This is a genomic window from Microbacterium phoenicis (genome assembly GCF_047302325.1).
GTDB lineage: Bacteria > Actinomycetota > Actinomycetes > Actinomycetales > Microbacteriaceae > Microbacterium.
In genome coordinates this window covers 1182280-1239010 of the sequence record NZ_CP154849.1, presented here as the reverse complement: position 1 = coordinate 1239010, position 56731 = coordinate 1182280, and the positions used below count along the sequence as shown (strand labels likewise).

At 70.3% G+C, this 56731-nt stretch carries 52 protein-coding genes and 4 tRNA genes (2 of these 56 running past the window's edge); 16 read left to right on the top strand and 40 right to left on the bottom strand.

Annotated features, from left to right (window positions below; all coding sequences use genetic code 11):
- The 7 genes from ABCU91_RS06050 to ABCU91_RS06020 form a co-directional block, all read right to left on the bottom strand.
- On the bottom strand, positions 1 to 157 hold the 5' end (the start) of the coding sequence (locus tag ABCU91_RS06050; protein WP_091351878.1) for an amino acid ABC transporter substrate-binding protein. It extends 641 nt beyond the left edge of the window; only the first 157 of its 798 coding nucleotides appear in the window; it begins with the start codon at positions 155 to 157; the stop codon falls past the left edge of the window.
- Between the two features lie 108 nt (positions 158 to 265).
- Positions 266 to 1315, bottom strand: coding sequence for an NAD(P)H-dependent flavin oxidoreductase (locus tag ABCU91_RS06045; protein WP_413355166.1), 1050 nt, complete (start codon positions 1313 to 1315; stop codon positions 266 to 268).
- A gap of 73 nt (positions 1316 to 1388) precedes the next feature.
- Positions 1389 to 2078 (bottom strand): 50S ribosomal protein L1, encoded by a 690-nt coding sequence (gene rplA / locus ABCU91_RS06040; RefSeq protein ID WP_018186961.1) that lies wholly within the window; start codon positions 2076 to 2078, stop codon positions 1389 to 1391.
- Between the two features lie 13 nt (positions 2079 to 2091).
- The gene (gene rplK / locus ABCU91_RS06035; protein ID WP_018186960.1) at positions 2092 to 2523 is read right to left on the bottom strand and encodes a 50S ribosomal protein L11; all 432 of its coding nucleotides are present in this window, start codon (positions 2521 to 2523) and stop codon (positions 2092 to 2094) included.
- A 186-nt stretch (positions 2524 to 2709) separates the two neighbouring features.
- Positions 2710 to 3717 (bottom strand): transcription termination/antitermination protein NusG, encoded by a 1008-nt coding sequence (gene nusG, locus ABCU91_RS06030; RefSeq protein ID WP_091351874.1) that lies wholly within the window; start codon positions 3715 to 3717, stop codon positions 2710 to 2712.
- A 108-nt stretch (positions 3718 to 3825) separates the two neighbouring features.
- Entirely contained in the window at positions 3826 to 4092 is a 267-nt protein-coding gene (gene secE, locus ABCU91_RS06025) for a preprotein translocase subunit SecE (RefSeq protein WP_065571373.1), read from the bottom strand.
- 44 nt (positions 4093 to 4136) lie between these two features.
- Positions 4137 to 4209, bottom strand: a tRNA-Trp gene (locus ABCU91_RS06020).
- 212 nt (positions 4210 to 4421) lie between these two features.
- On the opposite strand from ABCU91_RS06020, the gene ABCU91_RS06015 reads away from it, so the two are divergent.
- Together ABCU91_RS06015 and ABCU91_RS06010 are read left to right on the top strand one after the other, a co-directional pair.
- Complete coding sequence (locus tag ABCU91_RS06015) at positions 4422 to 6242, top strand: HSP90 family protein (RefSeq protein WP_413355165.1); 1821 nt, start codon at positions 4422 to 4424, stop codon at positions 6240 to 6242.
- Positions 6239 to 9037, top strand: coding sequence for a hypothetical protein (locus ABCU91_RS06010; RefSeq protein WP_413355164.1), 2799 nt, complete (start codon positions 6239 to 6241; stop codon positions 9035 to 9037). The genes ABCU91_RS06015 and ABCU91_RS06010 overlap by 4 nt, the downstream gene beginning before the upstream one ends.
- Before the next feature lie 53 nt (positions 9038 to 9090).
- On the opposite strand, the gene ABCU91_RS06005 is transcribed toward ABCU91_RS06010, so the two are convergent.
- From ABCU91_RS06005 to gabT, 7 genes are read right to left on the bottom strand one after another with little or no spacing between them, the layout of a single operon-like run.
- Positions 9091 to 10455, bottom strand: coding sequence for an NAD-dependent succinate-semialdehyde dehydrogenase (locus ABCU91_RS06005; protein WP_133398438.1), 1365 nt, complete (start codon positions 10453 to 10455; stop codon positions 9091 to 9093).
- A 21-nt stretch (positions 10456 to 10476) separates the two neighbouring features.
- Positions 10477 to 11937, bottom strand: coding sequence for an NAD-dependent succinate-semialdehyde dehydrogenase (locus ABCU91_RS06000; RefSeq protein ID WP_133398439.1), 1461 nt, complete (start codon positions 11935 to 11937; stop codon positions 10477 to 10479).
- Positions 11934 to 13499 carry an APC family permease gene (locus ABCU91_RS05995; protein WP_413355163.1) on the bottom strand — a complete coding sequence of 522 codons (1566 nt, stop codon included), beginning with the start codon at positions 13497 to 13499 and terminating at the stop codon, positions 11934 to 11936. The genes ABCU91_RS06000 and ABCU91_RS05995 overlap by 4 nt, the downstream gene beginning before the upstream one ends.
- Positions 13500 to 13516: 17 nt before the next feature.
- Positions 13517 to 14401: a universal stress protein gene (locus ABCU91_RS05990; protein ID WP_413355162.1), complete on the bottom strand. Its 885-nt coding sequence runs from the start codon at positions 14399 to 14401 to the stop codon at positions 13517 to 13519.
- A complete protein-coding gene (locus tag ABCU91_RS05985; RefSeq protein WP_091351848.1) occupies positions 14398 to 15756 on the bottom strand; it encodes a flavin monoamine oxidase family protein in 1359 nt (452 codons plus the stop codon). Before ABCU91_RS05985 ends, ABCU91_RS05990 begins: the two co-directional genes overlap by 4 nt.
- A complete protein-coding gene (locus ABCU91_RS05980) occupies positions 15749 to 17230 on the bottom strand; it encodes an amino acid permease (RefSeq protein ID WP_413355161.1) in 1482 nt (493 codons plus the stop codon). The genes ABCU91_RS05985 and ABCU91_RS05980 overlap by 8 nt, the downstream gene beginning before the upstream one ends.
- 2 nt (positions 17231 to 17232) lie before the next feature.
- The gene (gabT, locus tag ABCU91_RS05975) at positions 17233 to 18591 is read right to left on the bottom strand and encodes a 4-aminobutyrate--2-oxoglutarate transaminase (protein ID WP_413355160.1); all 1359 of its coding nucleotides are present in this window, start codon (positions 18589 to 18591) and stop codon (positions 17233 to 17235) included.
- Between the two features lie 93 nt (positions 18592 to 18684).
- On the opposite strand from gabT, the gene ABCU91_RS05970 reads away from it, so the two are divergent.
- The 3 genes from ABCU91_RS05970 (at position 18685) to ABCU91_RS05960 (ending at position 23193) form a co-directional block, all read left to right on the top strand.
- Positions 18685 to 20217: a PucR family transcriptional regulator gene (locus ABCU91_RS05970; RefSeq protein ID WP_413355159.1), complete on the top strand. Its 1533-nt coding sequence runs from the start codon at positions 18685 to 18687 to the stop codon at positions 20215 to 20217.
- Between the two features lie 211 nt (positions 20218 to 20428).
- Complete coding sequence (locus ABCU91_RS05965; RefSeq protein ID WP_413355158.1) at positions 20429 to 21259, top strand: endonuclease domain-containing protein; 831 nt, start codon at positions 20429 to 20431, stop codon at positions 21257 to 21259.
- Between the two features lie 140 nt (positions 21260 to 21399).
- Entirely contained in the window at positions 21400 to 23193 is a 1794-nt protein-coding gene (locus ABCU91_RS05960) for a glycoside hydrolase family 2 protein (RefSeq protein ID WP_413355157.1), read from the top strand.
- Between the two features lie 190 nt (positions 23194 to 23383).
- Here ABCU91_RS05960 and ABCU91_RS05955 read toward each other — a convergent pair whose 3' ends face one another.
- Positions 23384 to 25174 carry a DEAD/DEAH box helicase gene (locus tag ABCU91_RS05955; RefSeq protein WP_091351839.1) on the bottom strand — a complete coding sequence of 597 codons (1791 nt, stop codon included), beginning with the start codon at positions 25172 to 25174 and terminating at the stop codon, positions 23384 to 23386.
- A 134-nt stretch (positions 25175 to 25308) separates the two neighbouring features.
- Here ABCU91_RS05955 and map point away from each other — a divergent pair, with 134 nt between their 5' ends.
- Positions 25309 to 26082 (top strand): type I methionyl aminopeptidase, encoded by a 774-nt coding sequence (map, locus tag ABCU91_RS05950; protein WP_413355156.1) that lies wholly within the window; start codon positions 25309 to 25311, stop codon positions 26080 to 26082.
- A gap of 49 nt (positions 26083 to 26131) precedes the next feature.
- The gene (locus ABCU91_RS05945) at positions 26132 to 27331 is read left to right on the top strand and encodes a pyridoxal phosphate-dependent aminotransferase (RefSeq protein ID WP_406922485.1); all 1200 of its coding nucleotides are present in this window, start codon (positions 26132 to 26134) and stop codon (positions 27329 to 27331) included.
- Positions 27332 to 27356: 25 nt separating this feature from the next.
- Here ABCU91_RS05945 and ABCU91_RS05940 read toward each other — a convergent pair whose 3' ends face one another.
- From ABCU91_RS05940 to ABCU91_RS05925, 4 genes are read right to left on the bottom strand one after another with little or no spacing between them, the layout of a single operon-like run.
- Positions 27357 to 28493, bottom strand: coding sequence for a UDP-N-acetylmuramate dehydrogenase (locus ABCU91_RS05940; RefSeq protein ID WP_413355155.1), 1137 nt, complete (start codon positions 28491 to 28493; stop codon positions 27357 to 27359).
- On the bottom strand, positions 28493 to 28900 hold the full coding sequence (locus ABCU91_RS05935; RefSeq protein ID WP_413355154.1) for a MaoC/PaaZ C-terminal domain-containing protein: 408 nt from the start codon (positions 28898 to 28900) through the stop codon (positions 28493 to 28495). Before ABCU91_RS05935 ends, ABCU91_RS05940 begins: the two co-directional genes overlap by 1 nt.
- Positions 28897 to 29343 (bottom strand): MaoC family dehydratase N-terminal domain-containing protein, encoded by a 447-nt coding sequence (locus tag ABCU91_RS05930; protein WP_406922488.1) that lies wholly within the window; start codon positions 29341 to 29343, stop codon positions 28897 to 28899. The genes ABCU91_RS05935 and ABCU91_RS05930 overlap by 4 nt, the downstream gene beginning before the upstream one ends.
- A gap of 37 nt (positions 29344 to 29380) precedes the next feature.
- Positions 29381 to 30178 (bottom strand): sulfite exporter TauE/SafE family protein, encoded by a 798-nt coding sequence (locus ABCU91_RS05925; RefSeq protein ID WP_406922489.1) that lies wholly within the window; start codon positions 30176 to 30178, stop codon positions 29381 to 29383.
- Between the two features lie 88 nt (positions 30179 to 30266).
- Here ABCU91_RS05925 and ABCU91_RS05920 point away from each other — a divergent pair, with 88 nt between their 5' ends.
- On the top strand, positions 30267 to 31301 hold the full coding sequence (locus ABCU91_RS05920) for a lactonase family protein (protein WP_413355153.1): 1035 nt from the start codon (positions 30267 to 30269) through the stop codon (positions 31299 to 31301).
- Between the two features lie 6 nt (positions 31302 to 31307).
- Here the strand turns inward: ABCU91_RS05920 and ABCU91_RS05915 are convergent, their stop codons facing one another.
- From ABCU91_RS05915 to ABCU91_RS05905, 3 genes are all read right to left on the bottom strand, one after another.
- Positions 31308 to 31865 carry an NYN domain-containing protein gene (locus ABCU91_RS05915; protein ID WP_413355152.1) on the bottom strand — a complete coding sequence of 186 codons (558 nt, stop codon included), beginning with the start codon at positions 31863 to 31865 and terminating at the stop codon, positions 31308 to 31310.
- A 70-nt stretch (positions 31866 to 31935) separates the two neighbouring features.
- On the bottom strand, positions 31936 to 33663 hold the full coding sequence (locus tag ABCU91_RS05910; protein WP_413355151.1) for an ABC1 kinase family protein: 1728 nt from the start codon (positions 33661 to 33663) through the stop codon (positions 31936 to 31938).
- A gap of 5 nt (positions 33664 to 33668) precedes the next feature.
- On the bottom strand, positions 33669 to 34280 hold the full coding sequence (locus ABCU91_RS05905) for a helix-turn-helix transcriptional regulator (protein WP_413355150.1): 612 nt from the start codon (positions 34278 to 34280) through the stop codon (positions 33669 to 33671).
- A gap of 247 nt (positions 34281 to 34527) precedes the next feature.
- On the opposite strand from ABCU91_RS05905, the gene ABCU91_RS05900 reads away from it, so the two are divergent.
- The gene (locus ABCU91_RS05900) at positions 34528 to 35550 is read left to right on the top strand and encodes a hypothetical protein (protein WP_406922493.1); all 1023 of its coding nucleotides are present in this window, start codon (positions 34528 to 34530) and stop codon (positions 35548 to 35550) included.
- Between the two features lie 95 nt (positions 35551 to 35645).
- On the opposite strand, the gene ABCU91_RS05895 is transcribed toward ABCU91_RS05900, so the two are convergent.
- The gene (locus ABCU91_RS05895) at positions 35646 to 36941 is read right to left on the bottom strand and encodes a M18 family aminopeptidase (protein ID WP_413355149.1); all 1296 of its coding nucleotides are present in this window, start codon (positions 36939 to 36941) and stop codon (positions 35646 to 35648) included.
- Between the two features lie 106 nt (positions 36942 to 37047).
- On the opposite strand from ABCU91_RS05895, the gene ligD reads away from it, so the two are divergent.
- A complete protein-coding gene (ligD, locus tag ABCU91_RS05890; RefSeq protein ID WP_413355148.1) occupies positions 37048 to 38280 on the top strand; it encodes a non-homologous end-joining DNA ligase in 1233 nt (410 codons plus the stop codon).
- Here the strand turns inward: ligD and ABCU91_RS05885 are convergent.
- On the bottom strand, positions 38241 to 39857 hold the full coding sequence (locus tag ABCU91_RS05885; protein WP_413355147.1) for a DHA2 family efflux MFS transporter permease subunit: 1617 nt from the start codon (positions 39855 to 39857) through the stop codon (positions 38241 to 38243). The genes ligD and ABCU91_RS05885 overlap by 40 nt on opposite strands.
- Before the next feature lie 67 nt (positions 39858 to 39924).
- On the bottom strand, positions 39925 to 40419 hold the full coding sequence (locus ABCU91_RS05880) for a metallophosphoesterase family protein (protein ID WP_413355146.1): 495 nt from the start codon (positions 40417 to 40419) through the stop codon (positions 39925 to 39927).
- A 93-nt stretch (positions 40420 to 40512) separates the two neighbouring features.
- Here ABCU91_RS05880 and ABCU91_RS05875 point away from each other — a divergent pair, with 93 nt between their 5' ends.
- Entirely contained in the window at positions 40513 to 40767 is a 255-nt protein-coding gene (locus ABCU91_RS05875) for a hypothetical protein (RefSeq protein ID WP_133399322.1), read from the top strand.
- Between the two features lie 157 nt (positions 40768 to 40924).
- On the opposite strand, the gene ABCU91_RS05870 is transcribed toward ABCU91_RS05875, so the two are convergent.
- From ABCU91_RS05870 to ABCU91_RS05825, 10 genes are all read right to left on the bottom strand, one after another.
- Positions 40925 to 42370, bottom strand: coding sequence for an SPFH domain-containing protein (locus ABCU91_RS05870; RefSeq protein ID WP_413355145.1), 1446 nt, complete (start codon positions 42368 to 42370; stop codon positions 40925 to 40927).
- A gap of 318 nt (positions 42371 to 42688) precedes the next feature.
- A tRNA-Met gene (locus ABCU91_RS05865) sits at positions 42689 to 42762 on the bottom strand.
- A gap of 24 nt (positions 42763 to 42786) precedes the next feature.
- Positions 42787 to 42858, bottom strand: a tRNA-Thr gene (locus ABCU91_RS05860).
- 64 nt (positions 42859 to 42922) lie between these two features.
- Positions 42923 to 44239: a M23 family metallopeptidase gene (locus tag ABCU91_RS05855; protein ID WP_413355144.1), complete on the bottom strand. Its 1317-nt coding sequence runs from the start codon at positions 44237 to 44239 to the stop codon at positions 42923 to 42925.
- A gap of 187 nt (positions 44240 to 44426) precedes the next feature.
- The gene (locus tag ABCU91_RS05850) at positions 44427 to 45215 is read right to left on the bottom strand and encodes an inositol monophosphatase family protein (protein ID WP_413355143.1); all 789 of its coding nucleotides are present in this window, start codon (positions 45213 to 45215) and stop codon (positions 44427 to 44429) included.
- A gap of 104 nt (positions 45216 to 45319) precedes the next feature.
- Positions 45320 to 46333 carry a hypothetical protein gene (locus tag ABCU91_RS05845; protein WP_413355142.1) on the bottom strand — a complete coding sequence of 338 codons (1014 nt, stop codon included), beginning with the start codon at positions 46331 to 46333 and terminating at the stop codon, positions 45320 to 45322.
- Between the two features lie 146 nt (positions 46334 to 46479).
- Positions 46480 to 46564: transfer RNA gene (locus tag ABCU91_RS05840), tRNA-Tyr, on the bottom strand.
- Between the two features lie 87 nt (positions 46565 to 46651).
- Positions 46652 to 47140, bottom strand: coding sequence for an FBP domain-containing protein (locus ABCU91_RS05835; protein ID WP_091351810.1), 489 nt, complete (start codon positions 47138 to 47140; stop codon positions 46652 to 46654).
- Between the two features lie 40 nt (positions 47141 to 47180).
- A complete protein-coding gene (locus tag ABCU91_RS05830; RefSeq protein ID WP_413355141.1) occupies positions 47181 to 47495 on the bottom strand; it encodes a hypothetical protein in 315 nt (104 codons plus the stop codon).
- A 50-nt stretch (positions 47496 to 47545) separates the two neighbouring features.
- Positions 47546 to 48391 carry a LysM peptidoglycan-binding domain-containing protein gene (locus ABCU91_RS05825; protein WP_413355140.1) on the bottom strand — a complete coding sequence of 282 codons (846 nt, stop codon included), beginning with the start codon at positions 48389 to 48391 and terminating at the stop codon, positions 47546 to 47548.
- Between the two features lie 93 nt (positions 48392 to 48484).
- Here ABCU91_RS05825 and ABCU91_RS05820 point away from each other — a divergent pair, with 93 nt between their 5' ends.
- The 3 genes from ABCU91_RS05820 (at position 48485) to ABCU91_RS05810 (ending at position 49770) form a co-directional block, all read left to right on the top strand.
- Complete coding sequence (locus ABCU91_RS05820) at positions 48485 to 48976, top strand: YajQ family cyclic di-GMP-binding protein (RefSeq protein WP_028497481.1); 492 nt, start codon at positions 48485 to 48487, stop codon at positions 48974 to 48976.
- Between the two features lie 96 nt (positions 48977 to 49072).
- Entirely contained in the window at positions 49073 to 49324 is a 252-nt protein-coding gene (locus ABCU91_RS05815) for a hypothetical protein (protein WP_413355139.1), read from the top strand.
- Complete coding sequence (locus tag ABCU91_RS05810) at positions 49321 to 49770, top strand: BLUF domain-containing protein (RefSeq protein WP_413355138.1); 450 nt, start codon at positions 49321 to 49323, stop codon at positions 49768 to 49770. The genes ABCU91_RS05815 and ABCU91_RS05810 overlap by 4 nt, the downstream gene beginning before the upstream one ends.
- 59 nt (positions 49771 to 49829) lie before the next feature.
- Here the strand turns inward: ABCU91_RS05810 and ABCU91_RS05805 are convergent, their stop codons facing one another.
- Complete coding sequence (locus ABCU91_RS05805) at positions 49830 to 50957, bottom strand: Gfo/Idh/MocA family protein (RefSeq protein ID WP_133398538.1); 1128 nt, start codon at positions 50955 to 50957, stop codon at positions 49830 to 49832.
- Positions 50954 to 51778 carry a sugar phosphate isomerase/epimerase family protein gene (locus tag ABCU91_RS05800; protein WP_091351804.1) on the bottom strand — a complete coding sequence of 275 codons (825 nt, stop codon included), beginning with the start codon at positions 51776 to 51778 and terminating at the stop codon, positions 50954 to 50956. The genes ABCU91_RS05805 and ABCU91_RS05800 overlap by 4 nt, the downstream gene beginning before the upstream one ends.
- A gap of 111 nt (positions 51779 to 51889) precedes the next feature.
- On the opposite strand from ABCU91_RS05800, the gene ABCU91_RS05795 reads away from it, so the two are divergent.
- Together ABCU91_RS05795 and ABCU91_RS05790 are read left to right on the top strand one after the other, a co-directional pair.
- Entirely contained in the window at positions 51890 to 52489 is a 600-nt protein-coding gene (locus ABCU91_RS05795) for a TetR/AcrR family transcriptional regulator (protein WP_307467983.1), read from the top strand.
- Positions 52486 to 53691 (top strand): multidrug effflux MFS transporter, encoded by a 1206-nt coding sequence (locus ABCU91_RS05790; protein WP_307467982.1) that lies wholly within the window; start codon positions 52486 to 52488, stop codon positions 53689 to 53691. The genes ABCU91_RS05795 and ABCU91_RS05790 overlap by 4 nt, the downstream gene beginning before the upstream one ends.
- On the opposite strand, the gene ABCU91_RS05785 is transcribed toward ABCU91_RS05790, so the two are convergent.
- From ABCU91_RS05785 to ABCU91_RS05775, 3 genes are all read right to left on the bottom strand, one after another.
- Positions 53633 to 54658: an alpha/beta hydrolase gene (locus ABCU91_RS05785; RefSeq protein ID WP_413355137.1), complete on the bottom strand. Its 1026-nt coding sequence runs from the start codon at positions 54656 to 54658 to the stop codon at positions 53633 to 53635. The two genes, ABCU91_RS05790 and ABCU91_RS05785, sit on opposite strands and share 59 nt — an antisense overlap.
- 7 nt (positions 54659 to 54665) lie before the next feature.
- Entirely contained in the window at positions 54666 to 56039 is a 1374-nt protein-coding gene (locus ABCU91_RS05780) for an FAD-dependent oxidoreductase (protein WP_413355136.1), read from the bottom strand.
- Positions 56040 to 56101: 62 nt separating this feature from the next.
- Positions 56102 to 56731 carry the 3' portion of a polyprenyl synthetase family protein gene (locus ABCU91_RS05775; RefSeq protein ID WP_413355135.1) on the bottom strand. Its footprint extends 432 nt past the window's final position, so 630 of the gene's 1062 nt are visible here — the last part of the coding sequence; its start codon lies beyond the right edge, outside the window — the gene reads right to left on this strand; the stop codon is at positions 56102 to 56104.

Here is a 56731-nt window from a genome sequence, read left to right as displayed (position 1 = left end):
AGGTCCCCTCTGTCGCGACCGTGAGCGTGCCGCCCTTCGCGAGACCGAGGTCGTCGCCAGCGGCGTCCGTCCCGTTCGAGCTCGAGGAGCAGGCGGTGAGCGCCAGGACGGCGCTGAGGGCGAGGGCTCCGAGTGCGGCGGTACGACGACGGGACATGGGTCTCCTTGGTGAGGGGGAAGGGAGGCGCGCGAAGGCTGTGGCCCGCGCGGACCTCTCAATACAACACGCATCCGCGTGGATGATTCCCGCAGGTGACGGTCTGTGTCAGCGGGATGCCGGCGGCAGGCCTGCCGCGAGCTCCGCGAAGACTTCATCCGCGTCGTCCGAGCGCGACAGCCCTGCCGCCTGTCCCGCCCAGAGCGAGATCAGTTCCCCGTCGTCCCGCGCCGCCGCGCGGAACACCCCGGTGAGCCAGTTCTGCGCGGGGAACGGAGCGATGGCATCCGCGTCCTCGATGGCACGGACCGCCCGATTCGGGATGCCTCGGGCCAGCCGCCCGCTCATCGCGCGGGTCAGGACCGTGTCGGTGTCCGCCGCAGCTCGGAGCGCGTCGCGGTGCGCGTCGGAAGCGGCCGAGGCCCGGGTGCGGAGGAACGCGCTCCCGACTTGCACTCCCGCCGCGCCGAGCGCGAACGCGGCGGCGACACCCCGGCGGTCGGCGATCCCGCCCGCGGCGAGGACCGGGACGTCGACAGCGTCGACCACTTGCGGGACCAGGGCGAACGTCCCCACGAGCGAATCCTCCGCGGGACGCAGGAAGGTCACCCGATGCCCGGCGGCCTCCGCGCCGCTCGCGACGACCGCGTCCACTCCCCCGTCCGCCAACGCGACGGCCTCGGCGACGGAGGTGGCGGTCCCCACGACACGGATGCCGCGGCGATGAGCCTCGGCGACGGTCTCGGCCGCCGGCACGCCGAACACGACGCTGAGGACGGCGGGCGCGGCATCCCACACCGCGTCGAGCTGCTCGTCGAGGGAAGGGAGGAACGCGGACGGCAGAGGCGGGGCTGCGACACCGGCCGCGGCCAGGAGCGGAGCGACCGCCGCGCGGGCCGCGGCGAGGTCGGCATCGGCCGGGACGACCTCGTCACCGGTGGGAAGCCAGAGGTTCAGTGCGAACGGGCGGCCCGTCGCGGCCCTGAGCGCATAAGCCGTCTCGCGGATGCGGTCGCCCGAGTATCCGTAGAGGCCGAACGAGCCGAGACCGCCCGCATCGCTGACGGCCGCGGCGAGCGCCACGGACGACAGGCCGCCGAACGGCCCGAGCACGATGGGCGCCTCGATGTCGAACAGCGTCTGGATGTCGCGGGCCACGCGATGACGCTACCAAGGACGGAACGACGAAGGGGCCCCACCCGGAGGTGGAGCCCCTTGCTGTCTGGACGACTCAGACGAGAGCGTTGACGTCCAGCGGGATGCCGGGACCGAACGTGGTCGAGATGGCGCCCTTCTGGATGTAACGGCCCTTCGAGCTCGACGGCTTCAGACGCACGATCTCTTCGAGTGCAGCGTTGAAGTTCTCGTTCAGCTGGTCCTCCGAGAAGGACGCCTTGCCGACGACGAAGTGCACGTTGGCGTGCTTGTCGACGCGGAACTCGATCTTTCCGCCCTTGATCTCCTCGACGGCCTTGGCCGGGTTGGGGGTCACGGTGCCGGTTTTGGGGTTCGGCATGAGGCCGCGGGGTCCGAGGACCTTTCCGAGGCGACCGACCTGGCCCATGAGCTCGGGGGTCGAGACAGCCGAGTCGAACGCGGTGTAGCCACCGGCGACCTTCTCGATGAGCTCGGCGCCACCGACCTCGTCCGCACCGGCGGCGAGAGCGGCTTCAGCGGCGGGACCGGTCGCGAACACGATGACGCGGGCGGTCTTGCCGGTGCCGTGGGGCAGGATGACCGTGCCACGGACCATCTGGTCCGCCTTGCGCGGGTCGACGGCGAGCTTCAGCGCGACCTCGACGGTCGAGTCGAACTTGGCCGAACCGGTCTCCTTGGCGAGGGCGACAGCCTGCTCGGAGGAGTAGAACGTGGAGCGGTCGATCTTGGCCGCTGCTGCTTCGTAAGCCTTGGACTTAGCCATTGTTCTGTTCCCCTCAGCTCTCGACCGTGATGCCCATGGAACGGGCGGTGCCGGCGATGATCAGCGAGGCGGCCTCGATGTCGTTGGCGTTCAGGTCGGGCATCTTCGTCTCGGCGATCTGGCGAACCTGATCCTTGGTGAGCTTCGCAACCTTGGTGGTGTGCGGGGTCGCAGAACCCTTCGCCACACCGGCGGCCTTCTTGATGAGCTCCGCGGCGGGCGGGGTCTTCAGGATGAACGTGAAGCTGCGGTCCTCGTAGACGGTGATCTCGACGGGGATGACGTTGCCGCGCTGCGACTCGGTCGCGGCGTTGTACGCCTTGCAGAACTCCATGATGTTGACGCCATGCTGACCGAGCGCGGGGCCGATCGGCGGCGCCGGGTTGGCTGCACCGGCGTTGATCTGAAGCTTGATCAGGCCGGTCACCTTCTTCTTCGGTGCCATTTCCTCTTCCTTTCACGAGCGAGGCGGATGCCTCGTTCTCCCACGGTCCCGGCGGATCCGGGTCGTGGTGATGTCTGCGCGCACGACGAAGCGGCGCACAAACCACATGAGTCTACCGCATCCGGCATCCCCCGGCATGACGAAGGCCCCGCCGGAGCGGGGCCTTCGCGTCGCGTGATGCTGCGCTTACTGCTTGGTGACCTGATCGAACGACAGCTCGACCGGCGTCTCGCGCTCGAAGAGCGAGACGAGCACGGTGAGCTTGCCGCTCTCGGGCTTGATCTCGGAGATCGATCCGGGAAGACCCGCGAACGAGCCCTCCTTGATCGTGATCGTCTCGCCGATCTCGAAGTCGACCTCGGTGATGACCGAGCGGGCCTGCGTCGCAGAGCCCTTCGTGGCGGTGGCACCCTTGGCCGGCGCGACCTCCTTGGCCTCGACGAGCGGCTTCAGCATGGTGAAGGCCTCTTCGAAACGCAGCGGGGTCGGGTTGTGGGCGTTGCCCACGAAGCCGGTGACGCCGGGCGTGTGGCGCACGACCGACCAGGTGTCCTCGTTGAGCTCCATGCGCACGAGCACGTATCCGGGGATCCGAACACGGTTGACCATCTTGCGCTGGCCGTTCTTGATCTCGACGACGTCCTCCATCGGGACCTCGACCTGGTAGATGTCGTCCTCGACCTCGAGCGTGGACTTCCGCTGCTCGATGTTGGCCTTCACCTTGCGCTCGAAACCGGCGTAGGAGTGGATGACGTACCACTTGCCCTCGAGCGAGCGGAGCTCCTGACGGAAGGCCTCGTACGGGTCGTCCGAGGTCTCGTCCTCGTCATCGCCGAGCTCGGGACCGTCGTAGGGGGCGACCTCGTCCGCCGCCGCTGCGGCGCGCTCTTCCTCTTCGTCGGCGAGCGACTCGGTGAGAACCTCGGCGGCAGCCTCGGCTTCGTCGGCCTGGTCGATCTCGAGCGCGTCGTTGACGATGCGGTCGGCTTCGGGGTCCTCGATCACGACGGCATCCTCTCCGGTGGGCTCGTCCTCGACGGGCTCTTCGTCCTCGATGTGCAGGGCGGCGTGCTCAGCGGATTCGGCGGAACGCTCCTGACCGGCCAGGACGTTGCCCTCCTGCGCTTCGTCGTCCTCGCTGGACTGCTCCGCGGCGGTCGACCAGTCGGCGTCGTCGACATATCGTTCGGTCACGTCATTCACTTCCCTGCAGGTTCGGCTTCGATGTTCAGCGGCAACGCGGCGGGCGGTTCAGATGATCCGGGATGCCGTCCGTCACCGCGACGGATGATCGTCCGGACGTCACCTGGGGACGTCGAAGACGATGTTCGTGATCCAGGTGAAGAACAGGTCGAGCCCGTACACGATGGCCATCACGACAACGACGAATCCCAGGACCACGAGGGTGAACTTCACCAGCTCCTGCCGGGTCGGTGTCACGACCTTGCGGAGCTCGGCGATCACCTGGCGGATGAAAAGGGCGATCCGCTGGAAGAAGTTGAGCTTCTTCTCACGGGTGGCGCCGCTGCTGGCAGCGACGACCTCGCCGTTCGGCTCATCCTGGACCATTCAACCCACCTGTTGCTCGGTTCGAGTCAGCTGACGCTGACGCGCAGGGCGGACAGGAATCGAACCTGCAACCTGCGGTTTTGGAGACCGCTGCTCTGCCAATTGAGCTACCGCCCTAAGGTCTTTCGACCCGGGAATCCACATCCTGTCGGGCCCATGGGCACGGCAAAAGAATGCAGACAACTGCGTGGACCAGCATACGGCATGGCTCGGAGGGTGGCGAACGCGCGGCATCCCTCGCCGTCCGAGGGCCGCCTCGTTAGGCTTGATCGGCCGTCACCGGCATGGGGAGCACGGCATCGGATGAACGACGACTACCGAGGAGCGCGGTGACGGACAGTACTGCCGCCCAACAGTTCCAGGTCGACCTCCGCGGGGTCATCGACCTGTTGAGCCGCCACATCTATTCGAGTCCTCGGGTGTTCCTGCGCGAGCTGCTGCAGAACGCCGTCGACGCGATCGCCGCGCGCCGGGCCGTCGACGGGGGCGGCGGCCGCATCCGCATCACGCCCGTCAGCGACGGCTCGGCCGAGTTCGTGATGCGCGACGACGGGGTGGGGCTCACCGAGACCGAGGTCGCCGACCTCCTGGCCACGGTGGGACGCAGCTCCAAGCGCGACATCTTCGACCTGCCGCGCGGCGACTTCCTCGGTCAGTTCGGCATCGGGATGCTCTCGTGCTTCATGGTGTGCGACACGATCGTCATCCGCTCGCGGAGCGCGTCAGGGTCCGCTCCCGTCGAGTGGACGGGACATTCGGACGGCACCTTCACGGTCGCCTCCCACCCCGAGGACATCCCGGTCGGCACGAGCGTGCACCTCACGCCGCGCTCGGACACGCGGGCGCTGCTCGGGACGAGCACGGTCGTGGAGCTCGCCGAAACCTTCGGACGCTATCTGCCGCACACGGTCGTCGTAGACCTCCCCGGAGGCGGCGAGACGACCGTCACCGAACCCGCCCCCTTCCTCGACGGCGATCTCGAGCGACAGCTCGCCTACGGGCGTGAGCTCATCGGCGCGGAACCGCTCGATGTCATCCCGCTGCACGTCCCGGGCACGCAGACACGCGGAGTGGCCTTCGTGCTGCCGTTCGCGCCTCCCCCGACGGCACGCCAGAGCACCCGCGTGTACCTGCGGCGGATGCTGCTGACCGAGCGCGCCGACGAGCTGCTCCCCGCCTGGGCCTTCTTCGCCCGCGCCGTCGTCGACTCCGGCTCACTGCACCCGACCGCCAGTCGCGAATCGCTCGTCGACGACGACGCGCTCGAACAGACACGCCAGGAGATCGGCGAGGCGATCCGCCGCTGGATCCTGGAGGTCGCACTGCAGGACCCCGTCCGGCTCGCGCAGTTCGTGTCCATCCACGAGGTCGCACTCAAGTCGCTCGTCCGCCACGACGACGAACTCGCCCGGTTCATCGTCCGGTGGCTCTCGGTCGAGACGACCGCGGGTCGTCTGCGCGTCGAAGAGCTCGCCCGCAGGTTCCCGACCGTGCGCTACGCCGAGACCGTCGACGAGTTCCGCCAGGTCGCCAGCATGGCCTCCGCCGGCGGTGTCCTCGTCAACGGCGGCTACCTCTACGACGCGGACCTCGTCCGCCGGATCCCCGAGCTGTTCCCCGGCGTCGAGGTCGAGCGCGTCGACGTCGTCGGCGAGATCGACCGGCTGGACCTCGCACCTCTCGACGACCGCGCCGCGGCGACAGCCCTTGAGGAGCGAGCGAAGGCTGCGCTCGAGGACGTCGACGTCGCGGTCCGCACGTTCGACCGTCCCGACCTGCCGGGGCTGTTCGTGGCCGATCCCGAGGTGCTGCGCGCCCTCGACCGCGGCCGTGCGCGCAGCGCCGGGGGCGCGTTGTGGGGCGGCGTCCTCGACCGCGCGGCGAGCATCGTCTCGAGCGGCCGCGCCGCGGACGAGCTCGCGGCTCGGCTGTGCCTCAACTGGACGAGTCCCATGATCCGCAAGCTCGCCGCGACGCCGCCCGGCCGGGTGTTCGACCTGAGCGTGCAGCTCCTCTACGTGCAGTCGCTTCTCGCGGGGCACCACCCCCTCGGCCCCTCCGATCGCACGATGATGTCGAACGCCCTTTCGGAGCTGGTCGACCGCGCCATCGACGCCGACACCCCACCCTCGACAGAAGGAGCCTCATGACCGGTTACGCGACCCGCATCCGATCCCTCTTCGACGAGATCGACAACACCCCGTGGGGTCCGCAGGAGCAGTCCCTCGTCGCGCAGGCCGTCGCGCTCGCGCAGGAGAGCGGCGACGAACGACTCGAGTACGAAGCCCGCCTGCGGCAGACCTCGAGCGCGAACATGGGCGGCGACACGGACCTCATGCTCACCTCGTTCGCGTGGTGCCTGGCGCACCACGACGCCGATCCGGAACGGTTCCCCGCCGAGGTCGAGGGCGCCGGTGACGTGCTCTGGCAGTACAAGTGGATGGCGAGCGCCCTCGGCAGCTCGCCCGAGTTCCCCACGGAGCAGATCGCCGCCGTGCTCGACGACATGGAAGCGCACTACCAGCGGGCCGGCGTCGGTCCCAGCGGGGTCCTCATGGCCCGCTTCGAGGATGCCTGGGCGGCGGGCCGCATGGACGAAGCCGCCGACCTGCAGCGCACGCTCGAGGCGACCCCCCGCGACGACTACAGCCACTGCGACGCGTGCGTCCGCAGCCAGTTCGCCGGGTTCTTCATCGAGACCGGTCGCGAGGAAGAGGCCATCCGACTCGTCGGCGAGATGATCGAGAACGGGTTCTCGTGCGGCGAGGAGCCCGAGCACGCGCTGGCTCGCATCCTCCTCCCCTACCTGCGCGCGGGGATGCTCGACGACGCACGCACCGCGCACCTGCGCAGCTACCGCCTCGCGAAGGAGAACCCGGACAACCTCGCGATCGTCGCGGAGAACGTCGTGTTCTGCGCCGTCACCGGCAACGAGGCGCGTGCCCTCGCCCTCGTCGAGCGCCACCTGTCGTGGCTCGTGCACGACGGCCTCGACGCCGACGCGCACGCCACGGCTCTCGGCGCCTTCGCGCTCGCCCTCGACGCCGTCGCCGCGGCGGGCCACCCCGGCCTCACCGTCCGCGGCTCGGACGCGGAGGCCCTCGTGCCCGTCTTCGGCGCGCACGACGGCCCGTGGCGCGTCGACGAGCTCGCCGCCGCGGCGTGGAGTGCCGCCGGCGACATCGCCGCGGCATTCGACCGCCGGAACGGCACGGACGCCCACACGCGGAACCTCGCGCGCCTGCGCGAGGTCGGCACGGAGCACTACGACGTCCCCATCCGCTCGCACGATTTCTCGACGGTGGTCGCACCCGCTCCCGTCCTCACGCCGGAGGACCGCGTCGCCCGTGCCGTCGCCCTGGCGCACGCCGGGTCGTCCGCCGCGATCGACCCGCTCCGCGGGCTGCTGACGGATGCCGACCCCGCCGAGGGCGTGGTCCTGTCGTCGCACCTGCTGGGCGGCCTCGTCGCCACCGACCGGATCGTCGAGGCCGAGGCGTTCCTGCCCGAGCGTCTGACGATCCTGCGCGCCGCGGGGCACGCGGCGCAGGCCGACCTCGAAGAGCGCCTCGGCCTCGTCCTGTTCGGGCACGACCTGGCAGCGGCCGGCGACACGCTCGGCGCCGAGCTGGCAGCCGCGGTGGGCGCGCCCGCGGCAGTCCAGGCGGACCTGGTCTCGACGCGCGGCGTCGCGAAGATGTACGAGGGATCGTTCGCGGAAGCCCGTGACGACGCCCGCGCAGGGGTGCGCCTGTTCCTCGAGGCAGGCGACGCGGTGCGCGCACAGGGTGCGCGACTGCTCGCGGTCGACGCCGCGGCATCCGCTTCGCTCTTCGACGAGGCCCGCGCCGACCTGGACGACCTTCTCGCGGAGTCGCTCAGCGACGGTCGTCGCGCGCGGGCTCTCGCGTCGAAGGCCCGACTGCACGGCGTGGCCGAGGAGTTCGCCGAGGGCGCCGCCGCTGCGGACGAGGCGGCACGACTCCTCCTCTCGCTCGGTGCGGACGATGTCCGCATCGCGGAATCGTTCGTGCTGGCCGGAGCGCTCCATGAGGATGCCGGGGCCGCGTCGCTCGCCGCCGGCCGCTACCGCACCGCGGTCGAGCGGTACGAGTCGGCGGGCGCTCCCACGGCCGACCCGCGTTACCGACTGGGCCGGGCGATGATCTCCGCCGGGATGCCGGAAGAAGCCGTCGACGCGCTCCACCAGGTCCTCTCGGACGAGACCGCCGCCGAGGTGCCCGCCGGATCGCGCGCCATCACCGTGGGGCTGCTCGCCCGGGCGTACGAGGGCGCACGCGACTTCGGCAACGCCGTCGGCGCGTGGGGCTTCGCCGCGGACCTCCACGAGGAGGCGGGCGAAGCCGAGGGCCAGGCCTTCGCACTCGTCGCGCAGGGCCGCCACCTCGGCAACTTCGGCGAGTACGACGACTCCGTGATCGCCCTCGAGACCGCCCTCGGCCTGACCGCCGGCACCGAGGAGCAGGTCGGTCTGCACGCCGAGGCGCTCCATCTGCTCGCGCAGGCAAAGATGCAGCGCGGCGACGAGGATGCCTTCGAGGTCATCGACCAGGCCCTGGCTCTCGGCCGGGCCAACGAGGCGCACTGGTACGTCGCCGACGTGCTCGACACCCGCGCGCGGCTGCTGGCGGCGCGCGAGCGTACCGATGAGGCCGTGGCCACCGCGCTCCAGGCCGCGGACGGTTTCGCTCAAGCCGGCGACGCCGGCTCGGGCGCGGGTTCGGAACTCCTGGCAGCGCGTCTGCTTCTGGGCGTCGAGCGCCCGAATGACGCTGTCCCCCTCTACCGCGCCGCCATCGAGCACGCCACGGACAGCGAGAACGAGCCGCTGCGCCAGCAGGCGGCGCTCGAACTCGGCGACGTCTATGAGGGTCTCGGCCGCCACGGCGAGGCCGCGGAGATCCGCGCGACGACCTCGGCCTGACGCGAAAGCGGCGAGGGGCGGCATCCGACCGGATGCCGCCCCTCGTCATTCGTTCAGCCGATGCGGACGAGCTTCTTGTTGACGAACTCGTCGGCCGCCAGGAGGCCCAGCTCACGACCCGTGCCGCTGCGCTTGATGCCGCCGAACGGCAGTCCCGGCTCATCGGCGAGGACGAGGTTGACGTAGACCATGCCCGCTTCGATCCGGTCGGCGACGCGGGTCGCCTGCTCGGGGTCGGTCGTGTAGACGTAGGACCCGAGGCCGAAGGGGGTGTCGTTGGCCACGCGGATCGCCTCGTCCTCGTCGGCGACGCGGTAGACGACACCGGCGGGGCCGAACAGCTCCTCGCGGTAGACGTCCATCTCGGGGGTGACGTCCGTCAGGACGGTCGGCGCGAAGAACGCGCCGTCGCGGGTGCCACCGGTGACGATCGTCGCGCCCTGGGCCGCGGCATCCTGGATCTGCTTCTCGAGACGCTCGGCCGCGGTGACCGAGGAGAGCGGCCCGAGGACGGTGTCGGAGCTCCACGGGTCGCCGACCGAAGCGGCCGCCATCTTGGCCGTGAACGCCTCAACGAACGCGTCGTAGAGCCCGTCGACGACGATGAACCGCTTCGCGCCGTTGCAGGACTGGCCGGTGTTGTCGAGGCGCGCGTCGACGGCGGCCTGCGCGACCGCGTCGAGGTCATCGGCCGACAGGACGATGAACGGGTCCGAGCCGCCGAGCTCGAGGGCGACCTTCTTGAGATTGCGTCCGGCGACTTCGGCGACAGCGGCCCCGGCGCGCTCGGAGCCGGTCACCGATGCGCCGTGCACGCGCGGGTCGGCGATCACGTCGGCGGCCTGCTCGTTCGTGAGGTACACGTTCGTGTAGACGCCGGCGGGGAAGCCCGCGTCGCGGTAGATCTCTTCGATGGCAGCAGCCGACTCGGGGCACTGCGGCGCGTGCTTGAGCAGGATCGTGTTGCCGACCGCGACGTTGGGGGCGGCGAAGCGGGCCACCTGGTAGTACGGGAAGTTCCACGGCATGACACCGAGGAGCACACCCAGCGGCGCCTTGCGGATGACGGCGGTCCCCTCCCCCTCGATCGGGATCGGCGTGTCGGCGGTGATCTCGTCGATGTGGTCGGCGTAGTACTCCGTGATGTCGGCAGCGAAGTCGACCTCGCCGAGGGCGCCGTCGATCTGCTTGCCCATCTCGCGGACGATGATCTTCGCCAGGTCTTCGCGACGCTCGCGATGCAGCTGCGCCACGCGACGCAGCAGATCGGCCCGCTCGGCGGGAGTCGAGGTCCGACCCCAGCCTCGCGCGGCCTCGTCGGCGGCCCGGAGGGCGCGCTCGACGTCGTCGGCGGATGCCGTCGGGTACGTCGCGTGGGTCTCGCCGGTGGCGGGGTCGATGACGGCGTAGTCGCTCATGATGCTCCTCAGTGCTTCCGGTCAGGCCGGGATCAGGGTGTACTTCACGTTCAGGTACTCGTGGATGCCTTCGAGGCCGCCCTCGCGCCCCATGCCGGACTGCTTCACACCGCCGAAGGGCGCGGCTGCGTTCGAGACGACACCGACGTTCAGCCCCATCATCCCCGTCTCGAGGCGGTCGATCATCCGGTGGCCGCGCGCGAGGTCCTGCGTGAACACGTACGAGACGAGGCCGTACTCGGTGTCGTTCGCGAGGCGCACGGCCTCGTCCTCGTCCGAGAACGTGCTGATGGCGAGCACGGGTCCGAAGATCTCCTCGCGGAGGATCGCACTGCCGGGGACGACGCCGTCGACGACGGTCGGCTCGTAGAACGTGCCGGCACCCTCGACGGCGTTCCCGCCCACGAGGACGCGCGCGCCGCGCTCGACGGCGTCGCCGACGAGCTCCGCCGCCTTCGCCACCGCGCGGTCGTCGATGAGCGGACCGATCTGCACTCCGTCCTCGGTGCCGCGGCCGATGGTCATCTCGCGCACGCGGTCCGCGACCCGGCGCGAGAACTCGGCCGCCACCGACTCGTGGACGATGAAGCGGTTCGCCGCGGTGCATGCCTGGCCGATGTTGCGGAACTTCGCGAGCATTGCGCCGTCTACGGCCTTGTCGAGATCGGCATCCTCGAACACGACGAAGGGGGCGTTGCCGCCGAGTTCCATCGAGACGCGCAGGACCCCCTCGGCGGCCTGTGCGATGAGCTTCTGCCCGACCGGAGTGGACCCCGTGAACGAGAGCTTCCGCAGTCGCGGGTCGGCGATGATCGGCGCCGAGACCGCGCCCGACGATGCGGTCGTGATGACGTTGACGACACCGGCGGGGACGCCGGCCTCGGCGAGCAGCTGCACGAAGAACAGCGTCGTCAGCGGCGTCAGTTCCGCGGGCTTCACGACGACCGTGCAGCCGGCGGCGAGCGCCGGCGCGATCTTGCGGGTCGCCATCGCGAGCGGGAAGTTCCACGGGGTGATGAAGAACGAGGGTCCGACGGGACGCTGCGAGACGACGATGCGTCCGGTCCCCTCGGGGTTCAGGCCGTACCGGCCCGAAATGCGGACGGCCTCTTCGCTGAACCAGCGGAGGAACTCACCGCCGTAGGCGACCTCGCCGCGGGACTCGGCGAGGGGCTTGCCCATCTCGAGCGTCATGAGGAGCGCGAGGTCTTCTTTGCGCTCCTGCACGAGGTCGAACGCCCGACGGAGGATCTCGCTCCGCTCGCGGGGGGCGGTCGCCGCCCACGCGTCCTGCGCGGCCACGGCGGCATCGAGGGCGCGGATGCCGTCGGCCGGGGACGCGTCCGCGATGCGGCGGATGACCTCGCCCGTCGAGGGGTCGAACACGTCGAGGGTCTTGCCCCCCTCGGCATCCACCCACTCCCCGCCGATGAAGAGCTGGTTCGGGATGCCGGAGAGGAGGTCTGTCTCGCGGGAGGTCATCGGAGGGTCTCACTTTCTGCGCGCAGCTTTCGCGCGCTGGGGGGTGCGTCGAGGGACAGGGTCTGTCCGCGGAAGTAGGCGGGAGCGACGATACGCATCACGACCATCACCACGATGCCGAGCACGATGATGCCGAGGCCGAGGAAGAACACGATGCCGATGCCGAAGATGTCGGTGCCGCTCTCGGAGTAGGCCGGGTCGGCCGAGTCGATGAGCGTCGTCACGAACAGCACGGCCAGGATGATGCCGCCCACCAGCGGGAAGAGCAACGTGAAGAACACGTTCCTCACCGAGTCGAACCACTGGTGACGGAAGTACCAGACGCACGCGAACGCCGTGATGCCGTAGTAGAAGCAGATCATGAGGCCGAGGGTGAGGATCGTGTCCCAGAGGGCGTTCTCGCTCACCGCGCGCATCACCGCGTAGAAGACCGCCGCCACGATCGCCGACACGACGGTCGCGAACCCGGGGGTGAAGAATCGCGGGCTCACCCGGGCGAACTGTCTCGGGAGGGCGCCGTAGTGCCCCATCGCGAGGAGCGTGCGTGCGGGGCTCACGAAGGTCGACTGCAGCGACGACGCCGAGCTCGTCAGGACGGCGAGCGACACGAGGAACGCCAGCGGACCCAGGATCGGACCGGAGAGGAAGAAGAACACGTTGTCCTGGATGTCGGCGTTGCCGAGCCCCAGCTCGCCGTCACCGGTCCCGGAGTACATGAGCATCGCGACGGCCAGGAGGAGGTAGATGGTCACGATCGTGATCACGGTGATCGTCGCCGACCGCCCGGGGGTGCGCTCCGGGTTCTTCGTCTCCTCGTTCATCGTGAGGGTGACGTCCCATCCCCAGAAGATGAAAATCGACAGCGACAGGCCCGCCGCGAGCGCGCTGAACGACGACACCGCGAACGGGTTGAACCATTCCAGATCGAACGGTTGGAAGTCGAAGCCGCCTCCGCTCACCGCTGCCGAGATCGCGGCGACGGCGAAGAACACCAGCACGGTGACCTGGAAGCCGACGAGCACGTACTGCAGCTTCTGCGTCGTCTGCATGTCGCGGTACGAGATGAACGTCGCCCCCGCGATGAACAGCAGGCAGACCACGATGTTCAACCAGGGGATGCCGGCGAGCTCGGCGATCGACGGGTCGCCCGTGATCTGCGACACGAGGAGGAAGAGGAAGTCGACGGCGACCCCGGCGAGGTTCGAGAGGACGAGCACCGTCGCGACGATGAGCCCCCACCCCGCCATCCACCCGATCCACGGCCCGAAGGCGCGCGTCGCCCACGTGAAGGAGGTGCCCGCGTCCGGCATCCGGTTGTTCAGTTCGCGGTAGCCGAAGGCCACCAGCAGCATCGGGATGAACCCCACGAGGATGACGGCGGGGATCTGGGCTCCCACCGCCGAGGCCGTCGGGCCGATCGCGGCCGTGAACGTGTACGCCGGCGCGATGCACGAGATGCCGATGACGACGGCGCCGAGCAGGCCGATGGTTCCGGCGCTGAGACCCTTCTTCGAGAGGCCGCCGTCGGCGACGGGGACCTTCTCTGCGGCGTGCTGGCTCATCGTCGAGCTCCTTCGGGTCAGCGGGACGAGTCGGTGGTGCGGGTACGGGGGACGACGACCATGGGCACCGGGATCTCGCTCAGGAGCTTCGCGGCGACGGATCCGAGGAAGAGACGGCGCGGCTGGGCCAGGCGGCTCGAGCCGACGAGGATCATCTCGCCCGGCAGCCAGTCGAGGTGCGCGACGGCGTCCTCGATGCTGTCGCCCTTCGCGGTCACGATGTCGGCGCGGACACCCTCGGGGATGGCGGCGAGCACGTCGGCGAGCACCTTCTCGGCATGGGCGGCGCCGGCGAGGCGGATGACCCCCGTGTCGACGGATGCCGGCAAGTCGACCGTCACGAGCGAGACGAGCCGCAGCGAGGCACCGGTCGCCGATGCGAGGGCGACGGCCTCCTCGAGGAGGATGTCCGCCCCGGCGCGCGTGCCGACGGCGACGGTGAGGCGCGGGACACCGGCATCCGTCACCCGCTTGCGGGCACCACGCGGCACGAGGACCACCGGGACGTCGGAGGAGTGCAGGAGCTGACTCGTCGTCGAGCCGAGCCGGTGGCGGCCCCGGGCTCCGCCGTCGGCGGCGCCGACGACGAGGTGCGTCGCGCCGAACTCGTCGGCGGCCTCGACGAGCCCTTCGGCGAAGGACTCCGCGTAGCGCGCGTGCTCGCGGTGCACGACGCCCGCCTGCACCGACGCGGCCGCCTCGGCGAGCCACGACTCGGCCTGGCCGAGCAGGTACCGGTCGTACGAGGCGTCCGGCGGAGTGATGACGCTCCGACCCTCGCCGGGCAGGACGAGGATGATGTCGAGTTCGGATCCGGATGCCGCCGCGAGCCCGCCCGCGACGGCCACCGCATCGCGGCCCGCCTTCGTGGCGGTGTAGCCGACGACGATGCGGCTCGTCATGCCCGGCCGTCCTCGAGGATGTTCCTCGCGGCGAGGCGTCCCATGCGGATCGCGCCGTCGACGTGCTGGTAGCCCGCACCGGCGATGTCGCTGCACGCGAACTGGATCGGACCGACCGGGGTGCGGACATCGGCGCCGTAGCGGTGCAGGCCGCCGAGGTCGAAGCTCGCCGCGTACGCGCCACGGGTCCACTCCTCGGTGCCCCAGTCGCTCTCGTAGTAGACGACGGGGTCCTTCGCCTCGGGACCGTAGTAGTGCGACAGCGACTCGAGGATGCGCTCTTTGCGCTCCTCGGCGGTGAGGCGGAACATGTCGTCGGCGTTCCGGTCCGACACGAAGCCGACGAGCGTGCCCCGCGGGTCGTCGTGGTTCGTGTTGTCATAGGCCTCGTGGCAGATCTCGTATGGGCTGAACGCGGTGCCCGAGAGCCCCTTCTCGCGCCAGAACGGCGTCTCGTAGACGGCGTGGACCTTGATCACGAAGCCCATCGAGATGTGCTGGTGCATCTGGTGCTGCAGGCGCGGCATCGGCGGGACGAACGAGATGCGGTTGTAGAGCACGGGCGCGACGGCGAGGACGGCGCTTCGGGCGCGGACCGTCAGTCCGTCCGCGTGCGCCGTGACACCGGCATCCGACCACTCGATGGTGCGGACGGGACTGTTCAGGAAGACATCGTCACCGAGACGCTCGGCGAGAAGGACCGGGACCTGCTGGAGTCCGCCGACGACGCGCTTGTCGAGGATGAAGTCGGCGTCGACGAGGTGCGAGTAGCTGCCGGCGCTCGCGGCCATGAGGAGCGACTGCAGCAGCGAGAACGCGTGGGTCGGCTTCGTGAGCATGGCGGAGCCGGTCGCGAAGGCGAGGTTGCGGACCGCCTCGTCGTCGTCGGTCTGCTGGCGCAGCCACGCGTCCCACGTGATCGTGTCCCACTCGGCGGCCTTCGGGTGCGCGAACGGACGGTCGGGGTCGATCTCGGCGACCATCGCGTCGAGGCGCTGGGTGATCTCGTCGATCGTCCGCTCGGTCTCGGGGCTCACGGGGAACATCTCCCCCGTGAAGCGCGAGACGGCACCGTCGGGGCCGACGTAGACGCTGTCGCCCTCGCGGTATCGGCTGAAGGTGTCGAGTCCCAGTTCGGCCACCGTGTCGATGAGCGCGTCTTGGTCGGGCGAGACCCACTGACCGCCGAGTTCGAGCATGGCGCCGTCGATGACGTCGGTCCACAGCCGGCCGCCGACGCGCTCGCGAGCCTCGAGGACCGCGACCGAGAGCCCCGCCTTGCGCAGTTCGTTCGCTGCGGTGAGGCCGGCGGCACCGGCGCCCACGATGACGACGTCACGGGTGATCTCAGTCATTCACGACTCCTTCGTTGGAGGGGATGCGCTCGTTCGACGCGTGGTCGGGACGGCGACGGAGGTTGCGACGGACGAGCGGCCAGAACACGAGCAGCACGCCGGTGGCGATGAGACTCGTCCACACCTGCGCACGGCCGGACTCGGAGGTGAGCATGACCACCACGACGGCGGCGATGGACGCGATGAGGAGGATGTTGAGCCACGGGTGCAGCCAGACCTTGAGCTTCAGCTTCGCGACCTCGTCGGGGGTCATCTTCTGGCGCAGCCGCATCTGCGTGAGGGCGATGAAGACATAGACGAAGAGGGCGACGAGTCCGGCCGAGTTCATGATGAAGTCGAAGATGCCCGAGCTCGGCGCGACGAAGTTGACGAGCGTCGCGATCAGGCCGCCGATGGTGGAGGCGAGCAGCGCGATGACGGGGACGCCGGTCCGCGAGCGGGTGGCGACGACCTTCGGGGCGAACCCCTTGTCGGCGAGCGCGGCGAACATGCGCGACGCCGAATACAGGCCCGAGTTGAGCACCGAGATGACCGCCGTGAAGATGACGAGCTGCATGATGACGTCGGCGAAGGGGATGCCGAACTTCGACAGCGCGATCGTGAACGGGGCGTTGGCGACGTCGGTCGGCACGGGGAGGTCGTCCCACGGGACGACCGTCACGATGACGAGGACCGATCCGACGAAGAAGAGCAGGATGCGCCAGATGATCGTGCTCGTCGCCTGCCGGATGCCCTTGGCGGGGTCGACCGATTCGGCCGAGGCCATGACGGCGATCTCGGTGCCGAAGTAGGAGAAGATCACGAGGGCTACGCCGGTGAAGGCGACGCCGATGCCGTTGGGGGCGAAGCCGCCGTGCTCCCACAGGTTGGGGACGGCGACCGTCGCGTTCGGCCAGAGCCCGAGGGCGAAGAGGATGCCGGCGCCGAGGAAGACGACGATGGCGACCACCTTGATACTGGCCAGCCAGAACTCGACCTCGCCGAAGGTGCGCACCGAGATGACGTTCGTCCCGACGAAGATCGCGATGAGGATGAGCGACCAGGCCCAGGACGGCAGCGCCGGGATCCAGGTGTGCATCGTCTCGCCGCCGAGAACGGCTTCATAGGCGAGGACGCCGACCCAGAAGTACCAGTACAGCCAGCCCACGAGGTACGCGGCCCAATCGCCGAGACCGACGCGGGCGTACTCCATGAACGAGCCGATGGCGGGACGGGATGCCGCCATCTCGCCCAGCATCCGCATCGCGAAGAAGACGAGCAGACCGCCGATAAGGTACGAGACGATCGCGGCCGGTCCGACTTCGCGGATGACGTTGCCGGACCCGACGAACAGACTGGCCCCGATGATCCCGCCGAGGGTGATCATCGTCACGTGTCGCGAGCGCAGCTTGTTCGAGCGTGCCTTCGTGACCGCCCCGAGACCCGCCGATGTCTCGGGCGAGACGGGGTTCGACCAGTTGTCCGTACCCGCCATACTCAGCCCTTCCCCAGCGCCTCGGCGACGACGTCGAGGCCCTCCGTCAGCAGCTCGTCCGAAATCGACAGGGGCGGCAGGAACCGGATGACGTTGCCGTAGGTGCCGCAGGTGAGGACGATGACGCCCGCGGCGACGCACGCCTTCGCGATCGCACCCGTGAGCGCGGCATCGGGGGCACCCGTGGTCGGGTCGACGAACTCGGCGGCGATCATGGCTCCGAGTCCGCGCACCTCACCGATGCGGGGATCGGATGCCGCGAGATCCCGCAGCCGGGAGGCGAGGAGCTTCTCGATCTCCTGCGCCCGCTCGATGAGGCCGTCGTTCTCGAACGCGTCCATCGCGGCGAGGGCTGCGGCACAGGCGACGGGGTTGCCGCCGTAGGTGCCGCCGAGGCCACCGGTGTGCGTGGCATCCATGATGTCGGCGCGTCCGGTGACCGCGGCCAAGGGCATTCCCCCAGCGATGCCCTTGGCCGTGGTGATCAGGTCCGGCACGATACCGAAGTGCTCGCTCGCGAACATGGCGCCGGTCCGGGCGAAACCGGACTGCACCTCGTCGGCGATGAAGACGACGCCGTTCTCGCGGCACCACTCGACGACGGCGGAGAGGAAGCCGTCGGCCGGGACGACGAAGCCGCCCTCGCCCTGGATGGGCTCGATGATGACGGCGGCCAGGTTGTCGGCACCGACCTGCTTCTCGATCATCGAGATGGCGCGGGCCGCGGCATCCGCTCCGGACAGTCCGTCACGCAGCGGGTACGACCCGGGCACGCGGTAGATCTCGGAGGCGAAGGGACCGAAGCCGCTCTTGTAGGGCATCGACTTGGCCGTCAGCGCCATCGTGAGGTTCGTGCGGCCGTGGTACGCGTGGTCGAAGGCGACGACCGCCTGCTTGCCGGTGAACTTGCGGGCGATCTTGACCGCGTTCTCGACGGCCTCGGCGCCGGAGTTGAAGAGGGCGCTCTTCTTGGCGTGGTCGCCGGGGGTCAGGCGGTTGAGGGTCTCGGCGACCTCGATGTAGGACTCGTAGGGCGAGATCATGAAGCAGGTGTGGGTGAGCTGCGCGGCCTGCGCGGCGATCGCCTCGACGACCTTCGGGTGGGCGTTGCCCACCGTCGTGACGGCGATGCCCGAGCCGAGGTCGATGAGCGAGTTGCCGTCGGCGTCGAGCACGACGCCTCCACCGGCGGCGACGGCCGCGATCGGAACGGTGTGACCGACACCCGCGGCGACGGCGTCCGCCTTGCGCGAGAGCAGCTCCTGCGAGCGGGGGCCGGGGATCGCGGTCTCGAGGCGGCGTTCCTGCGGAAGGGACGGTCCACCGAGGGGCGTGCTGACGGAGGCGATCGAGGTGCTCATGCGGCGAGCGTAGAGGGGCGCGGGCGTGCGGTCATTCGCCGTTGCGTCTATTCTCGCGTCAGGACTGTACGACGCGTACAGAAGGGAGGCCGCATGGTTGCTCGGGATGCCGACCCCACCCTGCGCGCCCTCCTCGGCCGCGGGGAGCTCCGGCTGAGCCTCGCGGGCGAGGAGGACGACCTGCCGCCGGGCGCCCTCGACCGCGCGACGCGGTGGGTGCACAGCTCCGACCTCGACGACCCGACCCCGTTCCTCGCCGACGACCTCGTCCTCCTGACCACCGGCACGCAGTTCCCCGCCGGCATCCGCTACCCCTTCGACGCCTATGTGCGGCGACTGGTGGATCGCGGCGTGGCCGCATTGGGATTCGGGACCGAGGTGGCTCGCGACGGCATCCCGCCGGGACTCGCCGCCGCGTGCCGACGCGCGAACCTGCCGCTGTTCGAGGTGCCGTACGACACGCCCTTCATCGCCGTCGCGCGCGCCAACGCCGAGGCCGTCGCGGCGCAGGCGTACGCCCGGCGCAGTTGGGCGCTGTCCGCGCAGCGCGCGATCGCCCTCGCGGCGCTGCGGCCCGACGGGCTCGACGCGACCATCGCCGAGCTCGCACGTCAGCTCGACACGTGGGTGGGGATGTACGACGCGGCCGGCGAGCTCGTCCGCGAGCACCCGGCCGGGAGCCTCACGGTCGACGCATCAGCTGTGCTGAGGACGGAGGTCGACGCGGTCCTGCGTCGCGGCGCCCGCGCGGGCTCGTCGCTGCGCTCCGACACCGACGCGTTCACGCTGCAGACCCTGGGGCGGGGCGGGAGCCTGCGCGGCGTCCTCGCCATCGCGGCGAGCGAGCTCGACCAGGCCGGCCGCGACGTCGTGACCGCCGTGATCGCGATGGCAGGCCTCGCGCTCGAGCAGCACCAGCGCCTCTCGCGCGCCCGCACCGCACTCCGCTCCGGGATGGTCCGGTCGCTCCTCACCGGCGACCCCGGCCTCGCCCGGCAGATCTCACGCGACGTCTGGGGGCCGTTGCCCGCCGCTCCGGTCGTGGTGGCGGTGGCGGATGCCGCGGGTCCCCGCACGCACGCTCTCATCGACGTCCTCGAGCTCCGCGCCGACGAGCGGCACGGGGCACTGCTGTACGGCACCCTCGACGACGACGTCGTGATCGTGGTCCCCGCCTCGGCCGCCGCGACGCTCGAGGAGATTCCGGCGCGCTTCGCGCTCCGACTCGGGGTCTCGGAACCGGCGGGATACGCCGACGTCGCCCGCGCGCTCGACCAGGCACGCGCCGCCCGGGGCCGCGCCGCCGCCCCCGGGATCGTGCGCTTCGAAGAGGTGCAGGCCCGCGGCATCCTCTCGGCCCTGTCGGCGGGGCAGGCGTCGACGGTCGCCGCGGCCTACCTCGACCCGCTGCGCGAGCACGATCGCGCGCACGGCGCCCGGCTCGAGGAGACCCTCCGGGCCTGGGTCGTCGCCGACGGCTCGAACGACACCGCCGCGACCGCGCTCGGGGTCCACCGGCACACCGTCCGCACGCGCCTCGCCGCCGCAGAGCGCATCCTCGGCGTGGACCTGTCTTCGTTCGCCGCCCGCGCCGAGCTGTGGGCGGCCCTGCACCTCGGGGGGTGAGGCGGGGCGAGGGGCTGACGAACGGCGGAGATCTGGGCGGCGCGCCGGGCTCGCCGGGGTGTTCCACGGCGTGTCGCGGTGGATCTCCGCCGCTGACGCGGCCATGCGCATCGCCGCCGAGGACTCCTCCACCCAGACCTCGACGGGCGAGTGATCCACGACCTCGGCGGGTGGACGACACCTGAGGACGGCTTCACGAGAGGGTGCGGTCGTGTGCGAGGACGGCGCTGGGCTGACGACGACGACGGAACTCCGGAGATCGGGCCTGAGTCCCTCAGCCATCGCCGCCGCGGCACGGGCGGGCGCGATCTCTTGGGTCCGCCGCGGCACCTACGCCACCCGCGGGGCGTGCGCGCCCGTGCGGGATGTCGCGCGGCACGGCGGCGTCCTCGGCTGCGTGAGTGCGGCTCGCCACCTCGGCCTGTGGACGCTCGATGTCGGCGCCGACATCCATGTGTGGATGCGGGCCGACGGTCACCGCCTTCCCCATGACGGATGCCGGTGCCTCGACCACTGGGACGCTGCACCGGCGCCCGGGCGCCTCGCGCCGGCATCCGTTCCTCGCGTGCTGCGGCAGATCTGGCTGTGCCGCGGAGTCGAGGAGTTCTTCGTGGCAGTCGAGTCGGCGCTGCACCTCGGCATGCTCACGCCTGCGGGCCGCGCGTGGCTGCGCCGGACGTGCGGAGACGCGGCCCGCGCGGCCCTGGACTTCGCCGGGCCGCACTCCGAGAGCGGCCTCGAATCGCTCCTGCGCTGGCGACTGCGCGGCACCGGCGTCTCGATGCGCGCCCAGGTCGAGATCACCTCCGTCGGACGGGTCGACTTCCTCATCGGCGACCGGATCATCCTCGAGGCCGACGGCGCGGAGCACCACGCACCACCCGCGGCGCGCCACCGCGACCTGGTGCGCGACGCGAACGCGGCGGCATGGGGCTACGTCACGCTGCGGGTCGATTACGCGATGATCGTCCACGACTGGGACACCGTCGTCGCCGCCCTGCACGGGCTTCTGGACGCCGGCATCCACTGCGATCGCGCCTGAGGCGAGCCGTACGGCGGAGATCCGAGCCGACACTCCGACGGACGGATGCCGTACGGCGGCGCGTCTCGAGGATCTCCGCGGCTCGACCCGAGTCTCACCGCGGCGCGCACACCGCCCCGAGGTCGGGCATGCTGGTGCGCATGAGCGACGACGATGTCACCTTCCGCGCGAGCACGCAGGACGGCACCTACCCGAGACCCCAGCTCGTCCGAGGCGCGTGGGCCGACCTCACCGGGACCTGGGGCTTCGCCTTCGACGACGAGGATGCCGGGGCCCGGCTCGGCTGGGAGGGCACCGGCATCCGTTCGGGTCGGATCATCGTCCCCTTCCCGCCCGAATCGACCGCCTCGGGGGTCGGCGACACCGGCCCGCACCGCGTGCTCTGGTACTCGCGCGACCTCACCGACGCGGATCTGGATGCCGCCGGGCACGGTGACGGGCGCCGCGTGCTGCTGCATTTCGGCGCCGTCGACTACCGCTGCGAAGTCTGGATCGGCGGTCGCTCCGTCGGGCGGCACGAGGGCGGTCACACGCCGTTCTCCTTCGACATCACCACCGCCGTCGCCGCGGGAGAGCGGACGGTCGTCGTGCGGGTCGAGGACGATCCCACCGACATCGCGCAGCCCCGCGGCAAGCAGGATTGGCTCGAGCAGCCGCATTCTATCTGGTACCACCGGACGTCCGGGATCTGGCAGCCGGTCTGGCTCGAGAGCGTGCCCGAGGTGCACGTCGCAGCCGTCCGCTGGACGACCGATCCGCGCGGGGGCACGATCACCCTCGACCTCGAGCTGTCCGCTCCGTCGGAAACCGGGATCGAGGTCGATCTGTCGTTCGAGGGGCGCACGCTCGCCAGAGGCGCGGTCACGTCCGCAGCGCGCGAGGTGACCGTGATCCTGCCCGTCGCGGACCTCGCGCACGGTCAGGCGTACGAGGAACTGCTGTGGTCGCCCGAGCACCCTCGCCTCGTGGACGCGAGGATCACGGTCGGCGACGACGTCGTGGACTCGTACCTCGGCATCCGGACCGCCCACGTCGCCCGGGGCCGGTTCTGGCTGAACGACCGCCCGTACTTCGTGCGGTCGGTCCTCAATCAGGGCTACTGGCCCGACACGCATCTCGCTGCGCCGTCGGCGGAGGCGTTGCGCGACGAGGTCGAGCTGATCCGCTCGCTCGGCTTCACGGCGACACGCGTGCACCAGAAGTTCGAGGACCCCCGGTTCCTGCTCGCGGCCGACCAGCTGGGCCTGCTCGTGTGGGGCGAGGCGCCCGGCACCTACACGTTCACGCAGACCGCGATCGAGCGGACGACGCGCGAGTGGCTCGAGGTCGTGCGGCGCGACGCATCCCACCCCTCGATCGTCACGTGGGTGCCGCTCAACGAGAGCTGGGGCGTGCAGCACATCGCGAGCGACCCGCGTATGCAGCACTTCGCCCGAGCGCTCGTGTCGCTGACGAAGGCGCTGGACCCGACCCGCCCCGTCGTCTCGAACGACGGCTGGGAGCAGGTCGACACCGACATCGTCGCGATCCACGACTACGAGTGGCGGCCCGAGGTGGTTCGGGAGCGCTATCGGACGGATACCGGCATCCGGCACCTTCTCGACACCACGGGCCCCGCGGGTCGCGACCTGATCCTCAGCGGCGATGTCGCCGATGCGCCCGTGATGCTCACCGAGTTCGGCGGCATCTCGTTCGACACCGCGGCGGCCGAGGGGGCGTGGGGGTACTCCTCCGCGACCTCACCGGACGACTTCGCGGAGCGCTTCGAGGGCCTCATGGCAGCCGTCCACGCGAGCGAGGTGCTCGCCGGGTTCTGCTACACCCAGCTCACCGACACCCTGCAGGAGACGAACGGGCTGGTGACCGCCGACCGCACACCGAAGATCGCGGTCGACCGCATCCGCGCCGCCATCACCGGGGGTGCAGACGGCTGAGCGGTAGGGCGGGGCGGCCGTCAGCGGATGCAAGAGTTTCGGCGCGACACACCGCAAGTCTCACCCTTCACCCGGCGCGTCGCGCGCGATCCCTTGCATCCGCGACCGGCAGCGGCCCTGGCCCGAAACGGCGGCCGGATATCGCCGACCGAGCGGATGCCGCGGCACGCCGCTCGCTCAGCGGATGCCGTCAGTCGCGGCCGTGACGCGGCTTGCGCTCCGGGCGGTCGTCGTACGAGCGCTTCGGGCGGTCGTCGAAGGAGCGCTTGGGACGCTCGCCGCCGGGGCGGCCTCGATCGGGGCGGATCTCGATGAGCTGGCCCGAGATGCGGGTGCCCTTCAGACGCTCGAGGACCGAGGCATCCATCGAGGTCGGGAGCTCGACGAGCGAGAAGTCGGGACGGATCGTGATCGCGCCGAAGTCGTCACGGCCGAGGCCGCCCTCGTTCGCGAGCGCTCCGACGATCTGGCGCGGCTCGACGCGCTGACGACGCCCGACCGCGATGCGGTACGTCGTGAAGTCGCCCTTGCCGCGGCGCTCGCGGGGGCCGTCGGCGCGTGCCGGCCGGTCCTTGCGCGTGCCGCGCTCGGCGTCGGCGGCCAGCGTCTTGGCGAGCTGGTCGGCTGCCGGGTCGAGCAGCAGCGGCGTCTCACCCTGCGCCACGACGGCGAGGGCGGCGGCGACGTCCTGCTCGGGCACGTCGTGGTTGCGGACGTAGTGCGCGATGACGTCGCGGAACCCGGTGATGCGGTCCGTCTCGGCGAGCGCGGCGGTGATCGCGTCGTCGAAGCGGGCGAGACGGGTCGAGTTGATGTCCTCGGTCGTCGGCAGCTGCATCTGCGTCGGCGCCTGACGCGTCGCGCGCTCGATGTGCGCGAGCAGGTAGCGCTCGCGCGGGGTCACGAAGCTGATCGCGTCGCCCTTGCGCCCGGCGCGGCCGGTGCGGCCGATGCGGTGCACGTACGACTCGGTGTCGGTCGGGATGTCGAAGTTCACGACGTGGCTGATGCGCTCCACGTCGAGACCGCGCGCGGCGACGTCGGTTGCGACGAGGATGTCGAGCTTGCCGTCCTTGAGCTGCTGGATGCTGCGCTCGCGCTGCGGCTGCGGGATGTCACCGTTGATCGGCGCCGCGCTGAAGCCGCGGGCGCGCAGCTTCTCGGCGAGGGTCTCGGTCTCGTTCTTCGTGCGGACGAAGATGATCATCCCGTCGAAGTCCTCGACCTCGAGGATGCGCGTGAGGGCGTCGACCTTCTGCTGGTACGACACGATCAGGTAGCGCTGCGTGATGTTCGTGTTCGTGGAGGTCTTGGTCTTGACCGTGATCTCCTCCGGGTCGCGCAGGTACTGCTGCGCGAGACGACGGATGGATGCCGGCATGGTCGCCGAGAACAGGGCGACCTGCTTCTCGGCGGGCGTCTTGGCGAGGATCTGCTCGACGTCCTCGGCGAAGCCCATCTTCAGCATCTCGTCGGCCTCGTCGAGGACGAGGTTCTTCAGCTGCGAGAGGTCGAGCGTGCCCTTCTCGAGGTGGTCCATGATGCGGCCGGGGGTGCCGACGACGATGTGCACACCGCGGCGGAGGGCCGACAGTTGCACGCCGTAGCCCTGGCCGCCGTAGACGGGGAGGACGTGAACGCCCTTCATGCGGGCGGCGTAGGACTCGAACGCCTCGCAGACCTGGAGCGCGAGCTCACGGGTCGGGGCCAGGACGAGCGCCTGCGGCGTCTTCTGCGTCAGGTCGAGGTTCTCCATGATCGGCAGCGCGAATGCGGCCGTCTTGCCGGTACCGGTCTGCGCCATGCCGACGACGTCGCGGCCGCCGAGGAGGACGGGGATGGTCGCGGCCTGGATCGCGGAGGGCGTCTCGTAACCGAGGTCCTTGATGGCGGCGAGGACGGGACCGGTCAGACCCAGCTCGTCGAAGCCGGGGAGGGCGGGGGTGTCTGCGGGTTCGGTCGGGGTCTGGGGGTCACTCACCTATCCACCGTAGTGGAGCGGGCTGTGAAGCGCCCGGGCCGGTCAGCCGGCGGCGCTGCGCTACGCTCCCGACCAGCCGTCACGGTGCGGACGTATGATTGTCCGTTGCGCCTGCCGACCGAACGGACTGCCTCGTGATCGAGATCCTCACCCCTGACCAGATCGACCGTGCCCGCACGACGGGTGGACTCGTCGGCGACATCCTGCACGGGATCAAGGAGCGGGTGAAGCCGGGGACGAACCTCCTCGAGATCGACGCGTGGGCGAAGGACATGATCCTGGGCGCCGGCGCCGAGTCCTGCTACGTCGACTACGCGCCGTCCTTCGGCCGCGGCCCGTTCGGCCACTACATCTGCACAGCCGTGAACGACGCCGTCCTCCACGGCCGCCCGCGCGACCAGCGCGTCGTCGCGGGTGATCTGCTGACGCTCGACCTCGCGATCAAGACGAGCGGCGTCGCCGCGGACGCCGCGATCAGCTTCACCGTGGGCGGCGGCGCCCACGGTGAGAACGACCCGCTGATCACCGCGACCCAGGAGGCCCTGGCCGCCGGCATCGAGGCGGCGCAGCCCGGCGCCCGGATCGGCGACATCTCGGCCGCGATCGGCGACGTCCTCACCGCGGCGGGCTACCCCGTCAACACCGAGTTCGGCGGTCACGGCATCGGCACGACGATGCACCAGGACCCGCACGTGTCGAACATCGGCCGCGCGGGCCGCGGTTACCGTCTGCGCCCGGGCCTCATGCTGGCGATCGAGCCGTGGGTCATGGTCGACACCGACGAGCTGAAAGTCGACGACGACGGCTGGACGCTCCGGAGCGCGACGGGATGCCGCACCGCGCACACCGAGCACACGGTGGCCATCCTCGAGTCGGGCAACGAGATCCTCACGCGTCCCACACGCTGACCCGCGTCACACCTCTCGCCCGGGCGATGCCCGACGGTACGCTCGGAGGGTGACCGAACGCGCCCCCGTCTCCGCCAAACTCTCCGCCATCGCCGAGTCCGCGACCCTCAAGGTCGACGCCAAGGCCAAGGCCCTGCAGGCCGCCGGCCGTCCGGTGATCTCGTACGCGGCCGGAGAGCCCGACTTCGCGACGCCGCAGTTCGTCGTGGATGCCGCGGCCGAGGCCCTGCGCGACCCCGCCAACTTCCGCTACACGCCCGCCGCCGGTCTGCCCGTCCTGCGCGAGGCGATCGCCGCGAAGACGCTCCGCGACTCGGGCCTCGAGGTCGCACCGTCGCAGGTCATCGTCACCAACGGCGGCAAGCAGTCGGTCTACCAGGCCTTCCAGGCCGTCGTGAACCCCGGCGACGAGGTCCTCCTCCCGGCCCCCTACTGGACGACGTACCCCGAGGCCATCGCCCTCGCCGACGGCGTGCCCGTCGAGGTGTTCGCCGGCGCCGACCAGGAGTACAAGGTCACGGTCGACCAACTCGAGGCCGCCCGCACCGACAAGACCACGGTGCTCGTGTTCGTGTCGCCGTCGAACCCGACCGGCGCCGTCTACACGCCCGACGAGACGAAGGCCATCGGCGAGTGGGCCCTCGCCCACGGTATCTGGGTGATCAGCGACGAGATCTACCAGAACCTCGTCTACGAGGGCGCTCGGGCCCAGTCGATCGTCGAGGCCGTGCCGGAGCTCGCCGGCCAGACGATCCTCGTCAACGGCGTCGCGAAGACGTACGCCATGACCGGGTGGCGCGTGGGCTGGATGGTCGGCCCCGCCGACGCCATCAAGGTCGCCGGCAACCTGCAGTCGCACCTGTCCTCCAACGTCAACAACATCGCCCAGCGCGCCGCCCTCGCCGCCCTCACCGGCCCGCAGGACGAGGCCGAGAAGATGCGACAGGCGTTCGACCGCCGTCGCGGGCTCATCGTCTCGGAACTCGCGAAGATCCCGGGCGTCACCGTCCCGAACCCGCTCGGGGCGTTCTACGTCTACCCCGACGTCACGGGCCTGCTCGGACGCGAGTGGGACGGCGTGCGCATCGAGACCTCCCTCGAGCTGGCGGACGTCATCCTCGAGCGCGCCGAGGTCGCCGTCGTCCCGGGGGAGGCCTTCGGACCGTCGGGCTACCTGCGCCTGTCGTACGCACTCGGCGAGGACCAGCTCCTCGAGGGCGTCCAGCGCCTGCAGCGCCTGTTCGCCTGAGGCCTCGCGTCGTGCCGGCGCCGAGTCAGAGCTCGACGTCGAAGAGCACCGGCTCGGGCTGCAGGAGCACACCGAACTCGGACTGCACGCGCTGCTGGATGAGCCGCGCGAGCGCGGCGACCTCTTCGGCCGTCGCGCGTCCCCGGTTCGTGAGCGCGAGCGCGTGCTTGGTCGACAGCGACGCCTGCGACCCGGGCAGGCGGAAGCCCTTGCGCATCCCGGCGTGCTCGATCAACCAGGCGGCGCTGATCTTGACGGGAGCGGGTCCTCCGGTGCGTGGCGGGATGAACCCGTCGAACCTGTCGAGCGGGATGACGCGATCCGCCTCGAGGGCGGGGGCCATCGACCAGCGCGGCGCCTCCGCGGGGAGGGTCGCGGCGAACTGCGCCGACACGACGGGGTTCTGGAAGAACGAGCCTGCGCTCCACGTGTCGTGATCTTCCTCGTCGAGCACCATGCCCTTGCGGGCGCGGATCTCGAGGACGGTCTCGCGGATCCACGCGAGCGGGACCGCGGCATCCGCGTCGAGTCCCAGCGCCGACCGCAACTGCGCCCCGCGGACGGGAACAGCGCCGTGACCGACCTGCGCGAGCTCCAGGGTCACCGACAGGATCACGGCGGAACGCTCGGGCACCGAGCCGTAGTGCTTCTTCAGGACCGAGGTGCGAAGGCCGAGTCCCAGATCGGATGCCGGGACCACCGACACCTCGCCGGTCGACTCGTCGATCAGCTCCACCTCGACGAGCGTCTCGACGATCTCCTGGCCGTACGCACCGATGTTCTGGATGGGAGCGGCGCCGGTCGTGCCGGGGATTCCCGCCATGGCCTCGATCCCGCTCAGTCCCGCCGCGACCGTCTGCGCCACGAGGTCGTCCCACGAGTGGCCCGCCTGCACGGTGAGGCGCACGTGACCCGGGTTCGGCGAGGGCAGCCGTTCGATTCCGGTGGATCGGACGAGGATCACCGTGCCCTCGAACTCGTCGTCGGCGAACAGCAGATTCGAGCCGCCGCCGAGGACCAGCCACGGGTCCCCCGCCGCCCAGACGTCGCGGAGCGCGTCGGCGAGCTCGTCTGCCGTCGTCGCCTCGACCATCCGCTGCGGCGACCCGCCGACGCGGAGCGTCGTGAGCTGGGAGAGCGGGACGGGCGTGATCTCGGGCATCAGGATGCCGCGCGGACGCGCACCTGCGCCTTGCCGAGGACCGTGGTGCCGTCGTGGCTGACGGTCAGGTCGATGCGCACCGCATCGTCGTCGACCGCGCCGACCTTCGCGACGACCGTGACGTCGGCTCCGGTCTCGGTGTCGACGACGACGGGGCGCGTGAAGCGCACGCCGTATTCGAGGATGCGCCCGGAGTCACCGAGCCACTCGACGATCGTCTCGACGGCGAGACCCATCGTCAGCATGCCGTGGGCGAGGACGCCCGGCAGACCGACGCGCTCGGCGACGGCGTCGTTGTAGTGGATGGGGTTGAAGTCGCCCGACGCTCCCGCGTACCGGACGAGCGACGCGCGCGTCAGGTGGACGGTGCGCTCGGCGACGACCGTGCCGATCTCAAGCGAGGTCATTCGTCTCCTCCGACCAGCAGGACGGACGTCGCGGTGACGACGTGGTCGCCACCGGCATCCGTGATCTCCGCCTCACTCGTCACCATCGCACCCTTGCCGAATGCGCGGATGCCGGTGACCGTCAGACGCCCGGTCAGCTCGTCGCCGGCGACGATGGGCCGCGTGTAGCGGAAGCGCTGCTCGGCGTGGACGACGCGCTCGAGCACGATGCCCGAGTCCGGTTCGCTCAGCAGCTGCTGCAGGGTGATGTCCTGGATCACCATCGCGAAGGTGGGCGGCGCGACGACGTCGGCGTAACCGAAAGCCTGGGCGGCGGCGGGGTCGTCGTGCTGCGGGTCGGTCGCGAAGACGGCGCGGGCGAACTCGCGCACCTTCTCGCGGCCGACGAGGTACGGGGCGGTCGGCGGGAAGGCTCGACCGAGCAGCTCGGGATTCACAGGCACCGCACGATCCTACCGTCCGGGTCTCCTGCGGGCCCGGTCAGCGGGCGCGATGGGCGCGGACCGCCTTGATCCCGAGCTGCACCGCGATGAAGGTGAGGTAAACCGCGAAGAGGACGTTCGCCGTGAAGGGATCGACGAGGGTCGCGAGCCAGGCACCGAGGGCCGTGGTCGTGCACGCCGCGACGCCGATGACGGCCGCCGCGACGAGGTCGACGTTGTGACGGCGGAGGTTGCCGATCGTCCCCGAGATCGCGGTCGGGATCATCATCAGCAGCGACGTGCCCTTGGCGACGAGGTCGCTCGTGCCGAAGAGGAACATGAGCGCCGGCACGACGATGACGCCGCCGCCGACACCGAGGAGGCCCGCCATGATCCCGGTGAAGACACCGAGGACGGCGAACCCGATGCCGGTGCCCCACGTCAGCGGCACTTCCGCCTCGCGGGAGGGCACCACGATGAACAGCATCACGATCACGACGACGAGGAAGGCGATGAAGCCCCAGCGGATCGCGTTCTGGGGCAGCCGCGCTAGCAGCCAGGTGCCGATCTGAGCCCCGACGACGGCGGCCGCCGCGAGGATGATCGCCGGGATCCAGGCGACGGCGTCGACGGCGGCGTAGGAGATGACGCCCACGGCGGCGGTCGGCACGATGGCGGCGAGCGAGGTCCCCGCTGCCCGCCGCTGATCGAAGACGAGCAGCGTCAGCAGGAGCGGGACGATGACCGTGCCGCCGCCGACGCCGAACATCCCCGACATGAGCCCGGCGAGCAGGCCGATCGCGATGGCGCTCAGGTAGTAGCGCGGCGTGCGGTCGGTGGTCGGGAGCGCGGTCACGAGGGCAGATCCGACACGAAACGCATGCGACGACCCTACTCCCGGGCGGACGCGGCACCGCTCGCAGGGAGCGGCATACGATCGAATCATGTCCTCTTCACTCGTCCTCGTGGCCAACGCCGGTGACTCCTCGATCAGCACCTTCCGCGTGACGGATGCCGGACTCGAACGCCTCGCCGTGACGCCCGGGACCACCGGGTGCTCGAACTTCGCCGTCGACGGCGACCGCGGCCTCGTGTACGCGTCGGTGAAGGCGGACGACGACAACGCGGAGGCCGGCATCCTGACCCTGGCCCTCGACCGCGAGACCGGCGCGCTGACCCCGCTCTCGCGCGTCGCGCTGCCCGGCGGCGCGATGAACTACCTCGCCCTCACCCGCGGCGGGTCGGCCCTCCTCGGTGCCGCCTACTCCGGCGGCTACGGCATCGTCTGCGCCGTCGGCGACGGCGGTGTCGTCTCTGCGCCCACCGCCGAGGTCCGCTTCCCCCGTCTGCACTCGGTGCTCGCGAGCGGGGACGGGCGCCACGCCTACTTCGTCTCGCTCGAGACCGACCTCATCGCCCAGTACGCCCTCGGCGACGACCTCTCCCTGTCGCCCCTCGAGCCGGCGACCGCCGAAGCCCCCGCGGGGAGCGGGCCGCGGCACCTCGCGTTCAGCGACGACGAGGCGACCGTCTACGTCCTCACCGAGTTCACCGGCGAGGTGCTCCGCTACCGCCGCGACTCCGCGACCGGAACGCTCGACCTGATCGACGCGACCCCCGCTCACGATCCGTCCGAGAAGCTCCGCCACAGCGTCATCGACGAGGACCCGCGCGAGAACCACTACGTCTGGGGCGCGGACATCCACCTCACCGAGGGCGTCGTGTGGGCGTCCGAGCGCACGGCGAGCACCCTCGCGGCGCTGCGCATCGACGGCGACGGCGCGCTCTCGGAGCCCGCGGGGTTCGTCCCGACCGAGACGCAGCCGCGCGGGTTCGCCGTCAGCCCGGACCGCACGCTCCTCGTCGCGGCCGGCGAAGGCTCGACGACGGTGTCCCTCTACCGCGTCGACGGCACCGATCTGCACCTGCAGGGCCGGTACGAGACCGGCCGCGGCGCGAACTGGGTGCGCTTCGCCTGACCCCGCTCAGCGCAGGAACTGCTCCGGGTCGAACTCGTCGATGGGGATGATCCGCACGCGTGGCAGCTGCGCGTCGAACGCTCCCGCGTCGTACTCGAGGTCGAAGAAGCGGATGCCGGGGATCTGAGCGAAGCCGGCGTTGCGGAACTCCTCGAAGGCCAGCACACCCACCCGGCGCGAGCCGTCAGCGAGGACGCCGAGGTCGTCGACGAAGTCGCCATCGTGGCTGACGAGCACGACGTCGTCGCCGTGCTCCTGCAGCGCGCGGAGGGTCCGCTGGATGGCGAGATCGACGACCTTCTCGTCGGGGTCGCCTGACAGCGGCACGGGCTGGTAGCCGAGCGCGAGGAGTGCCTGCACGAACGACATCGGCAGGTTCGTCGAGGCGTTCAGGAAGAAGAGGCCGCGCGCGTCCTGATTCCACTCGTCGGCGACGAAGGAAAGGATCCGGTCCCATCGGGGTCGCTCTTCGGGCTGCGGACGCCGTCCCAGGATCGAGCCGCCGAGCGTCGCGTCGATGTTCTCGCCGTCGACGAGGATCCAGGTCCTGCGATTGCCGGCCATGCCGCCTCCTCCGCGCGCGCCGTTCGAGCTGTGCCGGTGCGCCCGACTCATCCTAGGCGGCACCCCCGCCTCACCAGCGGCGGCCGAACACCCCGGCGAGGAGGGCATGACCCAGCGGGAGCAGGGAGCCGGTCATCAGCACGCCGCCGAGCACGGGATCGTCCGGGCGAAGAGTGGCACCGCCCACGAGGAGTGCGGCGAACAGGAGCCCCGACAGGGTCCGCCGTCCCAGCTGCTCCAACCGGGCGACGCGACGTTCGAGTGCCGGGTCGGGGAACGAGACGCGTCGGTCCTCGATCCGCGTGAGGAAGCCGTCGACCCGGCCGGGAAGCCGCGCTGCCGTGGTCACACCGGTGACGGCGCGCCGCAGCACGTCGGTGACGGCGTTGCGTCCCTCCTCGCGCACGAGACGCGAGGCGTACGGCTCGACGGCGTCCCAGAGGTTGAAGGCCGGGTCCAGCGCACTGCAGACACCCGAGGTGAGCGACATCGCGCGCACGATGAGGAGGAAGTTCTCCGGCAGTTGGAACGGCAGAGACCGCACGACGTCCTGGAACTCGATCGCGAACGCGCGGAACTCCCGCGGGTCCACCTCTCGGAGTTCGGCGAAGCCCATCCCTCCGAACCGCGCGAACAGCTGCGTCATCGCGCGCTCGAGCTCGGTCGTATCGGCGCTGGGCAGCAGCACTCCCACGTCGCGGATGCTCTGGACGAGCGCGACGCCGTCCCGCGCCGCGACGGCGATCATGAGACGCCGCAGTCCGTTCCGCAGGCTCGGCGGGACCTCGCCCATCATGCCGAAGTCGATGAACGTGAGCCGCCACCGCGGGGCGTCGGCACCGGCGGCATCCGTCCCCGTCAGCGACGTCACGAAGATGTTCCCCGGATGCGGATCGGCGTGGAAGAACCCGTGCGTGAACACCTGGTCGAACATGACCGAGGCGAACACCTGGGCGACCTCTGCGGGATCGATGCCCGCCGCGAGGAGCGCATCGTGGTCGGTGATCTTGATCGCCGTGACGTCTTCGAGGGTGAGGGTCCGCCGTGAGGTCCGCTCCCAGACGACGGCGGGGACCCCGACGCGCGGGTCGCCGGCGAAGTCCGCTGCGAAGCGCTCACCGTTGGCGGCCTCGTGCAGGTAGTCGATCTCCTCGAGGCTCGTCTCCGCGAACTCCTCGACGAGCTGGGGCGCGTCGACGCGGTCCGACACGATGCGGACGTGGCTGAGCCACCGTCCGACTCGGCGGAGCGCGGCGAGGTCGGTGTCGACGATCCGCTGGATGCCGGGACGCTGCACCTTCACCACGACGGCGTCGAGTCCGGTGAGCGCGGCATCCTCCTCCGCCAGGCGGGCCCGATGGGCCTGACCGAGGGATGCCGCGGCCACCGGCACCGTCTCGACGCCGGCGAACGCGCGATCGAGCGGAACCCCCAGCTCCCCTTCGGCTTCAGCGCGGATCTCGGGAAACGGAACGGCGGGGACCTCGTCCTGCAGACCTTCGAGTTCCTTCGTGATCTCGGGAGGCAGGACGTCCAGTCGCGACGACATGAACTGACCGACCTTGATCATCAGTCCACCGAGATCGATCGCGAGTGCATGGAACCGGCGTGCGATGCGCTGCATGCGCGCCGACCGTCCGCGCACGCCGATCCAACCGAGGCCGATCCGCGGCAGGAAGAGCTCGAACCACCACGTGACGACGAGCGCCCTCGCCGCGAACCGGAGGATGCGTCGATAGCGCGCCCGCGCGTCGCGGTCGTCGGGAAGGTCCTCGCCTTCCCGACGCCGTGCTGCCACGCGGATCAGCCCTGCGCGAGCAGAGCGTAGAGCCGGCGGCGAGCCTCGTCGAGGATCTCCACGGCCTCCGCCACCTGCTCCGGTGACCCGGTGCGGGCGACCTGCGCCGCTGCCTGAGCCAGCTCGACGCCGGCCTTGGGGAGGGCGGTTGTGCGGTGGTGGTGCTCCTTCGTCGGCGCGGCGCTCTCCCACGGAGCGGACCCGGCCGCTTCCTCGGCGACCATGCGGCCCGCGTCGGTGAGGGAGTAGGTCTTGCGACCGCCCGCCTCCTCGGCGACGATGAGGCCCTCGTCCGCCAGCAGCTGCAAGGTCGGGTAGACCGAGCCGGCGCTGGGCTTCCACGATCCGCCGCTGCGCGAGTCGATCTCCTGAATGATCTGGTACCCGTGCATCGGCTTCTCCACGAGGAGCGCGAGGACGGCGGTGCGCACGTCTCCTCGGCTCATGCGAGAGGGCGCCGGGCGCTGATCGAAGGACGTTCGGAACTGTTCGAAGGCCTCCATGAGACCGGCGCCGAGGTTGCCGAGATCGAAGCCCTGCGGCCCCGATCCGAACCCGCGGCCAGCGCCGCCGAAGCCGTTCGAGCCGAAGCCCTGCGAACCGAATGAGCTGTTCATGATGTCTCCTTTCAGGTGGTGACCGATACCCAACGATATATCGCTCAGAGGCATCCGCGGCGGAGGTCAGGAAAGTCTCAGGCTCCGTGATCAGGACTTTTCATTCGGGGTGAAGGATTGGGGACGTCCAGGTAACGTTCGGGTAACGCCCAGGTCCGTGAACCAGGGTGGGGGACTCGTGCCCGCCCGAACGGTCACGCACGCCCTTCGAGGCGTGTCCCCGCTACACGGAACCATTACTTTCTGCATGCCTACTGACTCGACGTACACGCCCACCCGCCGCTCCATCCGCTCCACCCGAACCGAAGAACGCCGACTCCGGCGCCGCCCGGTCCTCGTCCTCTCGACGATGACCACCGCCTTCGTGATCGCCGCCAGCGCGACGGCCATGGCACCCGCCCCTCAGGCCGCACAGGCCGAGACTCCGACACCCGCGATCGCCCTCGCCTCGTTCTCGCGGACTCTCCCCGAGTCCCTGACCGACGGCGTCGCGACCTCCGCACCGGAGTCGCGGATCCAGGCGGCTCTCGAGAAGGCCCAGACGTCCGTCGCCGCGTCGAAGGACGTCACCGCCGACATCAAGGCCTCCAAGCTCGACGTCGGAACCAAGGACACGACGGTCCCCACAGACGATCTGTCGAACGCGGTCGACGAGCTCGAGACGGTCGCCGGACTTCCGCTCCTGCTCGACACCCGCGACGCGACCGAGGCCGTCGAGGCCGAGATCGCCTCGGTCGACGAGCAGACGAGCGCTCTGCGCGGTCGCCTCGACGCCGCCGTGGCCAAGGAGAAGGAGCGCCAGGCCGAGGAGAAGCGCAAAGCCGAGGCCGCCGCGAAGGCCAAGGCTGAGGCCGAGGCCGAGAAGAAGGCCGCCGAGGAGGCTGCCGCCGCCGAGGCGAACTCTTCGAGCTCCAGCTCGAGCTCGAACGCCTCTGCCCCCGTGGCCCGGGCAGCCAGCGGCACGTCCGCGGCAGCTGCGCAGGAGACGGCGCGAGGCATGCTCGGAGGCTACGGCTGGGGCGACGACCAGTTCGGATGCCTCGTCTCGCTGTGGAACAAGGAGTCCGGCTGGAACTACCAGGCGTCCAACCCCTCGAGCGGCGCCTACGGCATCCCCCAGGCCCTCCCGGGCAGCAAGATGGGCTCCGCCGGAGCCGACTGGCAGACGAACCCGGCGACGCAGATCGCATGGGGCCTCGGCTACATCGACGGTCGCTACGGCAGCCCCTGCGGCGCCTGGGGCCACTCGCAGTCGGTCGGCTGGTACTGATCGCCGCCTGACGCATCACCCCTGACACCGCGGATGCCGCGGGTCCCCGACATCACGTCGGCGGGCCCGGGGCATCCGTCGTTCTCCCCCTGCGATCAGGCGGTGAAGAACGCCTCGGCCACGCGGGACAGGTGGTGGAGATCGCTGACCCCGGCGAGCTCGCGCGCGGAGTGCATCGACAGGATCGGGATGCCGACGTCCACCGTCGCGATCCCCAGCCGGGTCGCCGTGATCGGACCGATCGTCGATCCGCACGGCACCGCGTTGTTCGAGACGAACTCCTGCGAGCCGACACCGGCGACGTCGCACCAGCCGTGCCAGGCCGCGGCACCCGCGCCATCGGTGGCGTAGCGCTGGTTCGCGTTGATCTTGAGGATCGGTCCCGAGCCGAGCCGGGGCTGGACCACGGGGTCGTGCTTCTCGGCGTAGTTCGGGTGCACCGCGTGACCCACGTCGCTCGAGACGCACCACGACGACGCGAGCGAGCGCAGCTGCTGTTCGCGGTCGGCGCCGAGCGAGAGCTGGATCCGCTCGAGCACATCCGCGAGGAACGGTCCGGCCGCTCCGGAGCGGGTGGCGGAGCCGACCTCCTCGTGGTCGAACACCGCGAGCATGGCGATGCGGGACGCATCGAACCCGTCGGCGGCGCGTTCGAGCGCGACGACACCGGCATGGACGGACGCCAGGTCGTCGAGACGGCCCGAGGCGAAGAACACGTCCCCCTTGCCGAACACGGCGCCGCGGGCGGCGTCCGCCGTCACGACGTCGTACCCGCGGATGCGCGACGCGTCGACACCGGCTTCGGCGGCGAGCTCGCCGAGCAGGTCGGCGGAGTCGGCGTCGCCGAGACCCCACACCGGCTGGGTCTGGCGCTGCTTGTCGAGGGCGAGGCCGTCATTGACCTCGCGGTCGAGGTGGATCGCGAGCTGCGGCAGCCGCAGGAGGGCACCGGTCGCCGCGAGGACACTCGTCCCGTCATCGAGCACGAGACGGCCGGCGAGGCGCAGCTCGCGGTCGAGCCACGAGTTCAGCAGCGGACCGCCGTAGACCTCGACGCCCGCCTGCAGCCAGCCGAGGCTCCCCGTCGTCGGGCGGGGCTTGAGCTTCAGGGCCGGGGAGTCGCTGTGCGCACCGAAGACGTGGACGCCGGTCGCGGCATCCGCTCCGGTCGGGACGATCCAGGCGAGGACCGCGCCGTCCCGGACGACGAAGAACCGGCCGCCGGGCTGCGCGGGCCAGGCCTCGCGCTCGTCGAGCTCCTGGAAGCCCGCCCGGCGCACCCTGCGGGCGACCTCCGTCGCGGCGTGGTAGCTGGAGGGCGACGCGGCGACGAAGTCGGCGAGGTCGGCGGCGTGGTCGAGCGCTGCGGAGCCGGTCACGGGCGTGGACATGGGTGTACCTCCAGAGAAGGATGCCGGGCGGGACCCTCCGATCGTAGTTCGACCGGGTCTGCGCAACCCCGTGGCTCACGGGCCCGCGCCGCGGTAGACCGGGCGCATGGCGAAGAAGGACGATGCGGTCACGCTCGAGGTCGACGGGCACGAGGTGCGGCTCTCGAGCCCCGACAAGGTCGTGTTCCCGGAGCCGGGGATCACGAAGCGCGAGCTCGCCGAGTACTACCTCGCGGTGGCCGACGGAGCGCTCCGCGGAGTCGCGGACCGACCCATGGTGCTGAAGCGCTTCGTGAAGGGGATCGACCACGAAGCCTTCTTCCAGAAGCGCGTCCCCGAGAACCGACCGGATTTCGTCTCGTCCGCGACGCTCCGTTACGCCTCGGGGACGAGCGCCGAGGAGGCCGTGATCCGGGATGCCGCGGGCCTGGTCTGGGCGGTGGGGCTCGGATGCCTCGACTTGAATCCCCACCCCGTCCGCGCCGACGACCTCGACCACCCCGACGAGCTGCGCATCGACCTCGACCCGATGCCCGGGGTGGAGTGGTCGCAGATCGTCGACGTCGCGTTCGTCGCGCGCGACCTGCTGAGCGATGTGGGGCTCGTGGGATGGCTGAAGACGTCGGGCTCGCGCGGCATCCACATCCTCGTCCGCTCCGACCGGGAGCACGACTACGCGCAGGTGCGGCTGGCGGCTCAAGCATTCGCGCGCGAGGTCGAGAACCGCGCGCCGGGGCTGGCGACCGCGCACTGGTGGAAGGAGGAGCGCGGCGAGAGCGTCTTCGTCGATTTCAACCAGAATGCGAAGGACCGCACGGTCGCCTCGGCGTACTCCGTCCGGCCTCTCGCGGACGCCCGAGTCTCGATGCCGGTGCAATGGGACGCGCTGCGGACGATCCGTCCGGAGGAGTTCACCGTCCGGACGGTGCCCGCCCTCTTCGCGGAGCGAGGGGACGCCCACGCCGGCATCGACGACGCTCCCGGATCACTCGCGCAGCTGCTGGCGCTCGCGGAAAAGCTCGGACCCGCCGAACGCGCACCGCGCGGCGGGGACGGCTCGGGGCGGCGGCAGTCGACGATGCCGCTCATCGAGATCTCTCGCGCCGCGACGAAGGACGAGGCGCTCGGCGGGCTCGACCGGTGGCGCGAACGCCACCCCGACGTCGCTGCGCACCTCTCCCCCGCCGATGTGATGGTCGACGGTATGCGCGGGTCGAGCTCGCTCTGGTACCGCGTGCGCGTCAACCTGCAACACGTCCCCGAGGCCGAACGCCCGGCCCAGGAGCCGCTCGAGGTCGACTACGACCCGTGGACGCGCTCCGCCGGTCGGGACTCCTGAGGCTCGTCGTCGCGGCGGCGGCCGGAGCCGAGGGCGAACGTCGCTCCGAGACCGATGACGAGGAAGCCGGCAGCCGTCAGGGCCGACGCGCGGGTGCCGTCCGAGAAGGCGGTGCGCGCGGCATCCGCGATCTGCGCCTGGGACGGGTCCGCTTCGAGCCCGGCGATGGCGGCTCCCGCCGAGTCGACGACGGCCGTCACGACGGTGTCGGCGGCGGCGGACGGGACGCCGGCATCGTCGAGGGATGCCGCGAGCACACCACCGGTCGTCGTGAACAGCACCGTCCCGAGGATCGCGACGCCGAGCGCCGATCCGACTTGGCGGGCGGTGGACTGCATTCCCGAGCCCTGGCCGGACTTCTCGACGGGGACGTCCTGCAGGATGACGCCGGTCAGCTGCGCGGTCGCGAGTCCGACGCCGAACCCGTAGACGGCGAGGGCGGGGATGAGCCAGCCCCACGCGGCATCCGGTCCGATGATGAACCCCGTCCAGGCGATGCCGATGATCTCCGCCAGGATGCCGATGCGCACCACGACGACGGCCGGGACCTTTCCGCTGAACGCGCCCGCGGCGCCGCTTGCGACGAACGATCCGCCGGCGAGGGCGAGGAGCAGCAGGCCGACCTGGAGCGCGTCGAAGCCAAGGACGAACTGCAGCCACAGCGGCAGCGCGAGGATGAGCCCGAACTCGCCGAGCGAGACGACGAGGGCCGCGATGTTGCCGTTCCGGAACGACGAGATGCTCAGCAGCGAGAAGTCGATGAGCGGGTCCTGGCCGCGGCGGCCGCGGCGGAGCCCCCACCAGACGAACAGGACCAGCGCGATAAGCGTGATGGCGAAGGCGACGGGGATCGGCGAGACCGAGAGCGGCCAGGCCCAGCCGCCGATCGTGAGCCGGTCCTCGGCGAGCCACCAGCCGAAGGTCCGGCCCTCGATGAGGCCGAACACGAGCGAGCCGAAGAGGATCACCGACAGCAGTGCGCCGACGCCGTCGATCGAGCGCCTACGGGTCTCGCGCGACTCCGCGACCGTCAGCAGCACGCCGATCACGATGATGATGCCGAGGGGGATGTTGATGCCGAAGGCCCACCGCCACGAGAACGCGGTGGTCAGCCAGCCGCCCAGGAGCGGACCGACCGCCGCCATGCCGCCGATCGTCGACCCCCAGACGGCGAACGCGATGCCGCGCTCACGGCCGCGGAACGTGGAGTTGATGAGAGACAGGGTGGTCGGGAGGATCATCGCCCCGCCGACGCCCTGCACGAAGCGGGCGAGGATCAGCAGCTCACCCGTCGGCGCGACGCTTGCGAGCACCGACGACGCGGCGAAGACCGAGACGCCGATCAGCATGACGCGGCGGCGTCCGAAACGGTCGGCGAAGGCGCCGAACAGCAGCAGGAACGAGGCGAACACGAGGGTGTAGACCTCCTGCACCCACTGAACCTCGGTCGAGCTGATCTTCAGCTCTTCGACGATGGAGGGGACGGCCACGTTCACGATGGTCGAGTCGACGATGATGAGCGACACCGCGACGCTGATGAAGACCAGGCCGAGCCAGCGACGGGAGTCCTTCGCCATGAGATTTACCTCGCTTTTCTAGCAATCCGACAGCGATAGTACTCCTCCGGCGACGAGGCGCAACCCGTCAGATCCGACGAAGATCCACGGAACGGATGCCGCCGTCCGCCACCTCGACCACCATCAGCGTGTGGTCGGGTTGCCGCCGACGGTCGGTCGGCGAGCCGGGGTTGAGCAGACGCATCCCGCTCGGCGCCGTCGTGTCCCACGGGATGTGACTGTGGCCGAACACGAGCAGGTCGGTGCCCGGGAAGGCGGCATCCATCCGCTCCTCGCGGCGCTGCTTCTGCCCCGTCTCGTGCACGACGGCGACTCGGACGCCCTCGATCTCGCGGCGCGCGACCTCGGGCAGGACGGCGCGCAGATCGTCGCCGTCGTTGTTGCCGTGCACACCGAGGACCTCGCCGTGCTGACGCAGATCGTCGAGGACGGATGCCGCGACCCAGTCCCCCGCGTGGACCGTGAGGTCGGCGGCATCCGCTTCGCGCCTGACCGCATCGGGCAGGGTGCGCGCCCGGCCGGGGATGTGGGTGTCGGAGATCAGCAGCAGTCGCGTGGTCACCGCGGCAGGGTAGCTCAGCCCGGCGCGCGGCGACAGCCCGTGCGCACGTCGGGCGATCGGGGTGAGGGTGGGGGTCTCGAAGGAAGGAACACCATGAGCACTCCCGATCAGACCGGCGACGAGGGCATCCGCCTCGACCCGAACGACGCGCCCACCGAGGACACCACCGTGGGCGACACCGAGGCCGCCGACGCTGAGTTCGAGGGCCGCCCCCTCGACCTCCCCGCGGACGACCCCGAAGAGACATATGCCGCGACCGACATCCAGCCCGAATCGCAGGGCCAGGACCCCGTCGTCGTGGAGCTCGGCGAGGAGGGCGAGGGCGACCTCTCCCCCGCAGACCTCTGATCCCTCCGGGTCGGCGACTGTTCGCCGATGCAAGGGATCGTGCGCGACACGCCGCCCACCGGCGCGGTGAGGCGGCGTGTCGCACCGGATCCCTTGCATCCGTTGACGGTTCGGGATGCCGCGGCGCGGCCCGCCCCTTCGCCGGAGCCGGGCGCGCTCAGTCCTGCGGGACGCTCGCCTTCGCCCCGTCGGCGATGCCGCGGCCCAGCGCCTGCCCCTGCACCAGTGACGCGATGTCGAGGCCGGTCGTGCTCTTGACCGCATCGAAGGTGGCCGCGAGGCTCTGGGACTGCTCGCGGGCGATGTGCGTGGCGGCGGTGTCGCCACCGATGAGGGTGATGTTGCCGACGCTGGCGTAGCCGGCTGCGAAAGACGACACCATGTCGGGGAGCTTCGAGACGACCTCGCGCGTGAGGACGGCCTCGAGATTCTCCTGCAGCGCCTCGGCTTCGGCCTGGATGGCAGCGGCCTTGGCTTCACCGGTCGCGCGGATGGCGTCGGCCTCGGCCTCGGCCGTCGCGCGACGGGCCTGCGCTTCGGCCTCGGCCTTGGCGAGCGTGGCAGCCGCGTCGGCGGACGCGGACGCCTGGCGGGCGTCGGCCTCGCGCTGCACCTTGTACGCGGCGGCATCCGCCTTCTGCTGCTCCACCGCGCGGTCGGTCTCGGCCTGCTTCTGACGCGTGTAGGCGTTCGCGTCGGCTTCGGTCTGCGCGCGGTACTTGTCGGCGTCCGCGACCTTCTTGACCTCGGCGTCGAGGGTGGCCTGCTTGTTCTCGGCCTTCTGGACGAGAACGGCCTGCTCGCGCTCGGCGCGGGCGAGGTTCTCCGCCTGCTCGGCCTCCGCGTTGGCGCGGCCGACCTCGCTCTTGGCGGATGCCTTGTTCTTGTCCAGCGCGGTCTGCTCGATCAGGTTCGCCTCGTCGGTGGCGATCTGGCGCGCCCTCACCTCGCGGGCCGCATTGATGCGGGCGACTTCCGCCTCGCGGCGGACGCGCTCGACCTCGGCGGCTCCGAGTGCCTCGATGTAGCCGTTGGTGTCGTTGATGCCCTGGATCGCGAACGAGTCCAACACGAGGCCCTGCGCGAGCAGGTCGCCCTTCACACCCTCGGCGATCTGGTCGCTGAGCTTCTGCCGGTCCTTCATGACCTCTTCGACCGAGAGCATCGCGACGACGCCGCGGAGGGCACCCTCGAGCTGCTCGGTCGTGAAGGTGTCGATGGCCTGATCCTGCGAGGCGAAGCGCTCGGCTGCGGCGCGCACCTGATCGGGCTGGGAGCCGATCTTGACGAGAGCGACACCCGCGACGTGAAGGGTCACACCGTGGGTCGTCTGCGCCGTCGGCTCCATCTTGATCTGGCGCGAGCGGAGCGAGATCTTGTCGGAGCGCTGCGTCAGTTTGTTGACGAACGCGCCACCACCCGTGATGACCGTCATGTTCGAGGTCGTCCCGTCGGAGCCTCGTTGCTTCTTGCCGACGACCACGATGGCCTCATCGCTCTGCGGGACCTGATACCAGGCGCGGAACAGGAGCAGCCCGATACCGAGGATGAACAGCAGGGCGACGACGGCAACCCCGGCGACGATGACGATGGTGAAGTCCACAAGCGGGCTTTCTGGTGAGACCCGCCTTCGCGCCGGCCGCGCACAAGACGCATTCGCGGTGGAGACGCCGGCGGCGGGTAGGGCAACGGAACCGGGTCGGTGATCGAAACGTACACCATGACGATGTCGCGCCGTCGATGCCCTCCACCGTACGAGGAACGCTCGCTCCACGGACAAATTGTCGGCCGCAGCGACCAGACAGTCGTCCCACTCTATGGACGCTCGCCAGGAGCAGATGACTGACCAGTTTCATGGCCGCGAGGTGGGTATCAGGCTACGGACATGACAAAACCCCCGGGTGGAGCCGGGGGTTTTGCGTAGCGGGAGCGGGGCTTGAACCCGCGACCTCACGATTATGAGTCGTGCGCTCTGACCAGCTGAGCTACCCCGCCGTGGCGCATCTGAAGGATGCTGCGAGCCCCGAGTCAGGATTGAACTGACGACCCCTTCCTTACCATGGAAGTGCTCTGCCACTGAGCTATCGGGGCGTGCTGCCCGCAAGCGGGCAACTAGAAGAGGATACCAGAGTCGCGGCACCCGTCTGTAACCGGGTCAGCCTTGCGTGTGCTCCTTCAGCCACGGCAGCGGATCGATGCGCGTCGTCCCGCCGAGCAGCACCTCGAGGTGCAGGTGGGGGCCCGTGGACTTGCCCGTGCTGCCGACCTGGCCGATGACCTGACCGGCCTCGACGGTCTCTCCGGGCGAGACGCGCAGCGAGCCGTACTCCATGTGCCCGTAGCGGGTCGAGACCAGCTGACCGTCGATGATGTGGTCGATGACGACCGTCACTCCGTAGTCGCCGCCGGCCTCGGTAGCGATGCGGACGGTTCCCGCAGCCACCGCGTGGATCTCCGCTCCCCGGCCGGGGGTGAAATCCGTGCCGTGGTGAGCACGCGAGAACTTCGAGAGGTAGGACGTCGAGCCGAACTGCGCCGAGATCGGCACGCCCACGGGGAAGGGCCACTGCACGGCGGCCGTGGCGTCGTTCACCCAGGTGCCGGCGAACGCGGTGACACCGGACTCGGCGGCGACGTCGGCCATGGATTCGATGTCGTATTCGTCGGAACGGGCGAGATCCTTCGCCGCCGTGGCGGAGCCGGCGACGTACGCCTGGATCTCAGGGGCGTCGACGTCTGTCGCGTCGCTGGCGAGCGTCATGTCGCCCCGCACTTCCTGGCCGAACGTGCCGACGGCGGCGACGGGAGTCGTGATGCCGATGGCGAGCAGTCCGACGACCCCGACGACGCTGACGGAGAAGGATGCCGCGGCGACCCGCTTGAACATGATCCGGCCACGACGGGGGCGAGCGGGCTGATCCGCCATGCGCACCCGAGTTGTCGTGGGCTGCGCCTGCTCGTCAGCCTCGGCTGCCGCACGGGCGACCTGGATCGGTGTCTCGCCCGTGAAGGAGAAGACCTTCGCGGCGAGCTCGAACTCGTCGATGCTGGGCGCCGCGTCGTGCGCGGAGGAGTGAACGGAGTCCGCGGCCGGGAGGACGATGGTCTCGTCGAGGAATTCGTGAACGGGGACCTCAGGGACCGGGACGGCGGGAGCGGCCGGCCGTGACCGGCGACGCCGCGGCAGAGTGGCCGCGGCGGCCTCGGCGATCACGGTCTCCGCGATCGACGCCGGTGCCGCCTGGGCGGCCTCCGGCTCGGGCGCGACGAACGCCACGACGGGTGCCTCCGCAACCGGCTCGGCAGCGACCGCGGTGACCGCTTCGACGGCTGCAGACGCCTCGCGCGCGCGCCGCCGGCGCAGAGCGGGCGCCTCCACCGTCTGAGCGATGGCGGGGACGTCGTTCGAGACGACAGCTCCGTCAGCCTGCCGACGGTACTCCGCACGCGTCAACGGCGCGGGGCCGGACACAGCGGGTCGCCGGCTACGACGCGCTGCGGGCGCGTCGGTAGAGGAGGCATCGAAAGTCAAACGTGCGGGCTCTCGTGTCGAGCGGCCGGGGCCGCGGGCTTCAGGGGTCGATCTTCTCCGCTCGGGCAGCGAAGGTAACGATCAGATAAACACGCTACACGACGGAGGCTGGGAATGGGATGCCGGTTCACACACCGATCGTCGCCGCCAACCGTTCGAAGAGCTCGGGGCCCGCAGCGATGGTCATCTCCCGCCCGGGAGCGCCGCCGGGCGCCCCGGTGACCCGTCCGCCGGCCTCGGTGACCAGCAGCGCACCCGCGGCGTGGTCCCACGGGTGCAGTCCCCGCTCGAAGTACCCGTCCAGCCGGCCGGCTGCGACGTACGCCAGGTCGAGGGATGCGGCGCCTGCGCGGCGCAGGTCGCGCAGGAGCGGCATGACGGCGGCGACCCTCGCGAGGTCCTCCGCATGGTGCTTCGGGTCGTATCCGAAGCCCGTGGCGACGAGCCCGCCGGCTTCACCGACGCTCGACACCGTCAACCGGTGCTCTCCTCGCCATGCGCCCTCGCCTCGGATCGCGTGGAAGGTCTCGTCGATGGCGGGGTTGTGCACGACCCCGGCGAGCGCGGTCCAGGTCGACGGCGTGGGCTCTCCCGAGACCGCCGCGATGCTGACGGCGTAGTGCGGCATCCCGTAGGCGTAGTTCACGGTGCCGTCGATGGGATCCACGACCCACGTGATATCGGAGGTCCCCCGCTCGGCGCCGGACTCCTCGCCGAGGAACCCGTCATCGGGCCTCTCGGTCGCGAGACGGGCACGGATGAGCGCCTCGACCTCGCGGTCCGCCTCCGTCACGATGTCGGCGAGCGCCGACTTGGTCGCGGCGATCGCGACACCTTCTTCACGGCGCGTGCGGGCGAGCTCACCCGCTTCGCGAGCGATGTCGAGGGCGAGGTCGGCGAGCGCGGCGGGATCCATCCCTCCACGGTACGCCGCCCGGGGGCCGTCGCCCGCGGAACGATGAACCGCCCGCGACGCCCTCGCGGAGGGCGAGGCGTCCCGGGCGGTTCGAGGAACAGGATTCAGTAGCGCGGCGGCGGCGGAACGTCGGGCGTCCCCGGAGCCGGCGGCATGGGAGGAACCGGCTGATCGGGCTGGGCCGGCGGTGCAGGCTGCGCCGGCGGTGCAGGCTGCGCCGGCGGTGCGGGCTGCGCCGGCTCGCCGGGGATCGGCGCGGGCGGCACCTCGGCGCCCGCGCCGTAGGGCTGCTGGGCGTAGGTCGGCTGACCTGTGTAGTACGCGTTCCAATCGGGGCTGCCGTCGGGCATCACCGGGAGCGGGGTGCGACCGTCCGCGTACGTCGGCCACGCCTGGACCGGCGCTGCTGGCGCGGCATCGTGCGGGGCGTACGCCGTCTGCGGCGCATAGGCGGGTGCGCCGTAGCCCTGCGCCGCATAACCGACCGCCTGGGGACGCTCCTTCTTCGGCGCGAAGAGGGCGTTCACGAGGGGAACGAGAGCCGTGCCGACGGCAGCGAGGATCGCGACGGAGACGAGCACACGCCAGTAGATGTCGCGGAAGTCGACGAACTCGCCCAGCATCAGCGGGATCACGAGCATGAACGCGAGGATGACGACGAGGCCCATCGTGACGTAGGCCACGATGCTGGTGAACGTCGTCTGGTGACGCGTGAACGACTTCACGTAGAGCCGGATGTGGAGGAGGGCCCCCTGCAGGACCAGCAGGATGACGATGTACTTGAAGAAGCGCTCGACGCCGACACCGTAGTTGTCGCCCGCATCCGGCATCCAGATCAGGAACGCTCCGATGATGAGCGCGACGACCCACGACACGATGCTCGCGAGAGCGAACCACGCCGGTCGACGGCTGGCGAGGGATGCCTCGAGGATCGACAGCCCGGCGAAAGCGGCCAGCAGCAGGATCGTGAGGAACGCCCGTCCGACGATGCCGGCGGAGTCGCCGACGATGACCCACACGACACACACGATCGCAGCTGCGATGAGCGCGCCGATGGCGACCCAGATCGCGGCTCTGAAGATCTTGCTCGAACTGGGGGCGGTGATCGGTTCGCTCATCCTCGACATCCCTTCGGCGGAGGCCTCCCCCCGCCCTCGCCCCCATCCTGTCAGACCGCGCGGTGCGGCAACGCGATCTCCACAGGGCTTGCCGGGGCCACCGGGGGAATGAGAAAGAGCCGCGGAATGCTCCGCGGCTCTTCGTGTGGTGGCGAGTGAGGGATTCGAACCCCCGAATGCAATGCAGTCTGATTTACAGTCAGATCCCTTTGGCCGCTTGGGTAACTCGCCAGGTGCGCACCCGCCCGGCTTTCGCAGTCGACCGGAGGCGCGATCACCGATACTACCCTCCCCGAGGGCGTGACGAAAACCGAGGCGTCAGGCGGCCGCGGCGACGCGCTCGACGAAGGATTCGAGGCGGTGTCGGGTGCCGTCGATCCGCCGATCGACGCTGGCGCGGATCTCGCTCGGCGCCAGCGGCGCGGCGATCCGCACGTTGTCGTGGCAGGTCAGATCGGCGCACACGTAGGTCCCGACGCTGTCGCCGCGGTCACCGGCATCCCCCGCCCGTCGCGCGGTGAACATCGTCACCTGGTTGCCGGGCTGCATCGTGTGGCAGATGTTGCACATCGCCGATCGGGCGTGGGCGGCGCCGTTCGCGGCCCGCAGGACGATGCCCGTGGGCTCGCCGCCGATCTCGGCGACGACGTAGCCGCGGCTGCGCGTCGTGGGGTCGCGCCAGGCGAGGAAGTCGAGGTGATCCCATTCGAGGATCGGGAAGTCGTGGGGCAGTTCGAGACGGGTGCGTTCGTCCTTCGTCGCGTTGACGAGCACGTCGCGCAACTGGTCCTCTGTCAGCGGCCGCATCAGTCCAGTCTACGAAGGAGGGGATGCCGCGGCTCCGTCGTCAGCTTCCGATTGCGAGGATGATCGACGCAGCGCCGACGAGTCCGATCCCCAGGATCGTTCCGATCGCCGGCCAGACGAACCCACTCCGGCGGATGCCGGCGAAGACGAGACCGACGATGCCGGCGAGCATCGCGGCCGACCCACCCGCGACGAGCAAGGCGAAGGTGACGATGAGGAGCCAGCCGTACTGCTCGTCGACCGTCGCAACCAGAAGGAGGACGAGGAACGTCGGCAGGACCGACAGGACCACGATGACGACGGCGGCGATGCCCCAGGCACGCTGCGCGAGCTGAGGGGGTGCGGGCGTGCTCACGTGGTCAGAGTAGGGGCGCCGAGCCTGCGGTCATGGTCGGCGCGCGGTGATCAGCCCTGAGATTCGATCGACCGGCTCGTCGGGCGCAGCTGCACGCGGTCTCCGGGCTGGAGGACATGCTCCGGGCCGCCGGCCTGGTTGAACTGCTGCACGGTGATCGCGTCGACGCAGAACCGGTCGCCGATCCCGCGGTACGTATCGCCCGGCTGCACCGTGTAGAAGGTGGGCGTGCCGTCGTTGTTCTCGACCGGCCCCTCGGCGTATTCGCCCGTGCCGGTGTCTACGACCGTCCCCCTCATTGTCACCGCGATGCGACCAGCGGAGTCGGGCGTCGACAATTCGATGCGGGCGATCCCGTCGCAGTCCTGGTGGGTGCGATACCCGCCCTTGTTCGCCTCGTTGAGCGCGGCGGCCGTCGCGGTGCCCTCGGAGAGGATGGCGAGATAGTCACCCTCGTAGATCTCGCCCGCCCCGTCGAACGCGTTCGCGGCGTCGAAGTCGCCGCTGTCGAGGCAGAACCGCTCGACGATCGCCCAGTACGAATCGTTGGACACGACGCGGTAGACCGTCGCGAGTCCCTCCGCATTCGAGCGCTCGACGGCCCCCGTCGCACCGGGCGAGATCGACCCCCGATCCTTGCCCGGCGGAACGCCGAGGCATTTGCTCTCGGGCGGCGCCGGAGTGGTCTCGACCGGTGCGGGCTGCGTCGGCTCCGGCGTCGGGTTCGGCGTCGGCGTCGGGGACGCGATCCGTATCGGCGTGGCCGACGGGGACGGTGCTTCCGCGACCACCTCGTCGGTCGGGATCATGCCGATGACGGCCGGCGCCGCGAGCGCCAGCAACCCCACCACAGCCCCCACGGCGATTCCGACCATGATCTTCCCCCGACGATCCATGCCTCGACGCTAGCGGCCGCGCATCACGGGCGCGCAACGATGCGGATGCCGGGACCCGCGGCATCCGGTCGGTACAGCGGTACCCTCGAACGCATGGCATCAGACTCTTCGTTCGACGTGGTCAGCAAGGTGGATCGTCAGGAGGCGGACAACGCCCTCAACCAGGCGCGCAAGGAGGTCGAGCAGCGCTACGACTTCAAGGGCACCGGCGCCTCGATCGAGTGGAGCGGCGAGTCGATCCTCATCAAGGCGAACAGCGACGAGCGGGCGAAGGCCGTGCTCGATGTCTTCCAGTCGAAGCTGATCAAGCGCGGCATCTCGCTGAAGAGCCTCGAGTCCGAGGACCCGCAGCCCTCGGGCAAGGAGTTCCGACTCGTGTCCACTCTCAAGGAGGGCATCTCCTCCGAGGACGCGAAGAAGATCACCAAGCTGATCCGCGACGAGGGGCCCAAGTCGGTCAAGGCGCAGATCCAGGGCGACGAGCTGCGCGTGCAGTCGAAGTCCCGGGACGACCTGCAGGAAGTCCAGCGGATGCTGAAGGCCGCCGACCTCGACGTCGACCTGCAGTTCATCAACTACCGGTGACGCGCTGATACGCGGCCGCCGGGTTGTCAAGCCCGCGCGGCCGTCGGAGCCCTCACCTACCGTGGCTACCCTGCACCACGAGTAAGTGAGGTTCCCGTGTCTGAGCACCCCCCATCCCCCGGCACGGTCTGGGCGCGCGTCGAAGACGGCTTCCACGTCGGCAGTCGCGACGGCAACTTCCTCGGGTACATCGAGCGACGCCGGGACGGTCACTACGACGCGTTCGACATGCGTTCGACGGTGATCGGCACGTTCGCCGACCTCGTCTCCGCGATGCGCACGCTCTCGTCGGCTCCGACGCCCGCGCCGGGCGCGAACGGCATCCTCACGATCCAGGAGAACCGATGACCGCCGCCGACGACACCGTCTTCTCCGTCGTGTACTCGAGCACCGCGACCGAGCCGTTCACCGACGACGCGCTCGGCGAACTGCTCCAGCAGTGCCGGTCCGCGAACGCGCAGCGGGACATCACGGGCATGCTGCTGTACCGCAACGGCCGCTTCATCCAGATCCTCGAGGGCCCCGAGCAGGCGGTCCGCGAGACGATGGGGAAGATCGAGCGCGACCCGCGTCACGACCACCTACGCGTGCTGATCGACGAGTTCACCGAGGATCGCAATTTCGCCGAGTGGACGATGGGCTATGAACCCATCGTCACCTCCGAGGGAGACGCGCCCGAGGGCTTCCGCGACACCTTCGACGACCTCGAATCGCACGGTGATCCGTCGGCCACGTTGCGCGCCGCACGCGAGTTGAGCCTGTGGTTCCGGGTGCGCGCGAACCAGCCGAACTGACCTTACGAGCGACGGCCCGGACCCCGCCAGGGATCCGGGCCGTCGCTCGTGTCAGCCGATCAGAGCGTGCTGGCGAAGGGGTCGAAGTCGACCGGAACCGCGGGCACCGGCGCGACGGTGCTGTCGATCTCGAGGTACTGGCCGGTCTCCGCCGAGTCCTGAGCCGACAGCAGCACGTCGAGGACGTGGAAGCCGAGCTCACCGGTGGCGACGTGCGTGCGGTTCTCCGCGATCGCGCGGACCATGTCGAGGACACCGAGCCCACGGCCCACGACCGTACCCTGCTGCTCGACGTCGATCCACTCCTGCTCGGTCTTCATCCCGTCGCGGAAGACGCCCAGCGGCTTCACGTAGCGGGTCGGACCGTCGAAGCGGTTGGGGTCGGGCAGCACGATCGAGCCCTCGGTGCCGTGGATCTCGACGACACCGTGACGCTCGAGCGCCGAGTCGAAGCTCAGCAGGTGCGTGCCGTGCTGGCCGCCCTCGAACGTCGAGAGCACCTGCACCGACGAGGGGACCTCGACGGGGAAGGTCTCACCGGCGCGGGGACCGGTGTGGATGTGACGCTCCGTGCGGAAGCGCGATCCGCGCGCCGCGACACCGGCGATGGGCCCCAGCAGGCTGACGAGAGCCGAGAAGTAGTACGGCCCCATGTCGAGGAGGGGTCCGGCACCCTTCGCGAACAGGAACGCGGGCTCCGGATGCCAGAGGTCTGGCCCCTGCGTCTGGAACGCGGTCTGCACGAAGAGGGGCGTGCCGATCACCCCCTCGGCGATGGCGCGCTTCGCGGACTGGAAGCCCGGGCCGAGGATCGTGTCGGGTGCCGAGCCGACGCGGACGCCGGCGGCGTCGGCATCCTTCAGCAGCTGACGAGCGCCCTCGCGGTCGAGGCCCAGCGGCTTCTCGGTCCACACGTGCTTGCCGGCGGCGACCGCCTGCGACGAGACAGCGATGTGCGACTCGGGGATCGTGAGGTTCACAACGAGTTCGACGTCGGGGTTGGCGAGGACGTCCTCGAGCGTGCCCCACGAGGGGACGCCGTGCTCCTCTGCCTTGGCCTTGGCGCGCTCGGGGATGATGTCGCCGATCGCGACGACCTTCACGTCGGGGAACGACGTCAGGTTCTCGAGGTAGGTCTGGCTGATGACACCGGCACCGACGATGCCGACTCCGACGGGGCCGGTCATGCGATGAACCCGCCGTCCTTCAGGAAGGCGTACGACGCGGCGATGTCCTCGAACACGTCACCGGGAGCCTTGTCGTACTCGATGACGGCGTACTGGATGTTCGTCCCGGCGTGCAGCGATGCGGCGAGCGGAACGTCACCGGTGCCGGCACGCAGCTGCTCGAGCGAGTCAGAACCGAACTCGTCGGCGCCGGGTGCCCAGGGGTTGGATGCCGGGGCGATGCCGTCCTTCACGTGCACGGCGACGAGGCGGTCGCCCAACCTCTCGACGAGGGCCGGCACGTCCTGGCCACCGGTCAGGGCCCAGAACAGGTCGAGCTCGATCTGGACGCGGTCGTCGGTCAGCTCCAGGAAGCGCTCGTAGGCGGTCTGTCCGTCGAAGGACTTCACGAACTCCTGCGCGTGGTTGTGGTAGCCGACGGACATGCCGAAGCCGGCCGCGGTCTCGACGAGACGGTTGAGGCGCTCGGCGATGTCGGCGACGCCCTCTTCGGTGAACCAGCGCTCGGCGGGGACGAACGGGTCGATGACCGTGGTCATGCCGATCTTCGCGGCAGCCTCGAAGACGACCTCGGGAGCGGGAGTGGGGATCGAGCCGTCCGGCGTCCACAGCTCGTCCGACAGCAGCGGCGCGTGACCCGTGGGAGAGGCGAGGCCGCTGGCGTCGAGGGCCGCGCGGATCTCGTCGGGGCGGCGGACGAAGTCGAACGCCTCGACGTTGCGCAGGCCGAGAGCGGCCAGCTTGTCGAGCGATCCGGACATGTCCTCGCTGAACTCTTTGGCGAGCGTGTAGAGCTGGACTGAGGCGAGCGGCAGAGCCATGGGCCTTCCTTCGTAACGTCGTTGTCGGATGCCGCGAGGCGGCGTGGCCACGACGATATCAGAATTAACCTCCAAGTGGAGGTTTTCGTTCCGCCGTCCTACTCTGTCCCCATGAGCCAGGACGAGGACGATGTAATCGGCCGCCGCGGATCGCGGCCGAAGGGCGTCGCCAGGCGTCAGGAGATCCTCGACCGTGCCATCGAGGTGTTCCGCGAGCGCGGCGCCAGCGGCACGTCGCTCCGCAAGATCGCGGAGGCCATCGGCGTGTCCCACGCGGCGCTGCTCCATTACTTCGACTCCCGCGAGCAGCTCCTGGTCGCGGTCTACGCGCACGCCGAGCAGTCCCACGACGATCCGCCCGAACTCCGGCCCGGTATCGACACGATGATCCACGCCGCCCGGAGGAACGTCGGTATACCGGGGCTCGTGACGCTCTACTCCACCCTCCTCGCCGCGTCGCTCGAGACCGAGGACGGCGTCGGCCGAGACTTCTTCACCCTGCGATTCGAGGGCCTTCGCAGATCGATCACCGAGAGCCTTCGACTGCAGCAGCAGGAGGGCCTCGTGCGCGACGACGTGCCGGCCGAGCACCTGGCGGCGCTCCTCATCGCGGCATCCGACGGTCTGCAGATCCAGTGGCTCCTCGACCCCGGCGTCGGACTCGAGTCCACGCTCCGCACGCTCGGCGCGCTGCTGCGCCCCCGGGCATGACCGCGCCGCACCTCACCCGCCGGCTCGTCGTCGTCCTCGGGTTCCTCTCGGCCGTCGGGCCGTTCGCGATCGACATGTACCTCGCGTCGCTCCCCCAGATCGCCGACCAGCTCGAGGCCGCGCCCGCCACGGTCCAACTGACCCTCACCGCGTTCCTCCTCGGGCTGGGCGTCGGGCAGCTGCTGCTCGGCCCGCTCTCGGACATGTGGGGGCGCCGCCGCGTTCTCCTCCTCGCTACGGCGGCCTTCACCCTGACGAGCGTCGCCCTGATCGCATCCCCGAACATCGAGGTGTTCATCGGCCTGCGCCTGTTGCAGGGACTGTCGGGTGCGGCTGGCGTCGTGGTCGCGCGGGCCATCGCGGTCGATCTCAGCACGGGGCGCACCGCGGTGCGCGCGCTCAGCCTCATCGCGACCGTCGGCGGACTCGGCCCCCTCATCGCTCCCCCGATCGGCGGCCTCGTCGCCTCGTTCTCGGGGTGGCGGGGCGTACTCACGGCTCTCGCCGTCATCGCCGTCCTCATGCTCGTCCTCGCCTGGCTCGTCGTCCCGGAGTCTCTCCCCCGCGAACTCCGGCACACCGGCGGCCTGCGGACCATGCGCGCCTCATTCGCCCATTTCATGAGGGACCGGGTCTACCTGGGGTACACGGGCGCCTACGTCTCCGGCTTCGCGGGCCTGTTCGCCTACGTCGCGGCATCCCCCTTCGTCGGGCAGATCATCCTGGGGATGCCGCCCCTGCTCTACGGTCTCGGTTTCGCCGGCGGCGGCGCCGCACTGCTGGTCGCGAACCTGATCAACGCGACGTACGCGCCGCGGATCGGGCCGGAGCGGATGCTGGTGGTCGGCGCCTCGCTCGGCGTCGCCTCAGGGGTGGTCATGACGGTCTCGGCGGCCACCGGCATCCTGTCCGTCCCGCTCTTCCTCGCCTGCGCGTTCACGACGATGGGCGGCGCGGGGCTGACCTTCGGAAACGCGAACGCGCTGGGCCTCGCCCGCGCGACGGCGAGCAACCGCGGGGCCGGAGCAGCGCTCATGGGCGCCTGCCAGTTCGCGGTCGGTGCGCTCGTGACCCCGATCGTGGGGTTGTGGGGAGAGGAGACGGCGGTGCCGATGGCGGGCGTCATGCTGCTGGGAGCAGCGGTCAGCCTGACGCTCGGGCTCGCCTCGAACCGCGCGAGCGGCCGAGCACACCCCGCATGAGCCACCGTTCGAGCGCCAGGTAGGCCTGCTCGCGCGGGGTGGGGCGGGACAGGAAGATGTCGTGGATGCCGCCCTCGATCCGTGCGAGCGTCACCTCCCGCCCGATCCGCGTCGCGGCGCGGGCGATGTCGTCGACGACGAGCACGGAGTCGCTGCCGGTCATCTCCGCGTTCCATGCGAAGGGGTTCGTCGACGTCGTCGAGAGGAGCACGATCGTCGGGCACCCGACATCCACTCCCGCCGACACCCGCCGGTGGCCTTCGACGATCGCCGCCAACCACCCGGGATGCGTGGGGAACCCGCGCTCGGGCCGCCACTCGCGTCGGTACCCGCGCACCGGGAGAGCCCCGACCTCGGTCTGCGCCCGGGTGTAGAAACCGAGGTCGACGACCGGGTGCGCACCCATCGGGTCGACTCTCGCGCGCATCTGGACGAGCGGCGACAGCGCCTGCCGCCCCAGTGTGCCGAGCTGCAGTTCGAGCCACGGGCTGTTGAGGACGAGCGCATCGAGCCGGCCGTGATGACGGGACGCCCACAGCGTGGCGGTGAGACCTCCGGTCGAGTGCCCCATCATCACGAGGCGGCGACGCGACCTGGGACGGTCGAGCGGATGCCCCATGGCGCCCAGCGCCGCGGCGATGTCGGCGTCGTACACGTCGAGCGAGGTGACGAAGCCGGGCGTGTTCCCCGGCCGGAGACTGCGACCGTACTTGCGGAGGTCGAGGGCGTGGAACCGCGCGCCGAGGGAGGCCCAGAAGCGCGCGAGCTCGACCTGGAAGAAGTAGTCCGACCAGCCGTGCAGGTAGAGGACGTCGACGTCGCGCAGCGGCCCGGTGAGACCTGCGAGCTTCGGCGGATCGAGCCGGACGAGCGTCGCGACGACCTCGCCCTCCGAATCGCTGCCCAGGGGCAGCGTGAGCCGCTCGAACGGACGTCCCAGGACGTCCCGCTCCCAGCCGCCGGTCATGATGCGATCACTCGCCGCGCGAGACCCGCACCATCTCGTCGCGATCGACGACCTTGATGCGCTCACGCTCGTACGGAGCGCCGAGAGCGACCTCGTGCTCGTCGAGCCGGTGCCACCCGTCGAGGTCGGTCCAGGCGACCTGACGCTCGGCGAGCAGCGAGATGATCGCTTCGTCGGACGCATCCTCGGGAGTCCACCACGATGCCTGGTCGTTGATCAGGTGGCGGATGGTCTCCATCGCGTCGGACTTGGTGTGGCCGATGAGGCCGACGGGTCCGCGCTTGATCCACCCGGTCGCGTAGACACCGGGGACGCGCTCGTTCGAGCCCTTCTTCACGACCTGACCCTCATGGTTCGGGATCACGCCGTGGCGCTTGTCGAACGGCACGTCCGGCAGCGGCGAGCCGAAGTAGCCGACGGCGCGGTAGACCTGGCCGACGGGGATCTCGCGCATCTCGCCGGTTCCCTCGACCCCGCCGGAGCCGTCGGGTCGGGTGCGCTCGGTGACGATCGACGCGACGCGACCGTCGGCATCCTTGGTGATCTCGACCGGCCGCGCCCAGAAGTGCAGGTGCAGCCGTCGGCTCGCCTCGCCGCCGGCGTCGTTGACGCTCGGCCGCTGGCGCCACGACTGCAGCACGCGGTCGATCACCATGACCTGCTTGTTCGACGCGATTGCGGCCTTCGAGGCCTCGTCGTAATCGAAGTCCTCGTCGTAGACGACCATGTCGACGTCGTTCAGCTCGCCGAGCTCGCGAAGCTCGAGCGGCGTGAACTTCACCTGTGCCGGGCCGCGGCGGCCGAAGACGTGCACGTCCGTGACGGGCGAGCCCTTGAGTCCCTCGTACACGTTCGCCGGGATCTCGGTGGGCAGCAGGTCGTCGGCGTGCTTGGCGAGCACGCGCGCGACGTCGAGTGCGACGTTGCCGTTGCCGAGGACCGCGACGGATGCCGCATCGAGCGGCCATTCGCGCGGGAAGTCGGGGTGGCCGTCGTACCAGCTCACGAAGTCTGCGGCACCGTACGAGCCTTCCGCGTCGATGCCCGGGATGTCGAGGTCGGCGTCTTTGATCGCACCGGTCGCGAAGATGACCGCGTTGTAGTGCTTCTTGAGGTCGGCGAGGGTGATGTCGGTGCCGAAGCGGACATTGCCGAAGATGCGGATGTCGCCGCGATCGAGGACGTCGCGAAGCGCGTTGATGATGCCCTTGATACGCGGGTGGTCGGGGGCGACGCCGTAGCGGACGAGTCCGTAAGGGGCGGGCAGGTGGTCGAACAGGTCGATCGAGACGTCGAACTTGCGCTCAGCCTTGAGGAGGATGTCCGCCGCGTAGATGCCGGCGGGTCCTGCGCCGACGATGGCCAGCCGAAGCTTGGTCATGGGTGTCCTTTCCGAGAGCCCGCGTGCGGGCGTGACGAAGAAGCGGCGAATCCGCCGGGTGATCAGCTGGAGCGGTCGACGACGACCTGGGCGAAACGGGTCAGCGCCTCGCGGACCTGCCCGTCGGGCAGAGGGGCCAGAGCAGCGACGGCGCGATCGGACCACTCGTGCGCGAGCCGACGGGTCGCCTCGGTGGCGGGGTGTTCGCGGAGCTGCGTGAGCGGGTGGTCGAGGATCGCCGGGTCCGCACCGTCGGAGATGCGGGCGACGCCCTCATCGATCGTGACCTTCAGCGACTGCGACGCCGGGTCGCTCGCGCGGCCGAGGAGCAGGTAGGGCATCGTCGGCACGCCTGCGCGCAGGTCGGTGCCGGGAACCTTGCCGGTCTCGGCGGCATCCGCCGACAGGTCGATGACGTCATCGAGCAGCTGGAAGGCGACCCCGACCCGCTCACCGAACTCGCGAACGGGAGCCGCGTACTCGTCGGAGGCATCCGAGAAGATGACGCCCGTCTCAGCCGCGGCGGCGATGAGCGAGCCGGTCTTGTCGCTGAGGACCTGCAGGTAGAACTCCACCGGGTCATCGCCCGGCTGCGCACCGACGGTCTCGTGCATCTGGCCGAGGACGAGGCGCTCGAACGTATCGGCCTGCAGACGGATCGCCCGCTCCCCCACCTGCGCCATGAGCTGGCT

Coding starts and splice junctions, on each gene's coding strand:
- ABCU91_RS05785 (WP_413355137.1), bottom strand. CDS start 54,658: ATGACCGGCGGCTGGGAGCGGGACGTCCTGGGACGTCCGTTCGAGCGG.
- ABCU91_RS05990 (WP_413355162.1), bottom strand. CDS start 14,401: ATGACGAGCCGCATCGTCGTCGGCTACACCGCCACGAAGGCGGGCCGC.
- ABCU91_RS05835 (WP_091351810.1), bottom strand. CDS start 47,140: ATGCGGCCGCTGACAGAGGACCAGTTGCGCGACGTGCTCGTCAACGCG.
- ABCU91_RS05885 (WP_413355147.1), bottom strand. CDS start 39,857: ATGGCGAAGGACTCCCGTCGCTGGCTCGGCCTGGTCTTCATCAGCGTC.
- ABCU91_RS05960 (WP_413355157.1), top strand. CDS start 21,400: ATGAGCGACGACGATGTCACCTTCCGCGCGAGCACGCAGGACGGCACC.
- ABCU91_RS05915 (WP_413355152.1), bottom strand. CDS start 31,865: ATGGCCGGCAATCGCAGGACCTGGATCCTCGTCGACGGCGAGAACATC.
- ABCU91_RS06010 (WP_413355164.1), top strand. CDS start 6,239: ATGACCGGTTACGCGACCCGCATCCGATCCCTCTTCGACGAGATCGAC.
- ABCU91_RS05970 (WP_413355159.1), top strand. CDS start 18,685: ATGGTTGCTCGGGATGCCGACCCCACCCTGCGCGCCCTCCTCGGCCGC.
- rplK (WP_018186960.1), bottom strand. CDS start 2,523: ATGGCACCGAAGAAGAAGGTGACCGGCCTGATCAAGCTTCAGATCAAC.
- ABCU91_RS05875 (WP_133399322.1), top strand. CDS start 40,513: ATGAGCACTCCCGATCAGACCGGCGACGAGGGCATCCGCCTCGACCCG.
- ABCU91_RS05820 (WP_028497481.1), top strand. CDS start 48,485: ATGGCATCAGACTCTTCGTTCGACGTGGTCAGCAAGGTGGATCGTCAG.
- ABCU91_RS05905 (WP_413355150.1), bottom strand. CDS start 34,280: ATGAACAGCTCATTCGGTTCGCAGGGCTTCGGCTCGAACGGCTTCGGC.
- ABCU91_RS05850 (WP_413355143.1), bottom strand. CDS start 45,215: ATGGATCCCGCCGCGCTCGCCGACCTCGCCCTCGACATCGCTCGCGAA.
- ABCU91_RS05795 (WP_307467983.1), top strand. CDS start 51,890: ATGAGCCAGGACGAGGACGATGTAATCGGCCGCCGCGGATCGCGGCCG.
- ABCU91_RS05810 (WP_413355138.1), top strand. CDS start 49,321: ATGACCGCCGCCGACGACACCGTCTTCTCCGTCGTGTACTCGAGCACC.
- gabT (WP_413355160.1), bottom strand. CDS start 18,591: ATGAGCACCTCGATCGCCTCCGTCAGCACGCCCCTCGGTGGACCGTCC.
- ABCU91_RS05900 (WP_406922493.1), top strand. CDS start 34,528: ATGCCTACTGACTCGACGTACACGCCCACCCGCCGCTCCATCCGCTCC.
- ABCU91_RS05800 (WP_091351804.1), bottom strand. CDS start 51,778: ATGGCTCTGCCGCTCGCCTCAGTCCAGCTCTACACGCTCGCCAAAGAG.
- ABCU91_RS05845 (WP_413355142.1), bottom strand. CDS start 46,333: ATGAGCGAACCGATCACCGCCCCCAGTTCGAGCAAGATCTTCAGAGCC.
- ABCU91_RS06005 (WP_133398438.1), bottom strand. CDS start 10,455: ATGAGCGACTACGCCGTCATCGACCCCGCCACCGGCGAGACCCACGCG.
- ABCU91_RS05940 (WP_413355155.1), bottom strand. CDS start 28,493: ATGCCCGAGATCACGCCCGTCCCGCTCTCCCAGCTCACGACGCTCCGC.
- ABCU91_RS06000 (WP_133398439.1), bottom strand. CDS start 11,937: ATGACCTCCCGCGAGACAGACCTCCTCTCCGGCATCCCGAACCAGCTC.
- ABCU91_RS05825 (WP_413355140.1), bottom strand. CDS start 48,391: ATGGATCGTCGGGGGAAGATCATGGTCGGAATCGCCGTGGGGGCTGTG.
- ABCU91_RS05995 (WP_413355163.1), bottom strand. CDS start 13,499: ATGAGCCAGCACGCCGCAGAGAAGGTCCCCGTCGCCGACGGCGGCCTC.
- rplA (WP_018186961.1), bottom strand. CDS start 2,078: ATGGCTAAGTCCAAGGCTTACGAAGCAGCAGCGGCCAAGATCGACCGC.
- ABCU91_RS05935 (WP_413355154.1), bottom strand. CDS start 28,900: ATGACCTCGCTTGAGATCGGCACGGTCGTCGCCGAGCGCACCGTCCAC.
- ABCU91_RS05920 (WP_413355153.1), top strand. CDS start 30,267: ATGTCCTCTTCACTCGTCCTCGTGGCCAACGCCGGTGACTCCTCGATC.
- ABCU91_RS05805 (WP_133398538.1), bottom strand. CDS start 50,957: ATGACCGGCCCCGTCGGAGTCGGCATCGTCGGTGCCGGTGTCATCAGC.
- ligD (WP_413355148.1), top strand. CDS start 37,048: ATGGCGAAGAAGGACGATGCGGTCACGCTCGAGGTCGACGGGCACGAG.
- ABCU91_RS05780 (WP_413355136.1), bottom strand. CDS start 56,039: ATGACCAAGCTTCGGCTGGCCATCGTCGGCGCAGGACCCGCCGGCATC.
- ABCU91_RS05980 (WP_413355161.1), bottom strand. CDS start 17,230: ATGGCGGGTACGGACAACTGGTCGAACCCCGTCTCGCCCGAGACATCG.
- secE (WP_065571373.1), bottom strand. CDS start 4,092: ATGGTCCAGGATGAGCCGAACGGCGAGGTCGTCGCTGCCAGCAGCGGC.
- ABCU91_RS05985 (WP_091351848.1), bottom strand. CDS start 15,756: ATGACTGAGATCACCCGTGACGTCGTCATCGTGGGCGCCGGTGCCGCC.
- ABCU91_RS05790 (WP_307467982.1), top strand. CDS start 52,486: ATGACCGCGCCGCACCTCACCCGCCGGCTCGTCGTCGTCCTCGGGTTC.
- ABCU91_RS05895 (WP_413355149.1), bottom strand. CDS start 36,941: ATGTCCACGCCCGTGACCGGCTCCGCAGCGCTCGACCACGCCGCCGAC.